Below are 57,671 nucleotides of genomic sequence, written 5' to 3'. Positions count from 1 at the left end.
GGCCCGAAGCCCCGTCACGCAACACATAGGTGTCGTTGACCTTCTCGCACTTGAGCTCGGGCATCTTCACCGCGTCCATCTTCGGCGGCGCCGCCTCGCCGCTCTTGAGCAGCTTGCGGGTGTTCTTGCACTCCGGGTTGGTACAGCCGAAGAACTTGCCGAAACGACCGGTCTTGAGCTGCATCTCGCTGCCGCACTTGTCACACTCAAGGCTCGGGCCCTCGTAGCCCTTGATGCGGTAGCTGCCTTCCTCGATCTCGTAGCCCGTGCAATCGGGGTTGTTGCCGCAGATGTGCAGCTTGTGTTTCTCGTCGAGCAGATAGGCGTCCATCGCCGTGGCGCAGATCGGGCAGCGGTGCTTGCCCAACAGCACGCGCGACTCGGACTCGCCCTCGTCGTCGGCGGCAATCTCGTCACCTGGCACCAGGTTCACGGTGGCCTTGCAACGCTCTTTGGGCGGCAGGCTGTAGCCCGAGCAACCGAGGAACACGCCCGTGGAGGCTGTGCGGATCATCATGTGCCTGCCGCATTCCTTGCAGGCAATGTTGGTCGGGGTCGGCTGGTTGGCACGCATGCCCTTTTCGGCATCTTCAGCCAGTTGCAGCTTCTTGCTGAAGTCGCCGTAGAACTCGTCCAGCACGTTTTTCCAGTCGCGCTCGCCCTGGGCCACATCGTCGAGGTTCTCTTCCATGCCGGCGGTGAAGCCGTAGTCCATCAGGTTGGAAAAGCTCTCGGACAGACGCTCGGTCACGATGTCGCCCATCTTCTCGGAGTAGAAGCGGCGGTTGTGCAGGGTCACATAGCCACGGTCCTGGATGGTGGAGATGATCGCCGCGTAGGTGGATGGGCGACCGATACCGCGTTTTTCCATTTCCTTGACCAGGCTCGCTTCCGAGAAACGTGCCGGCGGCTTGGTGAAGTGCTGGCTCGGGTCGAGCTTGATGAGCTTGAGCACTTCGCCCTGGTTCATTTCCGGCAGTACATCGTCATCGCCCGGCTTGCTCTGCTGCGGCAACACACGGGTGTAACCGTCGAACTTGAGGATACGGCCCTTGGCACGCAACTCGAACTCGCCCGCCGTGACGCTGACGGTGGTCGACAGGTACTGCGCCGGCGGCATCTGGCAGGCCAGGAACTGGCGCCAGATCAGCTCGTACAGGCGCTCGGCATCACGCTCCATGCCGCTGAGCTTGGTCGGGTGCGTGGCCACGTCCGAAGGTCGGATCGCTTCGTGCGCTTCCTGTGCGCCTTCCTTGCTGCCGTAGACGATCGGCGCTTCTGGCAGGTACTTCTTGCCGAACTCGCTTTCGATGTAGCTGCGCGCCATTTCCACCGCATCGACCGACAGGTTGGTCGAGTCGGTACGCATGTAGGTGATGTAGCCGGCTTCGTACAGACGCTGGGCCATCATCATGGTCTTCTTCACGCCGAAGCCGAGGCGATTGCTCGCCGCCTGCTGCAGGGTCGAGGTGATGAACGGCGCCGAGGGCTTGCTGCTGGTCGGGCGGTCTTCACGCTTGGCAATGGTGTAGCTGGAAGCCTTGAGCTTCTCCAGCGCGGCCATGGCCTGGGCTTCGTTGAGCGGCTTGAAGGCCTCGCCGTTCTGGCGAGCCACCTCGAAGCGCACCTTGGCTTCCTTGGCAGTACCCAGGTCGGCGTGCACTTCCCAGTACTCTTCGGGGATGAATGCGCGAATCTCGCGCTCACGCTCCACCACCAGCTTCACGGCCACCGACTGCACCCGGCCGGCCGACAGGCCACGGGCAATCTTCTGCCACAGCAGTGGCGAGACCATGTAGCCCACCACGCGGTCGAGGAAGCGACGCGCCTGCTGTGCATTGACACGGTCGATGTCCAGCTCGCCCGGCTGGGAGAAGGCCTCCTGGATGGCCTTCTTGGTGATTTCGTTGAACACCACGCGCTTGTAGCGGCTGTCATCCCCACCGATGGCTTCGCGCAGGTGCCAGGCAATGGCTTCCCCCTCGCGATCCAAGTCGGTTGCGAGATAGATGGTGTCGGCATCCTTGGCCAGGCGGCGCAACTCCTCGATGACCTTTTCCTTGCCCGGAAGGATCTCGTACTTGGCCTTCCAGCCGTGGTCCGGGTCGACGCCCATGCGCGCCACCAGTTGCTTGCGCGCCTTTTCTTTCGGCGACAGCGCGGGTGCCTCGCCGGCAGCAGCCTTGCCGCGCTTGGCAGCAGGCTCCTTGCTGGCGGAACCGCTGGTGGGCAGGTCTCGGATATGGCCGATACTCGACTTCACCACGTACTGGTTGCCCAGGTACTTGTTGATGGTCTTGGCCTTAGCCGGGGATTCCACAATGACCAGCGATTTGCCCATGGATCGGAAAATTCCTGAATAACGAAAATAAAAACACGGCAGGTACCTGACGTGGCACCGCTATATATAGTGGCAACAGAGTGAGGTCAAGCGCCGAAGGTTAGCCCACTTGCGCATCGGCACGCGAAAACCGCTCGGGTTCGGCCTCGACCAAAGCAAAGCGCGGCACGTGCTCGCCGTCAACCTCGACCGACTCGGTGAACATCGAAAGCGGGCGTACCCACAGGCCGAAATCGCCGTACAGGGCCTGGTAGAACACCACCCACTCCTCGGTCTCGGAATGGCGCGCGGCACCGAATACACGATACTCAGGCCCTTTGTAATGCCGGTATACGCCTGGTTGTATCTGCATGCTGCCAACCCTCTTGAAAAAAAATCTGCAAAAAGCAAAAAACCGGGGCACAAGGCCCCGGCTTCCGACAACGAAACGCTTAGATGCGTTCGAAGACGGTGGTGATCCCCTGACCAAGGCCGACGCACATGGTCGAAACACCCAGGGTACCGCCATTCTGCTTCATGACATTGAGCAGAGTGCCGGAAATCCGCGCACCGGAGCAACCGAAAGGGTGACCCAGGGCGATTGCGCCGCCGTGCAGGTTAACCTTCTCATCCATCTTGTCGAGCACTTTCAGATCCTTGAGCACCGGCAGGGCCTGTGCAGCGAAGGCTTCGTTGAGCTCGAAGAAGTCGATATCGGCAATGCTCAGGCCCGCACGCTTGAGGGCTTTCTGGGTTGCCGGCACCGGGCCGTAGCCCATGATCGCAGGGTCCACGCCGGCCACCGCCATCGAGCGGATCACCGCCAGCGGCTGGATGCCCAGGTCCTGGGCACGCTGGGCCGACATCACGATCATGCACGAGGCGCCGTCGGTGATCTGCGAGGAGGTACCCGCTGTCACGGTGCCGCCCTTGGGGTTGAACGCCGGCTTCAACGCCGCCAGGCTTTCCAGGGTGGTGTCCGGGCGAATGGTTTCGTCGTAGTCGAAGACCTTGAGGAAGCCGTTCTCGTCATAGCCCTGCATCGGGATGATTTCGTCCTTGAACTTGCCTTCGACCGTCGCCTTGTGGGCGAGCTGGTGCGAACGCAGACCGAAGGCGTCCTGCTGCTCACGGCTGATGCCATGCATCTTGCCCAGCATCTCGGCGGTCAGGCCCATCATGCCCGAGGCCTTGGCCGCATACAGCGACATGTGCGGGTTGGGGTCCACGCCGTGCATCATGCTCACGTGGCCCATGTGCTCGACACCGCCGACCACGAATACATCGCCGTTGCCGGTCATGATCGCCTGGGCGGCCGTGTGCAGCGCGCTCATCGACGAACCGCACAGGCGGCTGACAGTCTGGCCGGCCGCAGTGTGCGGGATCTGGGTCATCAGCGAAGCCATGCGCGCGATGTTCCAGCCCTGCTCCAGGGTCTGGTTCACGCAGCCCCAGATCACGTCCTCGACTTCACTCGGGTCGACCTTGACGTTGCGCTCCAGCAGCTTGCTGATCAGGTGCGCCGACATGTCTTCGGCGCGGGTGTTGCGGTGCATGCCGCCCTTGGAGCGGCCCATCGGCGTACGACCGAAGTCGACGATCACGACGTCTCTTGGATTCAAGCTCATACAATATTCTCGCTCTAGTCGTTGGGCGCTTAACCGAAGAAGCTCTGGCCGTTCTTGGCCATCTCGCGCAGCTTCTCGGTGGGGTGGTACAGCGCGCCCAGGTCGGCGTACTGGTCAGCCAGGGCAACGAACGCAGCCACACCGATCGAATCGATGTAGCGCAGTGCACCGCCACGGAACGGAGGGAAACCGATGCCGTAGACCAGGCCCATGTCGGCCTCGGCCGCCGTCTCGACGATGCCGTCTTCCAGGCAGCGCACGGTCTCCAGGCACAGCGGGATCATCATCCAGTTGATGATGTCCTCGTCGCTGACTTCACGCTGCTCGTAGACGATCGGCTTGAGCACTTCGAGCACCGACGGGTCGGCAACCTTCTTCTGCTTGCCGCGCTTGTCGGCCTCGTAGGCATAGAAACCCTTGCCGTTCTTCTGGCCCAGGCGCTTGGCTTCGTAGAGCACGTCGATGGCCGAGCGACGGTCATCCTTCATGCGGTCCGGGAAGCCCTCGGCCATCACGTCGCGGCCGTGGTGGCCGGTGTCGATGCCGACCACGTCCATCAGGTACGCCGGGCCCATCGGCCAGCCGAATTTTTCCATGATCTTGTCGATGCGCACGAAGTCCACACCGGCGCTCACCAGCTTGGCGAAACCGCCGAAGTACGGGAACAGCACGCGGTTGACCAGAAAGCCCGGGCAGTCGTTGACCACGATCGGGTTCTTGCCCATCTTCTTGGCGTAGGCAACGGTAGTGGCCACCGCCAGTTCGCTGGACTTCTCGCCACGGATCACTTCCACCAGCGGCATCATGTGCACCGGGTTGAAGAAGTGCATGCCGACGAAATTTTCCGGACGCTTGAGGGCCTTGGCCAGCAGGCTGATGGAAATGGTCGAGGTGTTGGAAGCCAGGATGGTGTCCGCCTTGACCTGGTCTTCGACCTCGGCCAGCACGGCCTGCTTGACCTTGGGGTTTTCGACCACGGCTTCCACCACCAGGTCCACATGACCGAAGTCGCCGTAGGACAGGGTCGGACGGATGCCGTTGAGCACTTCAGCCATTTTCGCGGCGGTCATGCGGCCCTTGTCGACGCGGCTGACCAGCAGCTTGGCGGCTTCGGCCAGGCCCTGCTCGATACCGTGCTCGTTGATGTCCTTCATCAGGATCGGCGTGCCTTTGGAGGCCGACTGATAGGCGATGCCGCCACCCATGATGCCGGCACCGAGTACGGCGGCCTGCTTCACGTCCTGGGCGATCTCGTCGTAGGCCTTGGCCTTTTTCTTCAGTTCCTGATCGTTCAGGAACAGGCCGATCAGGCTCTGGGCTGCCGAGGTCTTGGCCAGCTTGACGAAGCCGGCGGCTTCGACTTCCAGCGCTTTGTCACGCCCGAAGTTGGCGGCTTTCTGAATGGTCTTGATGGCTTCGACCGGCGCCGGATAGTTCGGGCCTGCCTGACCTGCCACGAAACCCTTGGCGGTCTCGAAGGCCATCATCTGCTCGATGGCGTTGAGCTTGAGCTTTTCCAGCTTCGGCTGGCGCTTGGCCTTGTGGTCGAGCTCGCCGCTGATGGCGCGCTTGATCAGTTCCAGGGCAGCTTCCTGAAGTTTCTCCGGGACCACCACTGCATCGACGGCACCGACTTTCAGTGCGTCTTCAGGGCGGTTCTCCTTGCCGGCGGCAATCCATTCGATGGCATTGTCGGCGCCGATCAGGCGCGGCAGGCGTACGGTACCGCCGAAGCCCGGGTAGATGCCCAGCTTGACTTCAGGCAGGCCGATCTTGGCCTTGGTCGACATGACGCGGAAGTCGGCCGCCAGGCACATTTCCAGGCCGCCACCCAGCGCGATGCCGTTGATGGCGGCAACAGTCGGTACATCGAGATCTTCGAAATCGCTGAAGATTCTGTTGGCTTCGAGGTTGCCTGCAACCAGCTCCGCATCCGGCAGCTTGAAGTTGTCGACGAATTCGGTGATGTCGGCGCCGACAATGAACACGTCCTTGCCGCTGCTGACGATCACACCTTTGATCGACGCATCTGCCTTGATGGTGTCTACGGCCTGACGCAATTCATTCAGGGTAAGACGGTTGAACTTGTTGACGGACTCACCCTTGAGGTCGAACTTCAGTTCGACGATGCCGCTTTCAAGAGCCTTAACCGTGATGGCTTTACCTTCGTAAATCATCAACTGATCTCCACGATATGGAAGCTGAACTGTACACGCCGAACGCTGGCACGAAATTCGGCACCAGGCACACCCGTCAGCGCGATAGTCGGGATTCTGCGAGCGTCATGTGACATACAAACGCTCAATTCATACGCCCGTTTGATTTGGGTACGGACACATTCACCGAAAAGCCTGCCGTTGTCAAATACCCAAAAGCACGAGCAAAACGCGACTTTACGGTCATTTTGAGCGAAGGGGTGCGGGTTCAGCCTGTAGGTGATTGGCCATCATTCATGCAGGTGATCGGCCATGGATACGCACGAGAGAGGCGGCGAAGGGATAAAGCGCAGCTACACTGAGGGCATCGAAGAAGTTTCCGGCCTGCCTGGCCTTTTTTATTCAGTTGCCGGCCCCGCCATGGGGCTGGCCCTGGCGGTCAATCACACGACTCACGGGTCACGCCAGCGCCTTGAGCAACCGGGCAATGTCCTGCAACGCTGCGGCATCCCCCTTCTCTCCCCAGCACAACGCGATCATCTGCGGGTTGGCCTCGACCTTGTAGACACTCGCCGGCAGGCGCGACAGGTGCTCGAGCACGCGCGCATCTTCGCAGGGCTCGCGCCACTGGTTGAGCCACACCCCTGGTGTCACCTGCCAGTAGCTCCAGCTGTCGGCATGCCCGCGACGGCGCGCGCAATGATACTGCGCGCAGGTATGCGGCGGCTCTTCGGGCAGCCAGTGCGGCCAGGTCTGCGGGGTGAGCTGCATGGCCAGCCCCATGCGCCGCGCCTCCAGGCGCAGGGCCATGCGCCCGCTGGTGCGACGCGAGGGCAACAGCCAGACCATGGGGCTGAGCATCAGCGCAAGGATTGACACTACTACCCAGAACGTCATATCTGTTATTCCTATAAAGACTTTGCAAATGAGCTGGTTAGCCGACATCGATGCGATCAGCCTGAAACCGACCATACTTTAACTATCGCGATTGTCAGGAGAGCCCTCATGCCCTACGAACACATTCTGGTCGCCGTCGACCTGACCGAAGAATGCGACCCTGTGATCAAGCGCGCTCGCGAGCTGGCCACGCCCAACGGCACCAAGGTTTCCCTGGTACATATCGTCGAGCCCATGGCCATGGCCTTCGGCGGCGACGTGCCGATGGACCTGTCGCAACTGCAGCAGCAACAGTTCGACCAGGCCAAGGAGCGCATGGACCGCCTGTTCAACAAGTATCCGGAGATCAACCGCGGCGATTCCCACCTGACCTACGGCCAGCCTCGCCAGGAGATTCACCAGTTGGCCAAGGACCAAAAGTGCGACCTGATCGTGGTCGGCAGCCATGGCCGCCACGGCCTGGCGCTGCTGCTGGGCTCCACCGCCAATGACGTGCTGCACGGCGCACCGTGCGATGTGCTGGCGGTACGCCTGCAGAAGAAGGCCGACTGATACCAGAAGGCCCGCTGTTGGACACAGCGGGCCTTCTTCATATCAGCTGTCGAGCTCGGCCCAACGCTCCACCAGTGTGTCCAGCTCGCCCTGCAGCTTCTCGAGGCTGGCCAGCACGGCGGTGGTCTGGTCGATTGGCCGCTGATAGAAGCCTGCATCGGAAATCTCCGCCTGCACCGCAGCCATCTTCTGCTCCAAGGCATCGATCTGCCCCGGCAGCGCCTCCAGCTCGCGCTGCAGCTTGTAGCTGAGCTTCTTCTTGCCTTCATTGACCACCGGCGCTGCCGCAGGCTCGGGTGCAACGGCCTCGACCACCGCACTGTTGAGCTCGGACTTGCCCGACTTGCTTTCGGTCACGCCGAGCAGCTTGGGCGAACCGCCCTGTCGAATCCAATCCTGATAGCCGCCCACGTACTCACGCACCTTGCCCTCGCCTTCGAACACCAGGGTGCTGGTGACCACGTTGTCGAGGAACGCCCGGTCGTGACTGACCATCAGCACGGTGCCCTTGAAACCCGCCAGCACCTCTTCGAGCAGCTCCAGGGTTTCCACGTCCAGGTCGTTGGTCGGCTCGTCGAGCACCAGCAGGTTGGCCGGCTTGCTGAACAGCTTGGCCAGCAGCAGGCGCGCACGCTCGCCACCGGACAACGCCTTGACCGGCGTGCGTGCACGCTGGGGGCTGAACAGGAAGTCGCCCAGGTAGCTCAGTACGTGACGGTTCTGCCCATCGATCTCGATGAAGTCACGGCCTTCGGCCATGTTCTCGATCACGGTCTTTTCCAGGTCAAGCTGATGGCGCAACTGGTCGAAGTAGGCCACTTCGAGACGCGTGCCCGACTCCACCTTGCCCGAGCTTGGCTCCAGGTCGCCCAGCATCAGCTTGAGCAGCGTGGTCTTGCCGGTACCGTTGGCGCCCAGCAGGCCGATACGGTCCTCGCGCTGCAGGACCATCGAGAAATCCTTGACCAGGTAAGGGCCATCGGGGTGTGCGAAGCTGACGTTTTCCAGCACCATCACCTGCTTGCCGGACTTTTCCGCCACGTCGAGCAGGATGTTGGCCTTGCCCTGGCGCTCGCGACGCTCGCTGCGCTCCACACGCAGTGCCTTCAGGGCGCGCACGCGGCCTTCGTTGCGGGTACGCCGGGCCTTGATGCCCTGGCGGATCCACACCTCTTCCTGGGCCAGTTTCTTGTCGAACAGCGCGTTGGCAGTCTCTTCGGCAGCCAGCGCGGCTTCCTTGTGCACCAGGAAGCTGGCGTAGTCGCCGTTCCAGTCGATCAACCCGCCACGGTCCAGTTCAAGGATGCGCGTGGCCAGGTTCTGCAGGAAGGAACGGTCGTGGGTAATGAACAGCACGGCGCCGCCAAAACCGCTCAGGGCATCTTCAAGCCAGGCGATGGCGCCGATGTCCAGGTGGTTGGTCGGTTCGTCGAGCAGCAGCAGGTCGGGCTCGGACACCAGCGCCTGGGCCAGCAGCACACGCCGACGCCAACCACCGGACAACTCGGCCAGGGTCTTGTCGGCCGGCAGCTGCAGGCGGCTCAGGGTGCTGTCGACCAGTTGCTGCAAGCGCCAGCCATCGCGCGCCTCAAGGTCGCTCTGCACGTGCATGAGCTTTTCCAGGTCGGCGTCGGTGTGAATGTTCTGGCTCAGGTGGTGATACTCGGCGAGCAATGCACCGACACCGTCCAGGCCTTCGGCAACCACATCGAACACGGTGCGCCCGTCGGCCACCGGCAGTTCCTGCGGCAGCTCGCCGATCTTCAGGCCCGGGGCACGCCACACATCGCCTTCGTCGGGCTTCTGGTCGCCCTTGACCAGGCGCAGCATGCTCGACTTGCCCGTGCCGTTGCGGCCGATGATGCAGACCCGCTCACCACGGGCGATCTGCCAGGACACCTTGTCCAGCAACGGCATGGCGCCGAACGCAAGGGACACATCGCTTAATTTGAGCAGGGTCATGATCTTCTCCAAAAACCGGGGGCGCATTCTACCTGAGTTGCGCCTGCTTCACATTAAGCGCGACCGGCGTGCCGACCGCAGTCCTGCATTACATGCCGATACAAGCACAATGCTTTCTTCCGCCCCCGGCAAACGGCTAAGCTTAAGCACGTAATCCCACCAGTGCTGGCGCCGCCGACACTCGTTTTGGTCAAACTGTCCGGAAGTATCATGCGCCGCAGCCTGCTCAGCCTCGTATCCTGTCTGCTTTTTTCCGCCACCGCGGCCAGCACCGTCCAGGCCGCCGACCTCACCCAGCAACGCCAGTACTACGATGAAGCCAAGCGTGCCCTGGCCAAGGGCGACAGCGGCCCTTACCGCCGTTACGAACAGGCCCTGCGTGATTATCCGCTGGAGCCCTACCTGGCCTACGACGAACTGACGGCGCGCCTCAAGAGCGCCAGCAACGCCGAGATCGAGAAGTTTCTTGCCGAGCATGGCGACCTGCCCCAGGCCAACTGGATGAAACTGCGCTGGTTGCGCTGGCTGGCAGAGCGCGGCGACTGGCAACCCTTCGTCAAGTACTACGACCCCAAGCTGAACTTCACCGAGCTCGACTGCCTCAACGGCCAGTATCAGCTCAGCCACAACCTGCGCGCCGAGGGCTACGCCACCGCCGACAAGCTGTGGCTGGTGGGCAAGTCGCAGCCGGCGGCCTGTGACGTGCTGTTCGACCGCTGGGCCGCCGAGGGCCAGCTGACCGAACAGAAGCGCTGGGAGCGCATCAAACTCGCGGCCCAGGCGCGCAACTACGCCCTGGCCAACACCCTGATCAAAGGCCTGAACACCCTGGGCCCGCAAGGCCGTCTGCTGGTGGATGTGGCGCAGAAGCCCGAACTGCTCAACAACCCCGGGCGCTTCACCCCGGTCAACGAAGCGATGTCCGACGTGGTCAGCCTGGGCCTGCGCCGCCTGGCGCGCCAGGACCCGGAGCGGGCCATGGCGCTGCTCGACGACTACGCCAATCGCATGCATTTCTCCCGCGACGAGAAGGTGGCGATCGCCCGCGAAATCGGCCTTACCCTGGCACGGCGCTACGACCCCCGCGCCCTGGGCCTGATGACCCAGTACGACCCCGAGCTGCGCGACAACACCGTGACCGAATGGCGCCTGCGCCTGCTGCTGCGCCTGGGCCGCTGGGAAGATGCCTACGAGCTGACCAAACGCCTGCCCCAGGACCTGGCCACCACCAACCGCTGGCGCTACTGGCAGGCGCGCAGCCTGGAGCTGGCGCAGCCGAAGAACCCGCAGATTCCACTGCTGTACAAGACGGTAGCGCGAGAACGCGACTTCTACGGGTTCCTGGCCGCCGATCGTGCACAGACCCCCTACCAGCTCAACAACAAGCCGCTGGTGCTCAGCCAGCAACTGATCAACAAGGTACGCAACACGCCCGGCGTGCGGCGCGCGCTGGAATTCCATGCCCGCGGCCAGATCGTTGACGGGCGCCGCGAGTGGTACCACGTCAGCCGTCATTTCAGCCGCGACGAGATGGTCGCCCAGGCGCGCCTGGCCTATGAAATGCGCTGGTACTTCCCGGCCATCCGCACCATCAGCCAGGCCCAGTACTGGGACGACCTGGATATCCGCTTCCCGATGGCCCACCGCGACACCCTGGTACGCGAAGCCAAGGTACGCGGCCTGCACTCGAGCTGGGTATTCGCGATCACCCGCCAGGAAAGCGCCTTCATGGACGATGCCCGTTCCCACGTGGGTGCCAGCGGCCTGATGCAGCTGATGCCGGCCACCGCCAAGGAGACGGCGCGCAAGTTCAACATCCCGCTGGCTTCGCCGGCGCAGGTACTGAACCCGGACAAGAACATCCAGCTGGGCGCCGCCTACCTGAGCCAGGTGCACGGCCAGTTCAACGGCAACCGGGTGCTGGCCTCGGCCGCCTACAACGCCGGCCCCGGACGCGTGCGCCAGTGGCTGCGCGGCGCCGATCACCTGAGCTTCGACGTATGGGTGGAGTCGATTCCGTTCGACGAGACCCGCCAGTACGTGCAGAACGTGCTGTCGTATTCGGTGATCTACGGGCAGAAACTCAATTCACCGCAGCCACTGGTGGATTGGCACGAGCGGTTTTTCGACGATCAGTAAGCGGTGATCAGCGCTTCGCCGGCAACGTCGAAGCGCAACCTTGTGGAGGCGACGGTGCGTGTGCAGGGGCCAGCCTTGCTGGCGAAGCGGCCCGTCGCTATTCCAGCACCTCGACCGCCATGCCCACCTCCAGCATGCCCTCGCCGTCGGCCACCAGGTTCTGGCCGAACAGCACATCCCCCTCCTTCTGCCGATAGGTCTTGAGCGTGGTCAAGGGTTCGCGATCGGGGCTGCGCTCGCCGGTCTGCGGGTCGAGGGTGGTGAGGATGCAGCGCGTGCACGGGGAAAGCACCCGAAAGGTCTGCTGGCCAATGCGAATGCGCTTCCAGCCATCCTCGGCATATGCCGCACTGCCCTCGACCACCAGATTGGGCCGAAAGCGCAGCATCTCCAAGGGGCGCCCAACCCGCTGTACCAGGTCGTCGAGCGACGCCTGGCCGATCAGCAGCAAGGGGAAACCATCGGCGAAGGCCACACGGTCACTGTTCTCACCGTAGCCGGCCGGCAGATAGCGGGTACGCGGCTCGGGCACATGCACCAGGCGCACCGGCTTGCCGATGAAGCGACTCAACCAGTCGGCCGCCGCATCGCCTGCATCCGGTACGCGCAGGGTGTCGCGCCAGATGGTCGCCCCACGCAGATTGGCGTCCGCTTGCGGCACCGCCACCTGCAAGGGGTCAAAACCCGGGGCACTGAGCACCAGACCGCCGTCGGCGTCGTACAGCGCCGATAACTGGCTCATCTGCGGGTAGGCGCGCTGGGTCAGGAAACGTCCGTTGTCCTGCTCCACCAGCATCCAGCGCCGGTCACCCAGCAAGCCCAGCAGGCCGCACGGCGACTGGCCCATGGCTTGCGCCTGGGCCGACTTGAGTGGGTAACGATACAACGCGCTCAGACGCATGGGCCGGCTCCGGATGATAAAGGCGCAAGCTTACACCGAAGGCCGGGCAACCGCTGCCCGGCCCTTGGTGCCGGCTCAGACGGTCGCTTCGTCCAGCATCAGGCGCTGGCGCACCACATCCACCAGCTTGTCGGGCTGGAACTTGGACAAAAAGTTGTCACAACCGACCTTCTTCACCATCGACTCGTTGAAGCTGCCCGACAAGGACGTGTGCAGTACCACGTACAGGCTGCGCAGGCGCGGGTCGTTGCGGATCTCGGTGGTCAGGCGGTAGCCGTCCATTTCCGGCATTTCGGCATCGGTGAAGACCATCAGCAACTTCGAGCACACGTCCTCACCGGCATCCGCCCAGCCTTTGAGCAGGTTGAGTGCCTTGAGGCCATCGCTGGCCACATGCATCTTCACCCCCAGCTGGCTCAGGGTTTCACGCAACTGCGCCAGGGCCACGGTGGAGTCGTCCACCAGCAGCACCTCCCGCCCTCGCGCCTGCGCCAGTACCGGGTCTTCCAGCTTGTCGCGGGACACCTTGGCGTTGTACGGCACGATTTCGGCCAGTACTTTCTCCACGTCGATGATTTCTACCAGTTGCTCGTCGACCTTACTGATGGCCGTCAGGTAATGCTGACGCCCGGCACTGGTGGGCGGCGGCATGATCGCCTCCCAGTTCATGTTGACGATACGGTCCACGCCTCCCACCAGGAACGCCTGCACCGAACGGTTGTACTCGGTGACGATGATGGTGCTGTTGGGCCCCGGCTCCAGTGGGCGCATGCCGATGGCCTGGGACAGGTCGATCACCGGCAGGGTCTGCCCACGCAGGTTGACCACGCCGCACACATACGCATGGCGTTGCGGCATCAGGGTCAACTTGGGCATCTGCAGCACTTCCTGCACCTTGAACACGTTGATCGCGAACAGTTGGCGCCCGGCCAGGCGAAACATGAGGATTTCCAGACGGTTCTCGCCTACCAGCTGCGTCCTTTGGTCTACCGTGTCGAGAATGCCAGCCATTAAACAACCCCCAGGCGTGTCGCAAAAATTGAATTATCAACCGTGTATCGGCCGCGTTCGTCTTGGCTTGACCCCCCAAAATAAAATGCTGCGGGGGGCATTGATGTCACTTTAGCATCATGGTTTACTGCGCTGACAGTTTTGCAGTCGCGGCAGGTCATCAGCGATCACACCAAGCCAATGCCATCAGGGAAACCCCTAGCCACAATCGGGCGAGACCTGATGTTCGCAATATCCTTTAGCCATTAATGTGACGCCATTCTCATTGCATGAATGGAGTCAGGCTTTTGCTCGCTACTGCCTTGTTGTCCACAACCAATGCTAGCGTCTTGCCAAAACACCGGCTCCAGGGCGTTTCAGCCCCCATCCGCAGTCTGCGCCTGGCAGGAAACGACTGATGTCCGACACCACTGCGGACATCAGCGCCCTACACGACTTTCAGGTCGATGCCCACGTACTGCTGACCCGCGCTCAGGAGTGCCTGTCGCACCTTGACCTGATCGGCCACGATACCGACGCGTGCGACTGCCTGCTGAACACCCTCGGCACACTGGCCGAGCGTGCCCACCTGCAGGCCCAGACGCAGATCGCCGACTTCTGTCGCCAACTCTGTCATGTGCTCGAACCGCAGCAATGCCGCGCGCGCCTTCACGCTGCACTGCCCAAGCTGAAAGCCTGCCTGAGCCTGCTGGCCTGGCAGCTTGAACTGATCGACCCGCACACCGGCCAATTGAACCTGGACCCCCAGGAGCAACTGGCCTTGCTGGAGGAACTGGAACAGACCTTCCGCCAGTTGCACGCAGAACCGGCCAAGGCGACCGCCACACCCGCCGCCCCTGCACCCGCCCTGGGCGCATGAAGTTGCACAACTAACCGGCGTGGGAAATTTCCCCGCCGCACATCATTTCAAAGCACTTTCCCACAACACTAAGCATTAACTTACGCGTGGGCGGCGAGTTTCTGTCAGCTGTATACAAAAACAATATCAGCGCATATAGGACAAGTTGTGTATCGCCACCAGTGATAGCAAAGTGCTAGACTTTGCGCCATCCGGAACGACCGTACCAGCCCGTAAAACTGACAGTTCGGACATCTTTCACGCCCCGCGACCATTTCCAAGCGAAGTGATACTATGCCCGACGCAAATTGCACACCGACAATGCACGGTGCTGAAGTTTGGCGTTTTCAGCACACTTGAAATCGTCTGATTCCAGTGTTGGCAAAACTGCACAAAGTTAAATCCAGGCGTTGCCCCAAACGCCTGTTGGGCGATATTCGACCGGCTTTCAACAGCGATACTTCAGTGGCTTCATTCCCTATGCTCTCAAGCCTCAAGACACTCAAGCGCGGCCCTCCGGGCGCTTCTCTGCTGCATTGGCTGAGCGCCCTGCTGTGCCTGGTGTCGGCGGCGGCCAACCTGTACCTGTACCTGCGTGCGGCACCGATGCCCGGCAGCCTGCTGGCACTGCAGCTGGCCGCCCTGCTCGGAATTGGCTGGCAATTGCGCCAGGCCGCGCGCTCGATCGCCATGCGCCCCCAGGAGCTGGCCCACCGCCTGCTCGAGGTACAGGAGAGCGAACGCCAGCGTCTGAGCCGCGAACTGCATGACGATATCGGCCAACTGCTGACAGCCGCCAAGCTGCAGGCAGACTGGCTGCAACGGCGCATGCCGGCCGACCTGCAGGAACACTGCGCCACATTGCGCAGCACCCTGGACGACACCCTGGCCAACGTGCGTGATGTGTCGGCGATCCTCAACCCACGCCAACTGGCCAGCCTGGGGCTTGAAGCGAGCCTGCGCGCGCACCTGCTGCGCACCCTGGAAAACACCGACGTGCACTGGAGCCTGGAGTGCAGGCAGCGCCTGGGTGGCATTCCGGAAGACATGGCCATCGCTGCCTTTCGCATTACCCAGGAAGCCGTCACCAACATTCTGCGACACGCCCGGGCGCGCAACCTGAGCGTGCGCATCGAGCGCACCCCCGAAGGCCTGGCACTATCGATCAGCGACGATGGCCAGGGCTTCACGCCTGCTGCCGCCCCCGGCGAGGAGGGCCAGCGCGGCATGGCCGGCATGAGCGAACGGGTCAACCTGCTCAATGGCCGGCTGAGCGTGAACAGCCAACCCGGCCAGGGCACCCACATCGACGTACTGTTCCCCTGGCCACCGCGTGCCCGTGAACGCGCCAATACAAGTAAACCCCATGATCTGTAATCTGTTGCTGGTGGATGACCACTCCCTGATTCGCGCCGGCGTACGCGCCCTGGTCGCCGACATACCCGGCTACGCCGTGGTCGGCGAGGCCAACGACGGTAGCCAGCTGCTCGAACTGGTGCAGCGCCTGGACCCGGATATCGTGCTGCTGGACATCTCGATGCGCTCGACCGGGGGCCTGGAGGCCCTGGGCCGCCTGAAGGCTGCTGGCTGTCGCAGCAAGGTGCTGATCCTGTCGATGCACACCGACCCCGAGCTGATCATGCGCGCACTGGAAATCGGCGCCCATGGCTACCTGCTCAAGGACACCACCGCCACCGAACTGGAGCAGGCACTGGCCGCGCTGCGCAGCGACGAGCGCTACCTGAGCCCGGCCATCGCGCATACCGTGATCAACCAGGCGTTACTGCGCGCCCAGAGCAGCAAGCCCGAGGCCGTCGAGAACCACAACCTCACGGCGCGCCAGCTGGAAATCCTGCGCCTGATCGTGCGCGGCAAATCCACCCGTGAAATCGCCAACGGCCTGGGCCTGAGCATCAAGACCGTCGAGACCCACCGCTCGCAGATCATGAAACGCCTGCAGATCTACGACGTGGCGGGCCTGGTGCTGTTCGCCGTGCGCGAACAGATCATCAGCCTGGACGACTGAGCAGCGGCGACTCGGCGGGCAGGTGCACGCGCAGCGCCCCCGGCAGCGCACTGAAGCGCCAGCTGTCGCCTTGCAGCGGCTCGCCATCGAGGTTGATGTCCAGGCCTTCGGCGCTCTTGATCTCGACCCACGGCAGGCGCGCGCGAACAAACAGATTGTCCAGCCCCAGGCCCTCGCTCAGCAGGTCACGCAAAGTGCCGACCACCTCCTGCGGCGCCGGCAGGATGCTGATATCGAGCAGCCCGTCGTCCACCTGCGCCTGCGGGCACAGCACATGCCCGCCGCCGGCCTGGCGGCCGTTGCCGATTCCCAGGGCCAGCAACTGACCTTGCCAGTGAAAATCCGGACCTTGCAGCTCCACCGAGGCCGCACGCAGCTCGCTGAAACGCGACAGCCCGGTGAACAGATAGGCCGCGGCACCGATCACCTTCTTCAGGTCCTCGGAAGTGCTGGCCGTGACCTGGCTGCCGAAACCGCCGGTGGCCATGTTGAGGAACACCTGCCCGCCCACCTCGCCCAGGTCGATCGCCCGCGCCGGCAACTCCAGCAGGTTCAGAGCCTGGTCCGGCTCCAGCGGCACACCGGCAGCCCGTGCGAAATCGTTGGCGGTACCCAGCGGCAATAGCGCCAGGCTGGCATCACCCCGGGCCTGGGCCAGCGCCTCTGCCACATCGCGCAGGGTACCGTCGCCACCACCGGCCACCAGATGCGGGTACCCCGCCGCCAGCGCCTCGTGCACCAGGCGCTGGGCATCGCCCCCCTCCCAGGTGAGTCGAACATCGAGCTGCCAGCCGCGCTCGCGCAAGCCCATTACCGCCGCGCGCACCTCGTCGTTCATGGCCTGCTTGCCATGCAGAATCAACAATGCCCTGCGCTCACCCATAACTGCTCCCCCGCATTGATCACCGCCGACGGCGGTGCCGCGTCAGATGACGCCCGTGTATATCGACCGATTACAACACGGTTCCGTTGCATGCGGACCACGTCAAAAACAGCGCTTTCACACAATTGCCATTGAAAGATTCTCAATCGATGTGCATCATTCGACAAATATTTGGCCTTCACGGACGATGCCAGTGATAAAAGTCACTTTTTTGACTCATTGAGCAAAGCGCCTGCCAGGTTCACCTTTTCCCTGTTATCACACCGCCTAGCGGTGCCCAGAACACGAGGCTGAGTGAAATGAGCACACTGATCCCTTGCATCATTGCCGGTGGAGCCGGCACCCGATTGTGGCCGGTTTCACGCGAGGCCATGCCCAAGCCCTTCATGCGCATGCCCGATGGCCAGAGCCTGCTGCAGAAAACCTTCCTGCGTGCCTGCGCACTCAAGGATGTGGCCCGCGTACTCACCGTCACCAATCGCGAAGTGTTCTTCCGCACCCAGGATGAATACCGCCAGCTCAAACAGCCCGGCATCGCGCTGGACTTCATTCTCGAGCCCTGCGGGCGCAACACGGCCCCGGCGATTGCCGCCGCCGCCCTGCACTGTGCCCGTGAATACGGCGAAGACGCCCACCTGCTGGTGCTGCCCGCCGACCACCTGATCACCGACCAGGCAGCCTTCGAAGAGGCCGTGGAACGCGCCCGCGCCCTGGCCGAGCAAGGCTGGCTGACCACCTTCGGCCTGGTGCCCACCCAACCGGAAACCGGCTTCGGCTACATCGAGAAGGGCCAGGCCCTGGATGCCCATGGCTATCGCGTGGAGCGCTTCGTCGAAAAGCCGAACGCAGAGATCGCCCAGCGCTATGTCGAGGGCGGCCAGCACCTGTGGAACGCCGGCATGTTCTGCATGCGTGCAGATGCCATCCTGCGCGAGCTGCAGCAGCACGCACCGCAGGTTCTGGATGCGGTCGGCGAATGCCTGGGGCTGAGCCAGAGCAAACAGGGCAACAACAGCCTGCAACTGGAACTGGATGCCACCAGCTTCGCGCAGGTTGCCGACATCTCCATCGACTACGCCGTGATGGAGCGTTCCACCCAGGTGGCAGTGCTGCCCAGCCAGTTGGGCTGGAGTGACATCGGCTGCTGGCGGGCGGTGCGCAGCCTGGCCCAGGGCGATGCCCAGGGCAACCAGTGCAACGGCGAGACCGTGCTGCACGACGTGAGCAACTGCTACATCGATTCGCCTCGCCGCCTGGTGGGCGCCATCGGCCTGGACAACCTGATCATCATCGACACCCCCGACGCCCTGCTGATCGCCGACGCGAGCCGCAGCCAGGAGGTCAAGCTGATTGCCCAGCAGCTCAAGCGCCAGGACCACGACGCCTATCGCCTGCACCGCACCGTGACGCGCCCCTGGGGCACCTACACCGTGCTCGAGGAAGGCCCGCGCTTCAAGATCAAGCGCATCATGGTACGCCCGCAGGCCTGCCTGTCCCTGCAGATGCACCATCACCGCAGCGAACACTGGATCGTGGTCAGCGGCATGGCCTGCGTGACCAACGGCGAAGAGGAATTTCTGCTCGACACCAACGAGTCGACCTTCATCAAGCCGGGGCGCGAGCATCGCCTGAGCAACCCCGGGGTGATCGATCTGGTAATGATCGAGGTGCAAAGCGGCGAATACCTGGGCGAGGACGACATCGTGCGCTTTACTGATATCTATGGACGCGCCCCGGCAGCAGCGATCGGCTGAGGCCCGCCAGGCGCGTTTTCGCATTCAGCCTGTCGACGCCCCTGCGGCAAGAGAGGAAGTGGGTCATGCGCGTACTCTGGACACTGCCTTACCTGCCCTGGCCCACCACCAGCGGCAGCAAGGCCCGGCAATACCACCTGTTGCGTGGCCTGGCTGAACGCGGGCACAGGATCACGCTGCTGGTGCACTCGAAAGTTCCGCTTGGCGAGGCAGCCCGACAGGCACTGGAGCCACTGCTCGAGCGCCTGATCGTGTTGCCGCGAAGGCCTTTGCGCAGCCCGCTCAACCTGCTGGCGGCGCTGTACGTCGGCTACCCGATGCGGGCCAGCACCAACGGCCTGGCGCCCCACCTGCGCCACTGCTTCGAAACGTTGCTGCGCGAGCAGTGGGATGTGATCCAGATCGAGCACAGCTACAGTTTCCAACCCTTCGAAAAGGCCCTGCAAGCCAGCGGCCTGCCTTTCATGGTCAGCGAGCATCATGTGGAGTCGGACACCGGCGCGGTGTGCCAGGACCGCCTGCCCCTGTGGCTGCGCCCGTTCAACAGCTTCGACCGCTGGCGCTACCGGCGCTGGGAGTCGCGGGTGCTGCGCCAGGCCAGCGAAGTGGTGGCCGTCAACCCGCGCGATGCCGAACAGATCCGCCAGTTCACCGGCCGCCCTGCCGAGGTGGTGATCAACGGCGTGGACTACGAGTACTACCAGCACATCAGCGCCTGCCCGCACAGCCAGCGCCTGCTGCTGGTGGGCAACTTCGAATACGGCGCCAACCTGGAGGCGCTGGAGTGGGCGCTGGAGGAGATCCTGCCGCAGGTATGGCTGAGCAACCCGGCCGTGCGCCTGGCGGTGGTCGGACATGCCCTGCCCACCCAGTGGAAGCTGCGCTGGAACGACCCGCGCATCGAATGGATCGGCTACCTGCCCGACCTGCGTGAGCTGCAACGCCACTCGGCGCTGTTCTTTGCCCCGCTGCGCCATGCCGGCGGGTGCAAGATCAAGTTGCTCGAGGCCATGGCCGCAGGCCTGCCGGTGGTCACCACCACCCAAGGCGCAGCGGGGTTGGCAGTGCGCAACGGCGAGCATTACCTGGGTGGGGACGACACCGACACGCTGGCACTGATCATCACCCGCCTGCTGAGCCACCCGACGCGCATGCAGCAGTTGTCCGATGCCGCGCGCCAGTTCGTGCGCGAGCAGCATGACTGGAGCAGGGCCGCCGCGCAGCTGGAGAGCGTGTATGCGCGCCTCGCCGCACAGGCCCCACTGGGCAACGACCGGGTTGCCCGGGGCCTACTGCCGTCAGCCGAGTAGCTCGCTGAGGGGGATGAACTGCACGCTGTCGCCCTTGCCGGGCGCAGTGCCCTCGCGCACCTCCACCAGGCCCTCGGCCCACGCGGCGCTGCGCAGCACACCCGAGCTCTGGTTCTTGTAGATCAGCGCCTGGCCCTGCTCCATGCGCGCGCGCAGGTATTCGCGGCGATTGCCTGGCTTGGGCCAGTCGAAACCGGCAGGCACGCTGAACTGCAGCGGCGTCACGTCCTGCACACCCTGGCGGCGCAACAGGTACGGCCGGGTGAGCAGGCCGAAGGTGACCAGGGTCGACGCCGGGTTGCCTGGCAGGCCGATCACCGGCACCCCGCGAAAATGCCCGAATGTCAGCGGCTTGCCGGGCTTGATCGCAAGCTTCCACAGCGACAGCTCACCTTCTTCGCGCAGGGCGATACCCAGGTAATCGGCCTCGCCCACCGATACACCACCGGTGGACAGAATCAGGTCGACGTCCTTGAGCTGGCCCAGGCGCTCACGGGTCAACGCCAGATCATCGGGCAGGATGCCGGCGTCCTTCACCTCGCAGCCCAGGCGCTGCAGCCAGCTGACCAGCAGGCGCCGGTTGCTGTTGTAGATCTGCCCGGGGCCCAGGGGCAGCCCCGGCTCGACCAGTTCGTCGCCGGTGGAAAGCACCGCCACCCGCACCTTGCGCACTACCGACAGCGCCGCGCAGCCGAGCGAGGCAGCCAGGCCCAGCTCGACCGGCCCGAGGCGGGTCCCGGCGTCCAGCACGGTTTCACCTGCCCGGGTTTCCTGGCCCTGCGGGCGCACGTTGAGCCCGGCACTGAGTGGCTCGGTGAAACACACGCATTGATCGGGCTGAACGTCGGCGTTCTCCTGCATCTCGACGCAGTCGGCCCCTGCCGGCAGCGGCGCACCGGTAAAGATGCGCGCACAGGTACCCGGCTCCAGAGGCGCAGGCGCCTGCCCGGCCTGAATGCGCTGGCTCACCACCAGCGGCGTGCCCTGCCAGTCGGCGTGGTGCAGTGCGTAGCCGTCCATGGCGCTGTTGGGCCAGGGCGGCAGATCAAGGCCGGCGACCAGCGCCGTGGCCAGCACACGGCCCTCGGCAGCAGCCAGTGGCACCTCTTCGCAGTCTTCGATGCGCGCCGCTTCGGCCAGCGCCAGCAAGCGCTCCAGTGCCTGCTCCACGGGCAGCAGCGGCTTTGCCGCAACAGGCTCAGCCACGGCTTTCACACGGCGCCGCCTGCTTGAGGTGCGCGACGAAATTGCACGGGCGATGGCGTACATCCAGTTGCTCGGCAAGAATCCCGTCCCAGCCGGTGCGTACCGCGTTGGTCGAGCCGGGCAGGCAGCACACCAGCGTACCGTTGGCCAGCCCGGCCAGGGCGCGGGACTGCACGGTGGAGGTGCCGATATCGGCCAGGGAGATATGCCGGAACAGTTCACCGAAGCCGTCGACCTGCTTGTCGAGCAGGCAACCGACCGCCTCGGGGGTGCTGTCGCGGCCGGTGAAGCCGGTGCCGCCCGTGATCAGTACCACCTGCACCTGCTCGTCGGCGATCCAGGTGGCGACCTGCGCGCGAATCTTGTAGAGGTCGTCCTTGAGCAGTACACGGGCGGCCAGCGCGTGGCCGGCAGCAGTCAGGCGGTCGACGAACACCTGGCCGGAGGTATCGGTTTCCAGGGTGCGGGTATCGCTGACGGTCAGCACGGCAATGTTCAGCGGCACGAACGGTACATCAGCCTTGGCTTTCATGAGGAGGGTGAATCCATGACAGGGAAAGAATGCCGCCAGTTATATCACAGCCCTCCCCGCGCCCGCCCGCCAGCGGCCGATTGCATTGTTCCCGATCAATGACGCGGTTCAGCCGCTATGCTCAAGTTGCGAGGAACTTGCTGGGACGCGATGCGTCTCAATGACATGACCCGCAACTTCCCCCTCAATGGAGAAAGAATATGATTCAACGGACCCTCCCCGCTTTCCTGCTCGCCCTGGGCCTGGGCACCCTCGCCGGGTGTGCTTCGCCTACCGTGATCACGCTGAATGACGGACGTGAGATCCAGGCGGTCGACACCCCCAAGTACGATGAAGATTCGGGCTTCTATGAAATCGAACAGCTCGACGGCAAGAGCACCCGGATCAACAAGGACCAGGTCCGCACCGTGAAAGAGCTGTAAAAGGCAGTACAGACGGCAAGCTTCAGGCCCCTCGCCGGGGCTTGCCGGTCGCGTTTTTTTTTGAGTAGAATTTTGTCATCGGAGTGTAGCGCAGCCAGGTAGCGCGTCTCGTTCGGGACGAGAAGGCCGCAGGTTCGAATCCTGTCTCTCCGACCAGATCGGCAAAAACCACAAAGCCCGCTTTTGCGGGCTTTGTGGTTTCTGGCTGTACTGCATCCGCTGTGGCTCAAACCCGCCCCCACAAGGATGTCAATCATCCGGTGGGGGCGGGCTCGATCCGCGAAGCGTCAACCCGACGTTACTGCGCGGCCACCGCCGTCTCGTCCGGCAGCACCGGCACGAACAGCAGGTTCAGGCGCGAGCTGCTCCACTCACGGGTCTTGTTGGTCAGCTCGAGGTTGTTGTTGAGCTTCTGACCATAGGTCGGCACGATCTGCTTCAGCTTGGCCTGCCATTCAGGGGTCTTGATACGGTCCTTGAAGGTCTTTTCCAGCACGGTCAGCATGATCGGTGCGGCGGTGGAGGCACCTGGCGAGGCGCCCAGCAGCGCAGCGATGGTACCGTCCTGCGAAGCCACCACCTCGGTACCGAACTGCAGGATGCCACCGTGCTCGGGATCCTTCTTGATCACCTGGACGCGCTGGCCGGCCTGCAGCAGTTTCCAGTCTTCGTTCCTGGCGTTGGGGAAGTACTCGCGCAGGGCATGCATGCGGTCTTCGAAGCTCAGCATCAACTGGCCCATCAGGTAGGTGCTCAGGTCGATGTTGTCGATACCGGCATGGGTCATCGGCATGATGTTGTGGGTGGTCAGTGCCGAGAACATGTCCAGCAGCGAACCGTTTTTCAGGAACTTGGTGGAGAAGGTCGCGAACGGGCCGAACAGCAGCACTTCCTTACCGTCGATGACACGGGTGTCCAGGTGCGGTACAGACATCGGCGGCGCACCGACCGAGGCCTTGCCGTACAGCTTGGCCTTGTGGCGTTTGACGATGTCCTGGTTGTCGGTCATCAGGAACTGGCCGCCCACCGGGAAGCCGGCATAGCCGTCAGCTTCCGGGATGCCGGACTTCTGCAACAGCTTGAGCGCGCCACCACCGGCACCGATGAACACGAACTTGGCCTTGACGCTGGTTTCGACGCCCTTGTTGGCGAGGTCGGCGACCACCACGGTCCAGGTGTTGTCGGCGTTGCGCACGATGTCGCGCACTTCGTGCGAGGTGTGCAGCTTGACGTTGTCATGCTGGGTCAGCGAAGCGAACAGCTGGCGGGTGATCTCGCCGAAGTTCACGTCGGTACCGATCGGCATGCGCGTTGCGGCAATCTTCTGGTCGGCGGCACGGCCTTCCATCACGATCGGCACCCACTTCTGGATCTGCGCATGGTCTTCGGAGTACTCCATGCCACGGAACAGCGAACTGTGCTGCAGGGCCGCATGACGTTTCTTGAGGAACTCGACGTTCTTGTCGCCCCACACAAAGCTCATGTGCGGCACGTTGTTGATGAACGAGGTCGGGTTGTTCAGCACCTTCTGCTCGACCTGGTAGGCCCAGAACTGCTTGGAGATCTCGAACTGCTCGTTGACGCCCACCGCCTTGCTGATGTCCATCGAACCGTCAGCCGCTTCGCTGGTGTAGTTCAGCTCGCAGAACGCAGAGTGGCCGGTACCGGCGTTGTTCCAGGCGTTGGAGCTTTCCTCGGCCACCTTGTCCATGCGCTCGTACACGTCGATGGACCAATCCGGCTCCAACTCGTTGAGGTAGGTCCCCAGGCTTGCACTCATGATGCCGCCGCCGATCAGCAGCACGTCGACGGTCTTTTCCGGTTCACTGGGCTTGGAGCAACCCATGACGCTCAGGCACAGGAGCGTCAGCAGGATTTTTTTCATAGTTCAATCCAATTGAAGTGAAGTGATTGGCAATGACCATCACGCCCGCAGTGCACGCCCGTCTCTTGTGGTTCTGCGCGCGCAGGCCATGGCTCAAGGCATGGCGTCCAGGCCTTCGAGGCTGGCTGGCGGCTGGGGTATCGAGGGTGCGGGGAACGGTCTGACGCCATGGCTGCCGTAGCAGCCCTGAATGTTTCGCAAGGCTTAAGCCTGGGTCGCCTTAAGCAGAAAGCGGGCCAACTTGCACAAGACCAACGGCTAATAGCTAGGACCTGTGGTCGCACCCCATCGTTGATGGTTTTGCTGGCGACAATCCGCCACATTGCCCGACATAAAGGCCGGCAGGTGGCGGATTTCCCCCGGTCAGGCCCGCAGGCGCGCCGTCACCTCGCCCAACCGACCCGACAGGTCGTGCAAGTGCTGCCCGGCCTGCTCGGTCCGCTGCACGGCGCCCTGATTGGCGGTGGCGATGCGGGTGATCTCCACCAGGTTGCAGGACATGTCTTCGGCCACGCTGGTCTGTTCCTCGGCGGCGGTGGCGATCTGGCGGTTCATGTCGCGGATGGCCTCCACCGCCTGGGTGATGCGCTGCAACATGGCACCGGCACGCTGTACCTGTTCGGCCCCCTCCTCGCTGCGGGCCTGGCCGTTCTCGATGGCCTTGACCGCCTCCAGCGCGCCCGACTGCACGGCGCTGATGATCTGGTTGATCTCAGCGGTGGACGCCGCCGTGCGCTGGGCCAGGTTGCGCACCTCGTCGGCCACCACCGCGAACCCGCGCCCGGCCTGGCCGGCACGGGCCGCCTCGATGGCAGCATTGAGCGCCAGCAGGTTGGTCTGCTCGGCGATAGCGCGGATCACCTCCAGCACCTTGCCGATACGGGCGCTGTCCTGTTCCAGATGGCGAATCACCGCCGCCGTGCCGGCGATGTCCCGGTTGACCGCGTCGATGGTGGCAATGGTCGACTGCATCACCTGCTCGCCGGACTGGGCACTGTGGTCGGCATCATCCGCGGCGCGCGCCGCGTCCGCTGCATGGCGGGCCACCTCCTGGGCAGTGGCGGACATTTCCTGCATGGCCGTGGCCACCTGGTCGGTCCGCTGGAACTGGTCTTCGGTGCCCCGCGCCATGCCGCCGGCCAGGCTGCGCAGCTCGCCGCTGGCGGACTCCAGCTCCCGGGCGTTATCCTGCAGGCGCCCTACCGTGTCGGCCAGAAAATCGCGCAGGGTATTGGCAGCCACCGCCAGGCGCCCCAGCTCGTCATGGCGCCCGCAGGCCACGCGGGCATCGAAGCGGCCCTGGCTCAGGTGTGCCACGTATTCGATCAGGCGTCGAATCGGCTCGATCAGGCTGCGATCAACCAGCCACAGGCTCAGCAGCGCAATCAGCAGCGCCGAGCCGAGCATCACCAGCAGCCCCAGCCACACCGTACGCTGCGCGCGGGCATCGATGGCCGCCGCCTGCACCTGGGCATCGGCACGCAACTGGCTTACCAGTTCGCTCATCTGTTCGCTGGCCGCGCGGTCCACGCCCTTCACTGCCTGGTCCCCGACAGCGGGGTCGGCCCCTGCCGCGATGAACGCATCGCGACCGCGGGCATAGGCAGCACCCAGTTGCGCGTGGCTGTCCTTGAGCGCCTGCAGGCGCGTTCTGAGCCCCGCATCGTCGGCGTTGGCCCGCACCAGCTGGGCCAGCAGCGCCTGCACCTGCTGTTCACGCGCCGAAAACTGCTGCCAGTACTTGTCCCGCTCGACCGGCTGCTTGCCGCGCAGCAATACGTTCTTCCATTCCTGCACCTGCACCTTGAACTGCAGGTTGGCTTCGTCGATCAGTTGCGAAGCCAGTATCGGCCCCTCCACCAGCTGGCCGTAGCCACGCACGCTGGCCGACAGGAACTGAAAGCACACCAGGGCGATCAGCAACATCGCCAGCAGGCTGCCAGCCAGCAGGGCGAGAATTTGCAGCCGCAGGGATTTACGCACGAACATCGCAAGGGTCTCGGAACAAGAGGATAGGAAAGCTGGCGCGCCACCTGCCGCACCAGTCAAAGACGTCCTTGTCCTCGTTCACCGGGCAAAAAAAAGCTGCCATCGAGCGATGGCAGCAAACTGCATTGAGCATTACGCAACAGCTGATCCGATACTCTCAGGGGATTGCTACAGAAATGTTACAGACGTACAAAATCTGTAACATTTCCTTCATGCGCTGTTGAACTGCAAGGCGGCAAGCCGCGCATACAGCGGGTTCTCGGCAATCAGCTGGCGATGGGTGCCCACCGCGACCAGCCGGCCCTGGTCGATCACGGCGATACGGTCGGCGTGCTGCACCGTGGCCAGGCGATGGGCGATGACCAGCGTGGTGCGCCCGGCCATGAGGGCTGGCAAGGCCTGCTGGATCAGGTGCTCGCTTTGTGCGTCGAGGGCACTGGTGGCCTCGTCCAGCAGCAGGATCGGCGCGTCCACCAGCAGCGCCCGGGCAATGGCCAGGCGCTGGCGCTGACCACCGGAAAGCCCAAGCCCGGCATCGCCCAGGTGCGTCTGGTAGCCCTGCGGCAACTGCAGGATGAATTCATGGGCATGCGCGCTGCGCGCCGCTGCCTCGACCTCGGCACTGGTAGCCTCGGCACGCCCGTAGCGGATGTTGTCTTCGACCGTGCCGAAGAACAGCGCCGGGTTCTGCGCAACCAGTGCGAAATGCCGACGCAGGTCCTGCGGGTCGAGCCGGGTCAGTGGCTGGCCGTCGAGCAGTATCTGCCCCTGCTGCGGGTCGTAGAAGCGCAGCAGCAGGTCGAACAGCGTCGACTTGCCCGCCCCCGAAGGCCCGACCAGGGCCAGGGTCTCGCCAGGCACCACCGTCAGGCTCAGGCCGTCGATAGCCGCTGGGGTGGGCCGCGAGGGGTAGGCAAAATGCACCTCCTGCAGTTCGAGGCGGCCACTGACCCTGGGAGGCAGGCGCTCCAGCCCTTCGTCGGGGGCGTGGATCTCGCTGCGTGCCGCCAGCAGCTCGGCGATCCGCTCGGCTGCGCCCGCGGCCCGTTGCAGCTCGCCGATCACTTCGCTGAGGGTGCCGAAGGCGCTGCCGACGATCAGGCTGTAGAACACGAACGCCGCCAGCTCGCCGCCGGAAATACGCCCGGCGATCACGTCCATGCCACCGACCCACAGCATCACACCGACCGCCCCGAGCACCAGCACGATCACCAGGGTGATCAGCCAGGCGCGCTGCACGATTCGCTGGCGAGCGGTGGTAAAGGCAGCCTCCACGGTCAGGCCGAAACGCTGCTGGTCACGGGCCTGGTGGTTGTAGGCCTGCACGGTCTTGATCTGGCCGAGGGTTTCGGCCACGTAGCTGCCCACGTCGGCGATGCGATCCTGACTCTGGCGCGACAGGCCGCGCACCCGCCGGCCGAAGATCAGGATCGGCGCCAGCACCAGCGGCAAGGCCAGCACCACGATACTGGTGAGCTTGGGGTTGGTGACAAACAGCAGCACGATGCCGCCCAGCACCATCAGGGCATTGCGCAGGAACAGCGAGAGCGACGAGCCGATCACCGATTGCAGCAGCGTGGTGTCGGTGGTCAGGCGCGACTGGATCTCCGAACTGCGGTTGCTTTCGAAAAAGCCCGGGTGCAGATAAACCAGGTGGTCGAACACCTGCTGGCGTATATCCGCCACGCACCGCTCGCCGATCCACGACACCAGGTAGAAACGACTGAAGGTACCCACCGCCAGTGCCAGCACCAGCAACATGAACAGGCCAATGGACTGGTTGAGCAGGTGTGGCGACTGGGTCATGAAACCCTGGTCCACCAGCAGGCGAATGCCCTGGCCCATGGACAGCGTGATACCCGCAGTGACCACCAGCGCCAGCAGTGCGGCCATGGCCTGTTTGCGGTAAGGGCGAATGAAACGCCAGGCCAGGCGCAGGGCCTGGCGCTGGCGAGCAGAAAGAAGGCTGGGCATGAAGGTCTTCGTTTATCCGGAGTATGCAGGTCAGCCTACACCCGACCACCGGTCAGGCGCCAAGGAACTCTGCAGCGCGTGGGGCATCACTGACAAGACCAGGCAACAAGTTCACTAGAGCGTTTCGTTCTAAAGTGCCGCTGGAGATTTGTCTGACTTTCTGTTGGACTGGAGGTGTGACAGGGCTGTCATGGTGCGGTCATGTCGCGGATCTAGTCTGAGCTTGCAACCTGATGAGGAGACAGGAAATGAGCTTGCAAAACAGCAATACCCAAGCGCAACGCCCAAGCCATCCGAACCCGGCGTGCGGGTCGATCATCGATGCCCAGGGTCGGGAAATCGAGATCACCGAAGACATGATCAGAAAAGCCTGCGAGGACCTGGAGAAAAGCCGGGTAGAGCTCGCCAAGAAAGCCTGACCCCTATTCAAATCAACCCGGCCCTGGTGCCGGGTTTTTTATGCCTGGTGTAAAGCCCGCTTCGCCGGCAAGGCCGGCGCCTGCAGGGAGACCCGTTGCCGGCCGGCGAAAGCAGTACCTCACACCAACAGGCCACCCAACGCCTTGACCATCTGCTGCAACTGCGGCGCATCACCCTCGATGCGCACCATCAGCCCCTCGATCTCGCGCCGCGGCGGGTACTGTTTGCGCAACACATCGAAGGCCGCGCGCTGGGCCTGCGGATCACGGTCAAGGCTGCGACGAAAATCCGCATCGTCGCGGCGCGGGTCGTACACCGCACGGCACAGTGTGGCCAGAGCCCAGGCCGGATCGGTTTCGGCCTGCAGGCTGAGCTGCGCCAGCCATGGGCGCGGCAGCAGGTCGGCCAGGCGCACCGTTTCGGCCTCGCCCCGCCAGGCGCAGAACGCCTGGTAGATCTGCGCCGTGCCGCGCTGCTTGCCATCCAGGCTGTAGCCGGCGATATGCGGGGTGGCAATCACGCACAGGTCGGCCAGCGCCTGATCGACCTGCGGCTCGCCCTCCCACACATCCAGCACCGCCTGCACATCGTCACGCGCCTGCAGCAGGCTGCGCAATGCCGCATTGTCGACCACCGGGCCGCGGCTGGCGTTGATAAGCCAGGCGCCGGGGCGCAGTTGCGCCAAGCGCTCGGCGTCCAGCAGGTGCCAGGTCGAATGCTCGCCGCCCTTGGTCAAGGGCGTGTGCAGGCTGATCACATCGCACTCGGCCAGCACCTGCTCCAGGTTCACGTAGTCCCCCCCCTCCTGCGCCTGGCGCAGCGGATCGCATACCCGCACCGTCCAGCCCAGCCCGCGCAGCACCTCCACCAGGCGCCCGCCGACTTCACCGGCGCCAACCACCCCGTAGGTGCGCCGCGCCAGGTCTGCGCCATCCAGCTCGGCCAGGGTCAGCAGGCTGCCCAGCACATAATCCACCACGCCCCGCGCATTGCAGCCCGGCGCGCTGGACCACTGGATACCGGCCTGGGCAAAGTAGTCCAGGGCCAGGTGATCGGTGCCGATGGTGCAGGTGCCGACGAAGCGCACCTTGCTGCCTTCGAGCAGGGCCTGGTCGACGTTTGTCACCGAGCGCACCAGCAATACATCGGCGTCCTGCACGCAGGCGCGGTCGATGCTGCGGCCCGGGTAACGGCGGATCTCGCCGAAGCCTGCGAAGAAGGCATCGAGCAGCGGTATATTCTCGTCGGCAACAATCAGCATGGCGCTCTCCTGTAAGGGAGCGCAGTGTAGGCCCATACACCCGGCTCGATCCAGCCGAGATAAAGCCCGCCGGTGTATTTCCTGACCCATGCGTCAAGGCGTAGACTAGGCGGTTTTCCGCGCCTTTATTGTGGACATCCGCCCCGTGACACAGTCGAACACCGCTACCACCCGCCTCTCCCGCCCAGCCAGGGTCGGCACTGAAGTACGCAGCCTGCTGCAGTTGGCCACGCCGATCATCATCGCCCAGCTGGCCACCACCGCCATGGGCTTCGTGGATGCCGTGATGGCTGGCCGGGTCGGCCCGCGCGACCTGGCAGCGGTTGCCCTGGGCAACTCGATCTGGGTACCGGTGTTTTTGCTGATGACCGGCATCCTGCTGGCCACCACGCCCAAGGTGGCGCAGCGCTTCGGTGCCGGTCAGCATGCCGAGATCGGCCCGCTGGTGCGCCAGGCCCTGTGGCTGGCCGGCGTGGTCGGCCTGGGCGGTTGCGGCCTGCTGCTCAGCGCCGAGCCGGTACTGCACCTGATGAAGGTCGACCCGGAACTGATCGCACCGTGCATGGGCTACCTGCAAGGCATCGCCTTCGGCCTGCCGGCGGTGGCGCTGTACTACGTGCTGCGCTGCAGCAGCGACGGCCTGGGCCGCACCCGGCCGAGCATGGTGATCGGGCTGAGCGGGCTGATGCTGAACATCCCGCTGAACTACGTGTTCATCTACGGCCACCTGGGCGTGCCAGCCATGGGCGGCGTGGGCTGCGGCTGGGCCAGCGGCATCGTGATGTGGTTCATGGCCCTGGCCATGGCGCTGTGGGTCGGCCGTGCAGCGGCCTATCGCCAGGCCCAGGTGTTCGCCCGTTTCGACTGGCCGCAATGGTCGGTGATCAAGCGCCTGCTCACGGTCGGCCTGCCGATCGGCATCGCGGTGTTCGCCGAATCGAGCATCTTCGGCGTGATCGCCCTGTTGATCGGCAGCCTGGGCTCCACCGTGGTGGCCGGGCACCAGATCGCCCTGAACGTGAGTTCGCTGGTGTTCATGATCCCGTACTCGCTGGGCATGGCGGTAACCGTGCGGGTCGGCCAGGCCATCGGTGCCGGCGACCCGCGCCAGGCGCGCTTTGCCGCCGGGGTGGGCATGGGTACGGCGCTGGCCTACGCCTGCTTTTCGGCCAGCCTGATGCTGTTGCTGCGCGAGCCTATCGCCAGCATCTACACCACGGACCTGGCGGTGATCCAGATCGCCTCGATGCTGATCGTGTATTCGGCGCTGTTCCAGTTCTCGGACGCGATCCAGGTGACTGCGGCCGGCGCCTTGCGCGGCTATCAGGACACCCGCGTGACCATGATCCTGACCCTGTTCGCCTATTGGGGCATCGGCCTGCCGGTGGGCTACCTGCTGGGGCTTACCGACCACTTCGGGCCGGCCAGCGGCCCCAGCGGGCTATGGGAAGGCCTTATCGTGGGGCTGACCTGTGCGGCGCTGATGCTGTCGGTGCGCCTGGCGCGCAGCGCACGCAAGCGCATCCGCCAGCAGCGCCGGGGTTAGGCGAGTTTCTTGCGGATCCAGTACAGGTAGGTGCCGGCATCTTCCTGCTGCTGCACCAGTTCATGGTCCAGAAACACACAGAACTTGGGGATGTCGCGGCGGGTCGAGGGGTCGGTGGCAATCACCTTGAGCAGGCCGCCGGGCGCCAGGTCGCGGATGTGCTGGTGCAGCATCATGACCGGCTCGGGGCAGTTGAGGCCGGTGGCATCCAGGGTGGCGTCGGGGGTGAGGTCGGTCATCAGGTACTCCGGGGTCAGCGGTTGTTCGGTGTTGATTGAAGGCCTTGCCGGCGAGGGTCTCAACGCGGTTTCAGATCCAGACGACGCAGGTGACACGTCACCTCTTCACGGTCGTGATACAGCTGCTTGCAGCCGATCGACACCTTGACCTTGCGCGCCTTGAATCCGTCCTCGATACGCTCGAGCAGCCGCCGCACCTCGGCATAGCGCTGCTTCATCGGCAGCTTGAGGTTGACCACCGCCTCGCGGCACAGCCCTTCCCCCAGCCAGGTTTCCAGCAGCGCCGCGCTGCGCGCCGGCTTCTCGACAATGTCGCACACCATCCAGTCCACGGTCTGCCTGGGCTTGTAGGTAAACCCGTCGGCCATCAGGTGCTGCACCAGCCCGGTATCCATCAGGCTCTCGGCCATCGGCCCGTTGTCGATCGCGGTCACCAGCATGCCGCGCTTGACCAGCTGGTAGGTCCAGCCACCCGGTGCGGCGCCCAGGTCGACCCCGGTCATGTCGCCCGACAGGCGCTGCTCCCACTGCTCACGCGGGATGAAGTGGTGCCAGGCCTCCTCGAGCTTGAGGGTCGAACGGCTCGGCGCCTCGCGCGGAAACTTCAGGCGCGGGATGCCCATCGGCCACATCGCCGAGTTGTCCGCTGCGGCCAGCCCCACGAACACCCGCCGGCCGCTGACGAAGGTCAGCAGCAGACGCGGCCTGGCCGGGTCGTCAACCAGCCGGCCAGCCTTGCTCAAGGCCTTGCACAACGGCGCCTCGAACTTGCGGCAGAAGGTAGACAGCTCTTTGCCGTCATTGGTGTCCATCACCTCCAGCCACACGCTGCCACACACCGGGTAGGCGGCCAGGTGCTCGAGCAGCACGCTGATACGGTCGGTTTCGGGCAACTCGACGAAGCTGCCGCGGGCCCACTGGCGCGGGAAGATCAGCTGCTTGAAACGCAGCTCGCGCATCAGGCGCTCGGCGCCCTCGGCGTCGTTGCACACGAACTCGGCACAGGCGCTCTGCGGCTTGCCCTTGGCATAACCGGCAACCCCCAGGCGTGCGGCATGCTCGGCGATCTCGGCGCACACTTCACCCTCGAAACCGGGCCGGCAATGCATAAACAGGGTATTCATCAACTACTCCAGAACGGCTGGCCTGCACGCCAACCCTGACCGGGCGCAACACCTGCACACGGCAAATCGGCGAATGATAAAGCAGTTTAGGAACTGGCGACACGCCCCGCCGGTCCAGTACATGGTCAGGTCCGCCAAACAGGGCTAACCTGACCGCTTAGCCAGGTCCGTGCCGTGCGGACCGTCACAGAGGCGGTGAACTGGCGACTGCAAGGATGATTGCCAGGCACCGACGCAGAAGGAGTTGGCAGATGCCCTCGCTCGACAGCCTGAAAACCCTCAAGACCCTGACGGTGGAGAACCGTGAATACCATTACTACAGCCTGACCGAGGCCGCCCGCAGCCTCGGCGACCTGCAGCGCCTGCCGATGTCGCTCAAGGTGCTGCTGGAAAACCTGCTGCGCTGGGAAGACGGCAAGACCGTCACCGGCCAGGACCTGCACGCCCTGGCCGAGTGGCTGCAGCAGCGCCGCTCGGACCGCGAGATCCAGTACCGCCCGGCACGGGTGCTGATGCAAGACTTCACCGGCGTGCCCGCCGTGGTCGACCTGGCCGCCATGCGCGCCGCCATGGCCAAGGCCGGCGGCGATCCGCAGCGCATCAACCCGCTTTCCCCGGTCGACCTGGTGATCGACCACTCGGTGATGGTCGATCGCTACGCCACCGCGCAGGCCTTCGGCGAGAACGTCGACATCGAGATGCAGCGCAACGGCGAACGCTATGCGTTCCTGCGCTGGGGCCAGAACGCCTTCGACAACTTCAGCGTAGTGCCGCCGGGCACTGGCATCTGTCACCAGGTCAACCTGGAGTACCTGGGCCGCACCGTGTGGACCCGCGAGGAAGACGGACGCACCTATGCCTTCCCCGACACCCTGGTCGGCACCGACTCGCACACCACCATGATCAACGGCCTGGGCGTGCTGGGCTGGGGCGTGGGCGGCATCGAGGCAGAGGCGGCCATGCTCGGCCAGCCGGTGTCGATGCTGATCCCCGAGGTGATCGGGTTCAAGCTGACCGGCAAGCTGCGCGAAGGCATCACCGCCACCGACCTGGTGCTGACCGTGACGCAGATGCTGCGCAAGAAGGGCGTGGTGGGCAAGTTCGTCGAGTTCTACGGCGACGGCCTGGCCCAGTTGCCCCTGGCCGACCGCGCGACCATTGCCAACATGGCGCCGGAGTACGGCGCCACGTGCGGTTTCTTCCCGGTGGACGACGTGACCCTGGATTACCTGCGCCTGTCCGGTCGCCCCGCCGCCACCGTGCAACTGGTGGAGGCCTACTGCAAGGCCCAGGGTCTGTGGCGCGAGGCGGGCCAGGAGCCGGTGTTCACCGACACCCTGGCACTGGACATGGACGAAGTCGAAGCCAGCCTGGCCGGGCCCAAGCGCCCGCAGGACCGTGTGGCGCTGTCCCAGGTGGCCCAGGCATTCAACAACTTCATCGGCTTGCAACTGAAGGTGTCGACCAAGGAGGTTGGGCGCCTGGAAAGTGAAGGGGGCGGCGGCGTCGCGGTGGGCAATGCCGACCAGGCCGGCGAAATCGAATACGAGCACGAGGGCGCCAATCACCTGCTCAAGGACGGTGCCGTGGTGATCGCCGCGATCACCTCCTGCACCAACACCTCCAACCCCAGCGTGATGATGGCTGCCGGGCTGGTGGCCAAGAAGGCCGTGGAAAAGGGCCTGCAGCGCAAGCCCTGGGTCAAGACCTCACTGGCCCCCGGCTCCAAGGTGGTGACCGACTACTACAAGGCGGCCGGGCTGACCCCTTATCTGGATGCCCTGGGCTTCGACCTGGTCGGCTACGGCTGCACCACCTGCATCGGCAACTCCGGCCCGCTGGCCGAGCCGATCGAAAAGGCCATCACCCAGGCCGACCTTACCGTCGCCTCGGTACTGTCGGGCAACCGCAACTTCGAAGGCCGGGTACACCCGCTGGTCAAGACCAACTGGCTGGCGTCGCCGCCGCTGGTGGTGGCCTACGCCCTGGCCGGCAGCGTGCGCGTCGACCTGTCCAGCGAGGCCCTGGGCCTGGGCAAGGACGGCAAGCCGGTGTACCTGCGCGATATCTGGCCCAGCCAGCAGGAAATCGCCGAAGCCGTGGCCAAGGTCGATACCGCGATGTTCCACAAGGAGTATGCCGAGGTATTTGCCGGCGACGCACAGTGGCAGGCCATCGAGGTGCCGCAGGCAGCGACCTATGTGTGGCAGGAGGACTCCACCTACATCCAGCATCCGCCCTTCTTCGACGACATCACCGGCCCGCTGCCGGTCATCGAAGACATCCACGGCGCCCGGATACTCGCGCTGCTGGGCGATTCGGTGACCACCGACCACATCTCGCCCGCCGGCAACATCAAGGCCGACAGCCCGGCCGGACGCTACCTGCGCGACAAGGGCGTGGAGCCGCGGGACTTCAACTCCTACGGCTCGCGTCGCGGCAACCATGAGGTCATGATGCGCGGCACCTTCGCCAACATCCGCATCCGCAACGAGATGCTCGGTGGCGAGGAAGGCGGCAACACGGTGCATGTGCCCAGCGCCGAGAAGCTGGCGATCTATGACGCGGCCATGCGCTACAAGGCCGAAGGTACACCACTGGTGGTGATCGCCGGGCAGGAATACGGCACCGGTTCCAGCCGCGACTGGGCCGCCAAGGGCACCAACCTGCTGGGGGTCAAGGCGGTACTGGCCGAAAGCTTCGAGCGTATCCACCGCTCCAACCTGGTGGGCATGGGCGTGCTGCCCCTGCAGTTCGCCGAGGGCCAGACGCGCAAGACCCTGGGGCTGACCGGCCATGAGCGCATCGACATTCTCGGCCTCAGCCAGACCCAGGTGCAGCCACGCATGACGCTGACCCTGCGCATCACCCGCGAAGACGCATCGACGCAGCAGATCCAGGTACTGTGCCGCATCGATACGCTCAACGAAGTGGAGTACTTCAAGGCTGGCGGCATTCTGCACTACGTGCTGCGCCAGTTGATCGCGAGCTAGCCTGAAGCAGGCCCGGCGCCGTTGCGCCGGGCCTGCATTGGCCCGCCGTGTGGCCACTGAGTTCGACCTGAACCAGAGGCACTGTGCGGCGTTGCCCGCCTGCTACCTGCCCCCGCGTGAACACCAGGTCACTAGCTGACTAACATGACAAATATATGAAAGAATGCAAACAAGTTGCTTGACTTTGCAGCCTTTCAACTACAACACGAACAGCTAAGGCACCTTGAGCCGGATCAATATTCTTTAAATATCCATTCAATAAAAACGCCTGTCTGCCGATACACCACGAAAGCCTTCCGGATAGAACAGCTTATGCGTAACAATCAGCCGATTACCCAGCGCGAACGGACTTTCCCTGCCCAACAACGTCTGATATCGACCACCGATGCCAAGGGTGTGATCACCTACTGCAACGATGCCTTCGTCGAGATCAGCGGCTTTTCGCGGGAGGAGCTCATTCGTGCGCCACACAACCTGGTCCGGCACCCGGATGTGCCGCCGGCTGTGTTTGCGCATATGTGGAGTACGCTCAAGCAGGGCCTGCCGTGGATGGGCATCGTCAAGAACCGATGCAAGTCGGGTGATCATTACTGGGTCAACGCCTATGTCACCCCCATCTTCGAGAACAACCAGGTAGTCGGCTACAAGTCGGTGCGGGTCAAGCCCAGCGCCGAACAGATCCGTCGCGCCGAGGCGCTGTATCACCGCATCAATCAGGGCAAGCCACCCATTCCGCGTCGCGACCGCTGGCTGCCGGTACTGCAGGACTGGCTGCCGTTCATCCTGGTCAGCCAGGTCGGCTTCCTGATCGGCAGCTGGCTGGGCCACTCCTGGGGCTTCGCCGTGGCGGCCGCCCTGTCGGTACCGCTGGGGCTGCTGGGCCTGAGCTGGCAGCAGCGTGGCCTCAAGCGCCTGCTGCGCCTGGCCGAACAGACCACCTCCGACCCGCTGATCGCGCAGATGTACACCGACAGCCGCGGCGTGCAGGCTCGCCTGGAAATGGCCATGCTCAGCCAGGACGCGCGCCTCAAGACCTGCCTGACCCGCCTGCAGGACACCGCCGAGCACCTCAACGAGCAGGCGCGCCAGTCCGACACCCTGGCCCACAACAGCTCCTCGGGCCTGGAGCGCCAGCGCGTGGAGACCGAGCAGGTGGCCGCTGCCGTCAACCAGATGGCCGCCACCACCCAGGAAGTGGCCAACCACGTGCAGCGCACCGCCGATGCCACCCAGGAAGCCAACCGCCTGACCGGGCGCGGCCGCGACATCGCCGGCGAAACCCGCGATGCGATCCAGCGTCTGTCGGCTGCCGTGGGCGAAACCGGCCTGACCGTGACCCAGCTGGCCCGCGACAGCGACGAGATTGGTGGCGTGGTCGATGTGATCAAGGGCATTGCCGACCAGACCAACCTGCTGGCGCTCAACGCCGCCATCGAAGCGGCACGCGCCGGTGAAATGGGCCGCGGCTTCGCCGTGGTGGCCGACGAAGTGCGTCAGCTGGCGCAGCGCACCAGTGAATCGACCGGGCAGATCCACGGCCTGATCGCCAAGCTCCAGCAAACCGCCAGCAATGCCGTACAGACCATGGAAACCGGCCATCGCCAGGCCGAGGAAGGTGTGGCACGGGTGATGGAAGCCGACCAGGCGCTGGTGGGCATCAGCGAGGCGGTGGCCAACATCACCGACATGACCACGCAGATTGCCGCCGCTACCGAAGAGCAGACCGCAGTGGCCGATGAAATCAGCCGCAACATCAGCACCATCGCCCAGCTTGCCGACCAGACCTCCGAGCAGGCCCAGCATTCGGCGCTGCTCAGCGAGGAACTGACCCTCACCGCCACCACCCAGTATTCCCTGGTGGAGCGCTTCAACCGTTGACCCGGTGGCGCACAACCTCTGGTTGTGCGCCCACAGCGGTCTACCAGTCCAGTGTCAGCCGGCTTTCGAAATAGCGCTCCTGCCCATCGAGCGGGTCGTTGAAGCGCAGGTTGTGGGCCAGCAGCTTGAGTGGCCTTGCGTAGTCATCGGGGCCCTGCACGATCTGCGGGTAGAACGGATCATTGCAGATACTCGCCCCCAGCGCCGTCATGTGCACCCGCAACTGGTGGGTCTTGCCAGTGACCGGTGACAGGCCGTAGCGCCACCACTCGCCGTTTTTTTCCAGAACCCGGGCAATGGTTTCGCTGTTGCTGACGCCGGGCACCTCCTGCATGCGAAAGAACGGCTCGCCATTGACCAGCCGGCTCTTGTGCACCCGCGGGAACTCCAGCTGCGGCAAGGCGCGGGCAATGGCCTGGTAGTGCTTGTCGATCTGTCGGGTGGGAAACAGCTGCTGATAGGCCGAACGGCTTTGCGGGTTGGCCGAGAACAGCACCAGGCCCGCCGTGTGCCGGTCGATGCGGTGCAATGGCACCAGGTGCGGGTTGTCGAGCCGGCGAATCAAACGGCGCAGCAACGTGTGTTCGACATATTCGCCAGTGGGCGTCACCGGCAGAAAGTGCGGTTTGTCGGCCACCACCAGGTGCTCGTCGACGTGCAGGATATGCTCCTGCACCGGGATCGGCTTTTCGTTGGGTACTTCGCGAAAATAGTGGATACGCAGGCCTGGCTTGTAGGCAAGGCCCACGTCAATCGGCGCGCCCTGGGCATCCAGCACCCGCCCACGGGCGATGCGATCGAGCCATTGTTCACGGCTGATCGCCTTGAAGTGGTCGCACAGGCAGTCGAGCACGGTGGCCCAACTGCCCGGTGGCAGGCAGACGGTGCTGGCCTGGTGCTGGGCCGGATCGAAAGGGACACTCATGGACATGCTCGCCAGTTGGGGGCCGTCCATTATCCGGCATGCCTGCCGGCTCAGCCAGCCCGGGTTGCCGCAGCCTCGGTAAACTCCTTGAGCCAGCGCAGCACATCCACCGCCTCCCAGCGGCCCGGATCGTACAACGCATACATCAGGCCCTGGTAACCGACCACATCCAGCGCCCGGTGGTAACCGGCGCGCTGGAACAATGCCTCGATCTCAGCAAAGCAGGTGTTGAAGTGGATCTTGCTGAAAGGGGTCTTGCCCTCGGTGACCAGGCCATCGAGGCGCAATTCGAGCACGGCCTCGCGCACCTGTTCGACAGCCATGCGGTTGACGCTGTATTTCAATTGTTCGACGTTGACCATCGTCCGGCCCCTCTGGCGCAAGCGCTCACCCGATTACTGTATTTGCATACAGTGTATGAATGAACAGTACTCACTGCAACCCCGGCAGGTAGCCGGTACCCTCGCGCACCGTCAGCACCTGCTTGCGCCCTGCCCCTTCGGCGATGGCCAGGTGAACCCAGCGGTCGAACTCCAGAATGAGCTGGTCGAACGCCAGACCGCTGTCCAGGATACGTTGCGCCACCACCAGGGGTGAAAGCGCCGCCACGCTGATATCGGCTGCCAGCCCGAGGGTATGCGCACTGCCGCTCACCCCGCCGACACGACGGTTGAGCTCGTTGCTGCGGTAGGCACTGTTGACGCGGATGGGATGCCCGAGCAGGCTGCGTACCTGCTCCAGGGTCTGGCTCAGACGGCGCAGGTTGGCCAGGGCATCGGGGCCGGGCTGGTTGGTCAGGCCTTCACGCCGGGCAGTTTCGGAAGCAGTCAGTTCTTCCAGTGTGAAATGCGGACTCAGGTGCATGGTTCGCCACTCCTTGGCGGATGAGACTTCGTCACGGGTGTATGCTGCGCTGGCGATTCTCCAACAGCACCTGCGCCGTTGCATCACAGATTGTGCATCGGCATGTGAACACCCCGCTGGCGACGCTCAGCTCAGAAACGCGACCACCTGCTCGGTATCGAACGGCCAGAGCAGCTCGGCACCGGAGTCACAGCGACGCAGCACCGGAATCAGCAGGCCGTAGCGCTCGACATCGGCCGGATCATCGGCAATATCGACCAGCTCGACCAGCAGCCCGTGCTCGACAAGCGGCATCAGAATGGCCTCGGCCACCTCGCACAGGTGACAGCCCAGGGTGCCGAGCAGTTGAGTTTCAGGAAGCATGGGAAGTACCGTGAAACGTGAAAAGCGGACCCGTATTCTAGGCCCGTACACCTGGCGGGTCGAGACACCAACGACTGACCTGGGTCAGCCTGCGTGGCCTCGAGCGCTGTAAACTGACAAATTTTTTCGCGCCCGTCGGCATTGCAATGGAGTGTATTGAGTGTTTGCCAACCTGCTGATCATCCTGGCCTCGTCACTGGTGGTCATCGCCATTTTCCGGCGCCTGCAATTGCCCCCCGTGCTGGGCTACCTGTGCGTCGGCCTGTTCGTCGGCCCCACCGCCCTGGACTGGGTCAATGAAAGCGAAGAACTGCCCGACCTCGCCGAAATGGGCGTGGTGTTCCTGCTGTTTTCCCTGGGCCTTGAATTCTCTCTGAGCAAGATGCTCGCCCTGCGCCGCGTGGTCTTCGGCCTGGGCAGCCTGCAGGTGATCTGCTCGGCGCTGCTGCTGGCCGGCCTGCTGGGGCTGCTTGGCATGCCGGCCGGGGCCGCCCTGCTGCTGGGTGGCGGCCTGGCGCTGTCGTCCACCGCCATCGTCAGCAAGGAACTCACCAGCCTCGGCGAAATCTTCAGCAGCCACGGCCAGAACGCCATTGGCGTGCTGCTGTTCCAGGACGTGATTGCGGTACTGCTGCTGACCCTGGTGCCGGTGTTCGCCGGCCAGGGCGGCCAGGCCTGGTACTGGGCACTGCCGCTGACCCTGGGCAAGACCGTGATCCTGTTCATCGGCCTGCTGCTGGCCAACCGCTGGCTGCTGCCGCGCCTGTTCCACGAGGTGGCCCGCTCGCACTCGGCCGAGCTGTTCGTGCTGCTGGCACTGGTGATCGTGCTGCTGACCGCCTGGCTTACCCACCTGCTGGGCCTGTCTCCGGCACTGGGGGCGTTCCTCGCCGGGATGCTGCTGGGCGAAAGCAACTATCGCCACCAGATCGAAGCCGATATCCGCCCCTTCCGCGACATCCTGCTGGGGCTGTTCTTTGTCAGTATCGGCATGCTCATCGACCTGCAACTGTTTGCCAGCCACGGCCTGGAAATCCTCGGCCTGACCCTGGCCCTGCTGGCCATCAAGGGCGTGGTGGTGGCGGTGCTGGTCAAGCTGCGCGGCAGCGACAGCGAAACCGCCTGGCGCAGTGGCGTGGCCCTGGCCCAGGGCGGCGAGTTCTGCTTCGCACTGATGGCGCAGATGCAACAGACCCGCCTGCTGCCCGAAGACCTCGGGCACCTGCTGCTGGCCGCCACCTTCTGTTCGATGCTGGTCACCCCGCTGATGCTGCGCGGCGCTCCGGCGCTGGCCGCCCGCCTGCATCGCAAACCCAACCAGGAGGTGCAGCTCGAAGAGATCCAGGCACAAAGCGCCTCGCTCAGCGGGCACGTGCTGATCTGTGGTTATGGCCGGGTAGGCCAGTCCATCGGGCGCTTCCTGCGGCGCGAACAGCTGGCCTTCATTGCCCTGGACGACGACCCGGTCAGGGTGCAGGAGGCCGCCGCCGGCGAGCAGCGCGTGCACTACGGCGACTCGCGGCGCGGTGAACTGCTGGCGGCCATCGGCCTGGAGCGTGCCCGGCTGCTGGTGATCGCGGTAGACAAGACCGATGTCGCCATGAGCGTGCTCAAGGCCGCCCGTCACTTCAACACCCAGGTGCCGATCCTGGTGCGCACCCGCGACGACAGCCTGCGCGACGAACTGCGCGCCGCAGGTGCCACGGCGGTGGTACCGGAGTTGCTGGAGTCCAGCCTGATGCTCGCCTCCCATGCCCTGGTGATGCTCGGCGTACCCCAGGAGCGTGTACAGCAGCGTATCGACGAGGTGCGCCAGAGCCGCTATCGCCTGCTGCACGGGTTCTACCAAGGGGCGCAGACCAGCCCGGTCGACAGCGAAGGCCTGCCCAAGGTCATGCTGCATGCGGTCAACCTGGGCGATGCCTATGCCTGCGGACGCCCGCTGACCGAGCTGGGCCTGGACCTGCTCGGGGTGGAAGTACAGGCCGTGCAGCGCGATGGCGAGGAAGTGGCCCTGGCCACCGATACCTGCCTGCATGCCGGTGACGCGGTGCTGCTGAGCGGCCCCTCCAACGCCATCGATGCCTGCCAGGCCCGCCTGCTGACCGGGCGCTAGCGGCTGCCGTGCGCACTACCCTGGCCCGCGATGTGGGGGCCGGGGGCGCGAATGCAGCGCTGACGTGGAGTTTTTTCCGGGGTTTGTCGTGGATTGGGTTATGGTTTATCGACCGGCCGTCGTTTCGCGCCCTGATCTGGCGCGGCCGCCCGGCCTGCTGCACCAAGGCAAGGCAAATGCTGTACCACTGCCGATTGCACTGAACCTTACGCAGCGCTCGGCACTCGAAATGCCAGACGCCCACTTGACACGGAGAGACCCATGGCCCGCAAAACTGCAAAAGACATCCTTCAGGCAGACTTCGAAATCCTGGTACAGGATGCCGAAAAACTGCTGGAGCACTCCGCGACCCTGGCCGGCGATCAGGCCGACGAGTTGCGCAGGCAGATCGAGGAAAGCGTGTCGCGTGCCCGCGAGACCCTCAAGCAGACCCAGGACTCGGTACGTGAACGCAGCCAGGCTGCACTCAGCGCCACCGAGGACTACGTGCAGTCCAACCCCTGGCAATCCGTCGGCATTGCCGCTGGCGTGGGCTTTCTGATCGGCCTGCTGGCCAGTCGTCGCTGAGGTACGGGGTATGGAAACCGAAACCACCGGCTCGTCTTCACGGCGCCTTGGCGCCGCCATCCTTGGTCTGCTGCACGGCCACGTCGAACTGTTCGGCATCGAACTGCAGGAACAGAAGGCGCGCACCCTGAGCCTGCTGCTGTTCGCCGGGCTGGCCCTGGTGTTCGCCCTGCTGTTGCTGACGGCCTTGTCGGCGCTGCTGCTGATTCTGCTGTGGGACAGTTATCGCCTGGCCGGCATCATCGGCCTGTGCGTGTTCTACAGCCTGGCGGCGGTATTCTGCGGGCTGCGCCTCAAGGCAGCGGTGTTCGACGAGTCCTCGCCGTTCCATGCCACCCTCGAAGAACTTGCCAAGGACCGGGAGCGCCTGTTGCCATGAGCCTGCCTGAATTGCCGCAAACCACCGACCGCCGCGAACTGCGCAAGGCCCTGGTACGCCTGCGCCTGGAAATGCGTCGCCAGGAAATCCGCCACGAATCCGGGCAACTGCTCAAGCCGCTGACACGCCTGCGCGGGGTGGGCGACTCCCTGCAAGGCGGGCTGCAGGGCGGCCTGGGCATCAAGCACGCACCCCTCTGGGGTATCGGCGCCGTGGTGCTGCTGGGCTTTCTGACCGGCAAGGGCGCACGCAACGGCAGCCTGACACGGCTGGCCGGCGTGGGCAGCAGCCTGACGCCGCTGATACGCCTGTTCATGCAGTCAAGGCGCTGAACGCAAACTGGCTGCATTCTTGCAATACGAGGCGGCGGGCCGCAGGCTTGCCGTGCTGAGCATCCGGCCAGCCGTCTCGTAAAAACAAGGAGCCGCCGTGTACGACGGGCACCCGCTCGCCTGCTATCAACCCTTCATCGATACGGCCACTGGCCGCATCGCCGGTATCGAAGCCCTTGGCCGACTGGTTCAGGCCGACGGCCAGCTGCGCTCGGTCGGCCCGCTGTTCATTGACCCGCAAATGCCCACCGCAGCCCTGCGCACCCTCGATCGCACGCTGCGTGGCCAGGCCCTGGCAACCTTCAGCCAGGCACCGGGCGACTGGTTTCTGAGCCTGAACATCTCGCCCCGCTGGATCAGCGAGTTGGCTGCCGACGAGCCCTTGCCCAGCCTGATGCAGGTACGACAGCACGGCATCGATGCACGCCGGGTGGTCTTCGAGATCACCGAACAGGGCGGCGACCTGCAGCGCCTGGCCGATGTGGTCACGCGCTATCGCCAGGCCGGCGCGCGCATCGCAATCGATGATTTCGGCGCCGGCTACTCGCAGCTGGACCGGGTGCTGGCGCTGCAGCCAGACATTCTCAAGCTCGACATGCGCCTGTTCCAGGCCGCCGCCCGCGGCGGGCCCAGCAGCGAAGTGGTCAAGGCCCTGGCCCAGATGGCCGAGAAGACCGGGTGCTGGATCATTGCCGAAGGCGTCGAGAACGAGGCCGAGCTTGACTTCGCCCTGGAATGTGGCGCGCGTTATCTGCAGGGCCACCTGTTCGCCCAGGCCCAGGCCGGTTTTTTCGCCAGCGATGCATTCGTCACCCGCTTCGGCCACCTGCGCGAGCGCTACGTGCAGGGCAAGCTGGACGAGCGCGCACGGCTGATGCAACGCCGCCAGCAACTGGCCGAACTGATGCCACGGCTGCAGGCCTGGGCGCAGGCCCAGGCCTCGGTCGAACAGTTGCCGAACCTGCACGCCTACCCTTGGGTGCTGCGGTTTTTTCTGTGTGACCGGCACGGCACCCAGCTCACCCCCAATCTGGAATGGCACGGCCAGCACTGGCACGTGAACAACGGCTACCAGGGCCACAACTGGTCATGGCGGCCCTACTTTTATCACCTGCTGGCCGAGGGCTGGGATGAGCGCCGGTTGATTCTGTCCAGCACCTACCGCGACGCCACCACCAACCAGTACTGCATGACCGCCGGCCAGTTCTTCGACGACGGGCGCCGCCTGCTGCTGATCGACCTGGATGCCGATGGCCTCTGAGGGTTGCGGCCACGTCCGGGACACGGGAAGCTAGGGGCCTGCCCCGCACTGGAGAACCGGCCTTGGACTGGCACACACTGCTTACCCGCGAACGCCTCGGCAAAACCCTGCACAGCCCCGAAGAACTCGGGCGCAGCCCCTTCCACAAGGACCACGACCGGATCATCTTCTCGGGTGCCTTTCGCCGCCTGGGGCGCAAGACCCAGGTACACCCGGTCACCAGCAACGATCACATCCACACGCGCCTGACCCACTCGCTGGAGGTCAGTTGCGTGGGCCGCTCGCTGGGCATGCGGGTGGGCGAGACACTGCGCGACAGCCTGCCGGACTGGTGCGCGCCCAGCGACCTGGGCATGGTGGTGCAGTCTGCCTGCCTGGCCCACGATATCGGCAACCCGCCGTTCGGCCACTCCGGCGAGGACGCAATCCGGCACTGGTTCCAGCAGGCCGCCGGACGCGGCTGGCTGGATGCGATGAGCGATGCCGAACGGGGCGACTTCCTCAATTTCGAAGGCAATGCCCAGGGCTTTCGCGTGTTGACCCAACTGGAGTATCACCAGTTCGATGGCGGCACGCGCCTCACCTACGCCACCCTGGGCACCTACCTCAAGTACCCCTGGAGCGCCCGCCACGCCGATGCCCTGGGCTACAAGAAGCACAAGTTCGGCTGCTACCAGAGCGAGTTGCCGCTGCTGGAGCAGATCGCACGCAAGCTGGGCATGCCGCAACTCGAGCCGCAACGCTGGGCCCGGCACCCGCTTGTGTACCTGATGGAGGCCGCCGACGATATCTGCTATGCGCTGATCGACCTGGAAGACGGCCTGGAAATGGAGCTGCTCGACTACGCCGAGGTAGAAGCGCTGCTGCTGGGGCTGGTGGGTGACGACCTGCCGCAAACCTACCGCCAGCTGGGCCCCGGGGATTCGCGCCGGCGCAAGCTGGCGATCCTGCGCGGCAAGGCGATCGAGCACCTGACCAACGCCGCCGCACGGGCATTCGTCGAGCAGCAGCAAGCCTTGCTGGCCGGCACCCTGCACGGCGACCTGGTCGAGCACATGCACGGCCCGGCCAAGCGCTGTGTGCTGCAGGCCAAGGACATGGCGCGCAAGAAGATCTTCCAGGACAAGCGCAAGACACTGCATGAAATCGGTGCCTACACCACGCTGGAGATTCTGCTCAATGCATTTTGCGGCGCAGCGCTGGAACAGCACGGCGGACGCACGCCCTCGTTCAAGCACCGGCGCATCCTTGACCTGCTGGGCAACAATGCACCCGACCCCAACAGCACATTGCACAGCGCCTTCCTGCGCATGATCGACTTCATTGCCGGCATGACCGACAGCTATGCCAGCGAAATGGCCCGCGAAATGACCGGGCGTTCAAGCCCGGTCTGATGCAGTTGACCCGATCAATACGCTGCAACTTCCACGTATGTAACGTAGGCGATTGCAGCCGTATTGATTAGTGCGCAAAACGATATGGCGCGCTTGAAAATCAACTATTTGTAGCCTTGCGCCCAACTTATTGTAGGAATTTTCCCATATTAAGTTTGAGCGCAACTCTATTTACGTGCACGCCTTCCAACTGGGCTATGGTGCGGCTTCTTTATGGCCCCTACCTGGAAGGTGATTATGCACTCCGTATTTATTGTCGACGATCATCCCGTCATTCGCCTGGCTGTACGCATGTTGCTGGAGAACGAGGGTTATCGGGTCACCGGCGAATCCGACAATGGCGTGGACGCCATGCAGATGACCCGCGAAACCGTGCCCGACCTGATCATCCTCGACATCGGCATCCCCAAGCTGGATGGCCTGGAAGTGCTGTCACGCTTCAACAGCATGGCCGTGCCGATGAAGGTTCTGGTGCTGACTGCGCAATCACCCGTACTGTTTGCAACACGCTGCATGTTGTCGGGGGCCTGCGGTTATGTATGCAAGCAGGAGGACCTCAGCGAGTTGCTCAGTGCCATCAAGGCGGTACTTTCCGGTTACAACTATTTCCCCAGCCAGGCAATAAACCCACTTCGCCATCAGGACAGCGGCGACAGCGAGATGGAACTGTTCAAGACCGTCAATGATCGCGAACTGATGGTTCTGCAACTGTTTGCCCAGGGCAAGAGCAACAAGGAAATTGCGTCCGGCATGTTTCTCAGCAATAAAACCGTGAGCACCTATAAAAAACGCCTGATGCAGAAACTCAAGGCCAACTCGCTGGTGGAACTGATCGAGATGGCCAAACGCAACGCGCTGGTATGAGTGCGAGCATGGCCAAACGTCTTCTGTTGTTCTGCCTGCTGTTCGCCGGGGCCTGTCTCGCCCCTTCGCTCTGCGCCAACGAACCCGGCGAGCGCAGCTACGAGCTGCTCAGCCGCAGCGGCCTGGCGGCCATGGCTGTAACCCCCACACCGGCCCAGGCCGACTGGCTCGACAAGCATGACGTGCTGGTACTGGGCACTTCGGCACCGGACTACGCGCCGTTCGACATCACCGCCAGTGGCCGCGATTACGAGGGCCTGACCGCCGACTACGCCGGCCTGATCGGCAATACCTTGAACCGGCCCATTCGGGTCAAGCGCTTCGCCAACCGCGACAAGGCCCTGCAAGCCCTGATAGACGGGCACATCGACCTGCTGGGAAGTGCCAATGGCTACGATGCCGCCCTCCCCGAGGTGGCCCTGTCGCGCCCCTATGCCGAAGACCTGCCGGTGCTGGTCACCCGCGAAAATGAAACCCGGGCACTGGACAACGGCCTCAAGGGGCTGCGCCTGAGCGTGGTTGCCCATTACCTGCCATTGAGCGAGGTTCGCGCCACCTACCCCAACGCCACGGTGCAGACCTACAGCTCCTACCACAATGCCCTCAACGCGGTGGCCTTCGAACAGGCCGACGTGTTCCTGGGGGACGCCTTGTCGACCTATTACCAGATCAACCAGGGCTACCTGAAAAACCTCAAGATGGTGAACTTCGGCAAACACGAGCCTGTGGGCTTCAGCTTCGCCCTGCGCGCCGACAACCCGCTGCTGCTCGAGCTGGTCAATACCACCCTGGACGCGGTCACCAGCGCCATGCGCACCAGTATCTTCCAGCGCTGGAGCATCGGCGACGGCATGCTGCTGACTGATCGCAAGCTGCAACTTTCCCCACGCGAACAACGCTGGCTGGCGGCACACCCGGTGGTGCGCGTGGTGGTGGACGAAAACGCCGCGCCGCTGTCGTTCTACGACAGTGCCAACAACCTGCGAGGTATCGTTGCCGACCTGCTCGAGCTGATCCGTCTGCGCACCGGCCTGCGCTTCGAGATCCATCGCAGCGCCGGCATCAGCGACATGATCGACCAGTTGCACCAGGGTCGCGCCGACGTCATCGCCACCATCACCCCCAGCACACAGCGCGAAGCCACCCTGAACATCAGCCGGCCCTACCTGGAGAACGCCTACGTGCTGGTCACGCGCAAGGGCGAGGACGAACCTGCCTCGCTGCGCCAGCTGTATGGCAAGCGCCTGGCCGTGACCCGCGGCAGTACGCTCAACGACGGGCTGCGCATTCGCCATGGCGGCATCGAGCTGGTTGAAACGGAAAGCCCCGCAGCCTCCGCCGAACTGCTGTCGCGTCACCAGGTCGACGGCATGGTCACCGCGCTGATCAATGCCAATTTCAGGCTCACCACCCAAAAGCAGCTGATCATCCGCGCCAACATCGGCGACGAGCCGGCGACCTACTCCATGGCCACCGCCCAGGGCGCCGACGAACTGACCTCCATCCTCGACAAGGCCCTGCTTAGCATCCCGCCCCAGGAGCTGGGCGCAATCAATGGCCGCTGGCGCGATTTCAGCGGCGAACCCAGCTCCTACTGGCAAAGCCACCAGCGCTTCATCATTCAACTGGTGCTGGGCACTGGCCTGCTGCTGATCCTGTCGCTGGCCTGGAACGGCTGGATGCGTCGCCAGATCAAGAAGCGCGAGCAGATCGAGCGCGCCCTGGGCGACCAGCTCGAGTTCATGCGGGCGCTGGTCAACGGCACGCCGCACCCGATCTACGTGCGTGACCGCCAAGGCCTGCTCAAGAGCTGCAACGACAGCTACCTGCAGGCCGTTGAGGCGCGCGCCGAAGAGGTACTGGGCAAGTCCATCCACGATGCGCCGCTCACCGATGCCGACAATGCCAGTCAGTTTCAGGCGGACTACCAGCAGGTGATGAACGAAGGCCTGCCATTGATCGTCGACCGCCCCATGATGCTGAAGAACCGCGAGCTGACCATCTACCACTGGGTACTGCCGTACCGCGACTCGCTGGGCGAGGTACAGGGCATCATCGGCGGCTGGCTGGACATCAGCGACCGCCGCCAGCTGATCCAGGAACTGCGCCAGGCCAAGGAGCAGGCCGACAATGCCAACCGTGCAAAAAGCAAGTTCCTGGCCACCATGAGCCACGAGATCCGTACCCCCATGAGCGCGGTGATCGGCATGCTCGAGCTGGCACTCAAGCGCGCCGATGCCGGGCACCTCGACCGTCCCGCCATCGAGGTGGCCTACAGCTCGGCCAGGGACCTGCTGTCGCTGATCGGCGATATCCTCGACATCGCGCGTATCGAGTCCGGCCACATGAGCCTGAGCCCCCAGCGCGTCAACCTGGGTGAGCTGGTGGAGTCGGTGGGTCGGGTGTTCGAGGCCCTGGCCCGGCAGAAGGACCTCAGCCTGAGCCTGGTCATCGACGAGAGCGCCTGCCGCGACGTGCTGCTCGACCCGCTGCGCTTCAAGCAGATCCTCTCGAACCTGGTCAGCAACGCGATCAAGTTCACCGACCAGGGCCAGGTACGCGTGGACCTGGCCCTGCAACCGGGGGCCGGGCCCGATACCCTGCAACTGCTGCTCTCGGTCAGCGACAGCGGTATCGGCATCAGCGCGACCGACCAGCAGTACCTGTTCCAGCCCTTCGCCCAGGTCGCCCCCGACAGCCCGCTGGCACGCAGCGGCACCGGCCTGGGCCTGGTCATCAGCCGCAGCCTGTGCGCCATGATGGGCGGCCAGCTGACGCTGCACAGCGAACCGGGCACCGGGACCGAGGTGAAGATCAGCATGCCGCTGACGGGGCTGGCAGCCTGCGAGAAGCTCGCCGACCCCGTGCCCCAGCCGACCTTGCCGGCGCCGGCGGTGAAGGTGCTGGTGGTCGACGACCACCCGGCCAACCTGCTGCTGATGGGCCAGCAGCTGGACTTTCTCGGCGTGCAGCACACCAATGCCGACAGCGGCCTGAGTGCGCTGCAGGCATGGCGCCTGGAGCCTTTCGACGTGTTGATCGTGGACTGCAACATGCCGCAGATGGACGGCTACCAGTTGGCCCAGGCCGTACGCGAGGAAGAGCGCATACTCGGGCGCGCGCCCTGCACCATCCTGGCCTACACCGCCAACACCCAACCTGAAGTGCGTGATCGCTGCCACGCCGCTGGCATGAACGACTGTCTGCTCAAACCCATCACCCTGCATGAACTCAGCCAGCGCCTGAACGACGCTCCCCTGTCGGCAGGCCGCGCCCGTGGTGACATGCCCCTGATCGACCTGATGGGGCTGGGGCCGATCATCGGCAACGACCCAGGCGAACTGCGCCGCCTGCTCGAACAGTTGCTCAGTTGCGCCCCGATCGACCGTCAGCAGCTGCTCGACGCCGATACTCGCGGCTCGCCGGCAATACTCAGGGACGCTGCACACAAGGTGCTGGGGGTGGCGCGCATGGTGCAGTCCGAGGCGCTGATGCTGGCCTGCGAACGGCTGGAAGCGGCGTGCGAGGACGCTGCGCCAGAACCTGTGCTCAGGCGACGCAAACGGCAGGTGCTAAGGGCAATGAACGAGGTGGATCAGGCGTTGCGCGATACGCTGGAGGCGCTGTCGCAGCCCACGGGAGCGGGGCCGATGCAGGGGTAGAACGCAAGCGGCAGCCACCAGGGCTGCCGCTTTGACGAGGTATCAGCTAGCCGGGTTGACCGGCTTTTCCGGATACCAGGCATCCAGCAACGGGCTGACTTCGATCTTGGTCAGCTCGCTGCGGCCTTTGAGCCATGCCTGCACTGCAGCACGCTGCTCTTCGGTGACCGAGCCACGATCTGCCTTGCAGACCAGACCGAAGTCGTCGCCGCCGACGTAGTCCAGGCCGTTGGCATCCATGGCTTCATCCAGGAAGGCGTCGAGGAAAGCGTCAATGGCTTCGTCGGACAGGTCTTCCTTGAACTCCAGGTTCAGTTCGAAACCCAGCTCCTGGAACTCGTCTACACACAGTTTTTTACGCAGACGGCGGGAACGGTTGGTCGCCATGAAACAATCCTCTTAAGTAATAACGCGCGGCACTTTACCAGTTCCACCGCGAAACTGCCTGAATAAAACCCGAAAAATCGCCGCACTGACAGGCATTGTTAGGCACATGGGCAGCATGCGTGGTGCATAATGCGCGCTATATTTTTCCATACCGGGGCCGTCACCCTATTGCGCTCTGGTTTTTTTCACCCCTCGCCTGCAGGGTTTCAGTGCAAATGACCACATCTCTACGTTCACTGCTGTTCGCCGGCCTGCTGCTGCCACTGGCCATGCCGGCCCACGCCGCCCCCGTCAACACCACCCTTTCGCCCAAGGTGCAACAGGCCCTCAAGACCAACAAGCTCGACGGCTCCGCGCTGTCGCTGGTGATGCTGCCGCTCAATGGCCCGGGCACACCCACGGTGTTCAACGCCGATGTGTCGGTCAACCCGGCCTCGACCATGAAACTGGTCACCACTTATGCCGCGCTGGAAATGCTCGGTCCGACCCACCAGTGGAAAACCGAGTTCTACACCGACGGCACCCTGAGCAACGGCACCCTCAACGGCAACCTGTACCTCAAGGGCGGCGGCGACCCCAAGCTGAACATGGAAAAACTCTGGTTGCTGATGCGCGACCTGCGCGCCAACGGCGTACAGACCATCAATGGCGACCTGGTGCTGGACCGCAGCCACTTCGTGCAGCCCCAGCTTCCCCAGTTCAACGACGACGGCGGCGATGAAAACAAGCCGTTCCTGGTCAAGCCCGACTCCCTGCTGGTCAACCTCAAGGCCTTGCGCTTCGTGGCACGCAACGATGGCGGCAAGGTCCTGGTATCGGTAGAGCCGCCCATCGCCAGCATCCGCATCGACAACCAGGTCAAGGCGGTACCGGGCAACCAGTGCAAGGGCGAAGTGCGCTACAACCCGGTGACCCAGGCCGACGGCGTCAGCGTGGTGGTCAGCGGCCAGTTGGCTGACGGTTGCAACTCCCAGACCTACCTGGCACTGCTCGACCACCAGACCTACGCCGCCGGCGCGGTACGTGCCATCTGGAACGAACTGGGCGGGCGCATCATGGGGGCTGACCGGGTTGCCGAAGTTCCCAAGAGTGCACGCCTGCTGGCCCGCGCGTTCTCCCCGGACCTGGTGGAGGTGATCCGCGACATCAACAAATACAGCAACAACACCATGGCCCAGCAACTGTTCCTGAGCCTGGGCGCGCAGTACCGCACCGATGCCGACGGCGACGATGCCCGTGCCGCACAGCGCGTGGTGCGCCAGTGGCTGGCGAAGAAAGGCATCACCGCGCCGCATCTGGTCATGGAGAACGGTTCAGGGCTGTCGCGTGCCGAGCGTGTCAGCGCCAGGGAAATGGCCACCCTGCTGCAGGCAGCCTGGAAGAGCCCCTACGCTGCCGAATTCATCAGTTCGATGCCGCTGACCGGCATGGACGGCACCATGCGCAAGCGCCTCAAGCGCACCGCCATGACCGGTGAAGCACACATCAAGACCGGCACCCTGAATACGGTGCGTGCCATCGCCGGCTTCAGCCGCGACAGCAACGGCAACACCTGGGCGGTGGTGGCAATTCTCAACGACCCCAAACCCTGGGGCGCCTCGGCAGTGCTCGACCAGGTGCTGCTGGACCTGTACCGCCAGCCAAAGCTCAACAGCAGTACCGCAGCGCTGCAACCCTGAGCCGGGCTCAGGGCTCCACCCGGGCATGTAGGCGGTGGCTGCAAGGTAGCCACCCCCCACACGCCTGATCACATCCTGCGCGCCATCAGCGCGCCTGGATGCGCCATGCGCGGTGGATCTTGCTGTTGCGCGCGAAGTCCGGGTCCAGGGTCTGGGCGGTGATCTCCTCGACCGCGTAACGCTCCTGCAGGTGTTCGTCGAGCTGGAACTTGCGGAAGTTGTTGGAGAAATACAGCACGCCACCCGGTGCCAGGCGCGCAACGGCCAGGTCAAGTAGCTCCACATGGTCACGCTGCACGTCGAACACCCCTTCCATGCGCTTGGAGTTGGAGAAGGTCGGCGGGTCGATGAAGATCAGCTCGTACTCCTCGCGGCAGGCCTGCAGCCACGCCATCACGTCGCCCTGCTCCAGGCGGTTCTTGTCCGAGAAGCCGTTGAGCGAGAAGTTGCGCCGCGCCCAATCCAGGTAGGTTTTCGACAGGTCGACACTGGTGGTGCTGCGTGCGCCACCCTTGGCCGCATGCACGCTGGCCGTGGCGGTATAGCAGAACAGGTTGAGGAAGCGTTTGCCGGCCGCCTCGCGCTGGATGCGCATGCGCATCGGGCGATGGTCGAGGAACAGCCCGGTATCGAGGTAGTCGGTCAGGTTGACCAGCAGCTTGACGCCGCCTTCGCTCACCTCGGTGAACTGACCCTGGCTGCTCTGGCGCTCGTACTGCTTGGTGCCGGATTGCCGCTCGCGCCGCTTGATCACCACGCGGCTCTGGTCGATGTTCAGCGCCTGGGGGATCGCCGCCAGGGCATCGAACAGGCGCGCCTGGGCTTTTTCCGGGTCGATCGAGCGCGGCGCGGCGTACTCCTGAACATGCACCCAGTCATGGTAGAGGTCGATGGCCAGCGCGTATTCCGGCATGTCGGCATCGTAGACGCGATAGCAGGTGATGCTCTCGCGCTTGGCCCACTTGCCCAGCTGCTTGAGGTTCTTCTGCAGGCGGTTGGCGAACATCTGCCCGCCTTCGCTCAGACGCGCCGGCTCGCTGGCGACTGAAACCACGGGCTCGCTCGGCTCGCTGCCCCGCTCGCGCTCTGGCTGACGACGCTCGCCAGTGACGAACTGATCGGGCTGCACCCTGATCAGCAGCAGCTTGCACGGCAGCGCGCCGTTCCAGAAGGCGTACTGCTTGTGGCTGCGAATACCCATGCGCTTGCCCAGATCGGGCGCGCCGGTGAATACCGCCGCCTCCCAGTTCAGGCAGGCCTGGCGCAGGCGTTCACCCAGGTTCTGGTAGAGATACAGCAGGCTGGCTTCATCACCCAGACGCTCACCGTAGGGCGGGTTGCAGATTACCAGGCCCTTCTGGTTCTGGTCGGGACGCGGCTCGAAGCTGCCCACTTCGCCCTGGTAGATCTTGATCCAGTCGCTCAGGCCCGCACGCTCGACGTTGTTGCGCCCTGGCTGGATCAGCCGCGGATCGGCCTCGTAGCCGCGGATCCACAGCGGCGGACGTGCCAGCCCGGCTTCGGCGCGCGCCTTGGCCTCGTCGTGCAGCTTGCGCCACAGCGCCGGCACGTGACCCAGCCAGGCGCTGAAGCCCCAGCGCTCGCGGCGCAGGTTCGGCGCGATATCGGCGGCAATCATCGCCGCCTCCACCAGGAAGGTACCCACACCGCACATCGGGTCGGCCAGCGCGCCGCCCTGGGCGGCAATACGCGGCCAGCCAGCACGGATCAGCACGGCAGCGGCAAGGTTTTCCTTCAGTGGCGCAGCCCCCTGCTGCAGACGGTAGCCTCGCTGGTGCAGGCTGTGGCCGGACAGGTCCAGGGACAGAATCGCCTCGCCGCGTTCCAGGCGCAGGTGCACACGCAGATCGGGGTTGAGCTTGTCTACCGAAGGCCGCTCGCCCGCCGCATTGCGCAGCTTGTCGACGATGGCATCCTTGACCTTGAGCGCGCCGAAGTGGGTGTTGTCGATGCCCGAGCCGTGTCCGCTGAACTCCACGGCCAGGCTGCCGGTGGCTTCCAGGTGATCCTGCCAGTCGACGGCGTTGACCCCGTCATACAGGTCATCGGCGTTCTTCATGTTGAAGCGCTTGAGCACCAGCAGTACGCGGTTGCCCAGACGCGACCAGAGGCACAGGCGATAGGCGGTTTCCATGTCGGCTTCGCCGCGAATGGCCGAGGTGTGCTCTCGCACATCCTCCAGGCCCAGCCCACGGGCTTCTTCGGCAAGCAGGCCTTCCAGGCCCTTGGGGCAGGTGAGATAGAGTTCGAAACGGTCCGACATGAGTAATCCAAGCCTTGAGCAATAGGTGAAAAGGCAAGCGCATCGCCCCTTCGCTGTTTGATCGAACGCCTTCCAGCAGGCGTTCGAATGGCGCTGACATGGCGCCGGGCCGCCGGACAACGGCCATTTACCCCAGGGTAAAAAGGCTTTGATCGTCCGGCAGAATGAAAAATTCTAGTAAAACTGCGACTTTTTATGACCCTTCGTCGTTTTGAGCCCCTGCGTTGGAAGTGATTCTCAACGATGGCGTTCTGACCTGAGCCATGAGCAAAGCCTGATCATAGCTGGCTTTGCCTTCATTTCGCCGCTGAAGCAATTTTTTACTTATCCCCTGACCCTTGGAAAGGTTACGTCCTTATGACAAAACGATCATTCACACTGTGACCTGCATTGGTTAGAACTCGTATCAGGTTGTCCTGCAACGGGGCAACACTTCCAGCTCGCCACGCCGGCAGCGAGCGCATAACCGGCAGAACGATTCTGCCCGGCCTCAGCCGAGGCCGACGGGACATTACAGTCAACAAGTGAGGGCAACACCCTATGAGAAGACTTAAGCGTGATCCGTTGGAAAGAGCATTTTTACGTGGCTACCAATATGGGGTCACCGGCAAATCCCGCGAGCTTTGCCCTTTTACTCTACCGTCAGTACGCCAAGCCTGGGTCAACGGCTGGCGCGAGGGACGTGGCGACAACTGGGACGGTATGACCGGCACTGCGGGTATCCATAGACTCAACGAACTTCACGCCGTTGGCTGAACGAGGATCTGAATTCTAGTCACCATGCACGCTCTATCCGAGCGGCGGGCTGCGGCCCAGGGGCCCCTTTTGAGGGGCCCTTTTTTATGCCCGCTCAGCGTGGCCCCATGGCGGCGATGGCGTCCACCGACTCGCGAATCAGCGCAGGCCCCTTGTAGATGAACCCGGAGTAGATCTGCACTAGGCTTGCGCCGGCCGCGATCTTCTCGGCAGCGTGCTTGCCTTCGGTGATACCGCCTGCTGCGATAATCGGCAGCTTGCCACCCAGTTCGGCGGCCAGCATGCGCACCGTGTGTGTACTCTTGTCGCGTACCGGGGCGCCCGACAGCCCACCGGCCTCGTCAGCATGCGCCAGGCCTTCCACGCCTTCGCGGCTGAGGGTGGTGTTGGTCGCGATCACTGCGTCCATGCCAGTGGCCAGCAAAGCCGACGCCACCTGTGCGGTTTCCTCATCGCTCATGTCCGGGGCAATCTTGATGGCCAGTGGTACGCGCTTGGCATGGGTCAGGGCCAACGCCTCACGGCGCTCGGCCAGGGCCTGGAGCAGTTGCTTGAGCGAATCGCCAAACTGCAGGCTGCGCAGGCCCGGGGTGTTGGGCGAACTGACGTTGACGGTGACGTAGCTGGCGTGACCGTAGACCTTCTCCAGGCAGATCAGGTAATCGTCCACTGCCCGCTCCACCGGGGTATCGAAGTTCTTGCCGATATTGATGCCCAGCACGCCATGGTAATTGGCCGCACGCACACGCTCGAGCAGATGGTCGACGCCCAGGTTGTTGAAGCCCATGCGGTTGATGATCGCCTCGGCTTCAGGCAGGCGGAACAGCCGCGGCTTGGGATTGCCTGGCTGCGGGCGCGGGGTCACGGTGCCGATCTCGACGAAACCGAAGCCCAGTTGAGCAAAGCCGTCGATTGCGGCACCGTTCTTGTCCAGCCCCGCTGCCAGCCCGACCGGGTTGGCGAACTGCAAGCCCATGACGGTTACCGGCAACTGCGCCGGCGCCTTGGTCAACAGCCCGTTGAGGCCCAGGCGCCCACCTGCACCGATCAGGTCCAGCGACAGGTCGTGGGAGGTTTCCGGGGACAGTTTGAACAGCAGCTGGCGGGCCAGGGTATACATGGGCAGGCTTAGCTCGAGGTGTGGGAAGGCAGCGATTATAGCGGTGCAGCCGCCACGAAGACAGGCCCGCGTACGCCTTGCACCCACCGCCCGATCAAATCGCAGGCAAAGAAAAGCCCGGCCGGAGCCGGGCTTTTCTCAAGCGTCAGACCAATTACTTGGCTTGGGCTTCTACTTGAGCTTCAACGCGACGGTTGACAGCGCGACCAGCTTCGGTGGCGTTGTCAGCTACCGGACGGGTCTCACCGTAGCCAACCGATTCAACGCGGTTCGACTCAACACCGTACTGGTTGGTCAGAACCTGCTTCACGGCGTTTGCACGACGCTCGGACAGCTTCTGGTTGTAAGCGTCAGGACCGACGGAGTCAGTGTGACCTTCAACAGTGGTGGTGGTGGATGGGTACTGCTTCATGAAGTCAGCCAGGTTCTTGATGTCGCCGTAGCTGTTTGGCTTGACGACCGACTTGTCGAAGTCGAACTTGACGTCCAGCTCTACACGAACGACTTCAGCAACAGCCGGGCAGCCATCAGCGTCAACGGTGACGTTGGCTGGGGTGTCAGGGCACTTGTCGACGTTGTCGCACACGCCATCGTTGTCGCTGTCGGAGCAGACTTCAGCTACTGGAGCTGGCGCAGGAGTCGGTGCAACCTTGCCACCGCTACCACCGAAGTTCAGACCCAGACCCAGGGATGGGCCCCACTCGGTGTTGCCGTTGTCGATGTTGTACATCGCTTCAACGCCAGCACGGGCGAACAGGTTGTCGGTGATGTACCACTTGGCGCCAGCGCCCAGGTTGGCGAAGGTGGAGTGATCGCGACCGTTACGGGTAGCTTGGCCCAGGCTCTCGTGAGCGAAACCAGCCGATACGTAA

47 protein-coding genes and 1 tRNA gene (2 of these 48 cut by a window edge) are annotated in these 57,671 nt (G+C 64.0%); 23 read left to right on the top strand and 25 right to left on the bottom strand.

Annotated features, from left to right (window positions below; translation table 11 throughout):
• From topA to NP552_RS09685, 5 genes are all read right to left on the bottom strand, one after another.
• Positions 1-2,341, bottom strand: the 5' portion of a protein-coding gene (topA, locus tag NP552_RS09705; protein ID WP_274096679.1) for a type I DNA topoisomerase. The gene continues 266 nt to the left of window position 1, outside the view; the window shows 2,341 of its 2,607 coding nt (coding positions 1-2,341); the start codon lies at positions 2,339-2,341; its stop codon lies beyond the left edge, outside the window.
• 100 nt (positions 2,342-2,441) lie between these two features.
• Positions 2,442-2,693, bottom strand: coding sequence for a DUF1653 domain-containing protein (locus NP552_RS09700; protein ID WP_043864568.1), 252 nt, complete (start codon positions 2,691-2,693; stop codon positions 2,442-2,444).
• Positions 2,694-2,772: 79 nt separating this feature from the next.
• Positions 2,773-3,948, bottom strand: coding sequence for an acetyl-CoA C-acyltransferase FadA (fadA, locus tag NP552_RS09695; protein ID WP_043864569.1), 1,176 nt, complete (start codon positions 3,946-3,948; stop codon positions 2,773-2,775).
• Positions 3,949-3,977: 29 nt separating this feature from the next.
• Positions 3,978-6,125, bottom strand: a complete 2,148-nt coding sequence (gene fadB, locus NP552_RS09690; protein WP_043864570.1) for a fatty acid oxidation complex subunit alpha FadB — start codon at positions 6,123-6,125, stop codon at positions 3,978-3,980.
• 438 nt (positions 6,126-6,563) lie between these two features.
• Positions 6,564-7,001, bottom strand: coding sequence for a hypothetical protein (locus tag NP552_RS09685; RefSeq protein WP_043864571.1), 438 nt, complete (start codon positions 6,999-7,001; stop codon positions 6,564-6,566).
• Between the two features lie 108 nt (positions 7,002-7,109).
• Here NP552_RS09685 and NP552_RS09680 point away from each other — a divergent pair, with 108 nt between their 5' ends.
• Positions 7,110-7,553, top strand: a complete 444-nt coding sequence (locus NP552_RS09680) for a universal stress protein (protein WP_043864572.1) — start codon at positions 7,110-7,112, stop codon at positions 7,551-7,553.
• A gap of 42 nt (positions 7,554-7,595) precedes the next feature.
• On the opposite strand, the gene NP552_RS09675 is transcribed toward NP552_RS09680, so the two are convergent.
• Positions 7,596-9,515: an ATP-binding cassette domain-containing protein gene (locus NP552_RS09675; RefSeq protein WP_043864573.1), complete on the bottom strand. Its 1,920-nt coding sequence runs from the start codon at positions 9,513-9,515 to the stop codon at positions 7,596-7,598.
• A gap of 210 nt (positions 9,516-9,725) precedes the next feature.
• On the opposite strand from NP552_RS09675, the gene NP552_RS09670 reads away from it, so the two are divergent.
• The gene (locus NP552_RS09670; protein WP_043864574.1) at positions 9,726-11,654 is read left to right on the top strand and encodes a transglycosylase SLT domain-containing protein; all 1,929 of its coding nucleotides are present in this window, start codon (positions 9,726-9,728) and stop codon (positions 11,652-11,654) included.
• Positions 11,655-11,751: 97 nt separating this feature from the next.
• On the opposite strand, the gene NP552_RS09665 is transcribed toward NP552_RS09670, so the two are convergent.
• Both NP552_RS09665 and NP552_RS09660 read right to left on the bottom strand, forming a co-directional pair.
• Positions 11,752-12,555, bottom strand: a complete 804-nt coding sequence (locus tag NP552_RS09665) for an MOSC domain-containing protein (RefSeq protein WP_078479600.1) — start codon at positions 12,553-12,555, stop codon at positions 11,752-11,754.
• Positions 12,556-12,630: 75 nt separating this feature from the next.
• A complete protein-coding gene (locus tag NP552_RS09660) occupies positions 12,631-13,566 on the bottom strand; it encodes a chemotaxis protein CheV (RefSeq protein ID WP_043864576.1) in 936 nt (311 codons plus the stop codon).
• 397 nt (positions 13,567-13,963) lie between these two features.
• Here NP552_RS09660 and NP552_RS09655 point away from each other — a divergent pair, with 397 nt between their 5' ends.
• The 3 genes from NP552_RS09655 to NP552_RS09645 all read left to right on the top strand — a co-directional run bounded on the left by NP552_RS09655 (position 13,964) and on the right by NP552_RS09645 (position 16,430).
• Entirely contained in the window at positions 13,964-14,425 is a 462-nt protein-coding gene (locus NP552_RS09655) for a hypothetical protein (protein ID WP_043864577.1), read from the top strand.
• 459 nt (positions 14,426-14,884) lie between these two features.
• Complete coding sequence (locus NP552_RS09650; protein WP_043864578.1) at positions 14,885-15,781, top strand: sensor histidine kinase; 897 nt, start codon at positions 14,885-14,887, stop codon at positions 15,779-15,781.
• On the top strand, positions 15,771-16,430 hold the full coding sequence (locus tag NP552_RS09645; protein WP_043864579.1) for a response regulator: 660 nt from the start codon (positions 15,771-15,773) through the stop codon (positions 16,428-16,430). The genes NP552_RS09650 and NP552_RS09645 overlap by 11 nt, the downstream gene beginning before the upstream one ends.
• Here the strand turns inward: NP552_RS09645 and yegS are convergent.
• Complete coding sequence (yegS, locus tag NP552_RS09640; protein WP_043864580.1) at positions 16,414-17,313, bottom strand: lipid kinase YegS; 900 nt, start codon at positions 17,311-17,313, stop codon at positions 16,414-16,416. The genes NP552_RS09645 and yegS overlap by 17 nt on opposite strands.
• Before the next feature lie 299 nt (positions 17,314-17,612).
• Between yegS and NP552_RS09635 the strand changes: the two genes are divergently transcribed.
• Positions 17,613-19,067 (top strand): mannose-1-phosphate guanylyltransferase/mannose-6-phosphate isomerase, encoded by a 1,455-nt coding sequence (locus tag NP552_RS09635; protein WP_088514233.1) that lies wholly within the window; start codon positions 17,613-17,615, stop codon positions 19,065-19,067.
• Between the two features lie 65 nt (positions 19,068-19,132).
• On the top strand, positions 19,133-20,377 hold the full coding sequence (locus NP552_RS09630) for a glycosyltransferase family 4 protein (protein ID WP_043864582.1): 1,245 nt from the start codon (positions 19,133-19,135) through the stop codon (positions 20,375-20,377).
• On the opposite strand, the gene NP552_RS09625 is transcribed toward NP552_RS09630, so the two are convergent.
• Together NP552_RS09625 and moaB are read right to left on the bottom strand one after the other, a co-directional pair.
• Complete coding sequence (locus tag NP552_RS09625; RefSeq protein ID WP_274096678.1) at positions 20,366-21,592, bottom strand: molybdopterin molybdotransferase MoeA; 1,227 nt, start codon at positions 21,590-21,592, stop codon at positions 20,366-20,368. The genes NP552_RS09630 and NP552_RS09625 overlap by 12 nt on opposite strands.
• The gene (gene moaB / locus NP552_RS09620; RefSeq protein ID WP_043864584.1) at positions 21,576-22,115 is read right to left on the bottom strand and encodes a molybdenum cofactor biosynthesis protein B; all 540 of its coding nucleotides are present in this window, start codon (positions 22,113-22,115) and stop codon (positions 21,576-21,578) included. The genes NP552_RS09625 and moaB overlap by 17 nt, the downstream gene beginning before the upstream one ends.
• A 200-nt stretch (positions 22,116-22,315) precedes the next feature.
• Between moaB and NP552_RS09615 the strand changes: the two genes are divergently transcribed.
• Together NP552_RS09615 and NP552_RS09610 are read left to right on the top strand one after the other, a co-directional pair.
• Positions 22,316-22,537: a YgdI/YgdR family lipoprotein gene (locus tag NP552_RS09615; protein WP_043864585.1), complete on the top strand. Its 222-nt coding sequence runs from the start codon at positions 22,316-22,318 to the stop codon at positions 22,535-22,537.
• Between the two features lie 79 nt (positions 22,538-22,616).
• Positions 22,617-22,693, top strand: a tRNA-Pro gene (locus tag NP552_RS09610).
• 142 nt (positions 22,694-22,835) lie between these two features.
• On the opposite strand, the gene mqo is transcribed toward NP552_RS09610, so the two are convergent.
• The 3 genes from mqo to NP552_RS09595 all read right to left on the bottom strand — a co-directional run bounded on the left by mqo (position 22,836) and on the right by NP552_RS09595 (position 28,385).
• The gene (mqo, locus tag NP552_RS09605; protein ID WP_054916197.1) at positions 22,836-24,422 is read right to left on the bottom strand and encodes a malate dehydrogenase (quinone); all 1,587 of its coding nucleotides are present in this window, start codon (positions 24,420-24,422) and stop codon (positions 22,836-22,838) included.
• A 363-nt stretch (positions 24,423-24,785) separates the two neighbouring features.
• Positions 24,786-26,411 carry a methyl-accepting chemotaxis protein gene (locus tag NP552_RS09600; RefSeq protein ID WP_274096677.1) on the bottom strand — a complete coding sequence of 542 codons (1,626 nt, stop codon included), beginning with the start codon at positions 26,409-26,411 and terminating at the stop codon, positions 24,786-24,788.
• A gap of 210 nt (positions 26,412-26,621) precedes the next feature.
• Positions 26,622-28,385, bottom strand: a complete 1,764-nt coding sequence (locus NP552_RS09595) for an ABC transporter transmembrane domain-containing protein (protein ID WP_043864588.1) — start codon at positions 28,383-28,385, stop codon at positions 26,622-26,624.
• Between the two features lie 248 nt (positions 28,386-28,633).
• On the opposite strand from NP552_RS09595, the gene NP552_RS09590 reads away from it, so the two are divergent.
• Positions 28,634-28,804, top strand: a complete 171-nt coding sequence (locus NP552_RS09590) for a PA1571 family protein (protein ID WP_167400204.1) — start codon at positions 28,634-28,636, stop codon at positions 28,802-28,804.
• Positions 28,805-28,923: 119 nt separating this feature from the next.
• Here NP552_RS09590 and pdxB read toward each other — a convergent pair whose 3' ends face one another.
• Complete coding sequence (gene pdxB / locus NP552_RS09585) at positions 28,924-30,066, bottom strand: 4-phosphoerythronate dehydrogenase PdxB (RefSeq protein WP_088514236.1); 1,143 nt, start codon at positions 30,064-30,066, stop codon at positions 28,924-28,926.
• Between the two features lie 145 nt (positions 30,067-30,211).
• Here pdxB and NP552_RS09580 point away from each other — a divergent pair, with 145 nt between their 5' ends.
• The gene (locus NP552_RS09580) at positions 30,212-31,612 is read left to right on the top strand and encodes an MATE family efflux transporter (protein WP_373874872.1); all 1,401 of its coding nucleotides are present in this window, start codon (positions 30,212-30,214) and stop codon (positions 31,610-31,612) included.
• Here the strand turns inward: NP552_RS09580 and tusA are convergent.
• Positions 31,609-31,851 (bottom strand): sulfurtransferase TusA, encoded by a 243-nt coding sequence (gene tusA / locus NP552_RS09575; RefSeq protein ID WP_043864590.1) that lies wholly within the window; start codon positions 31,849-31,851, stop codon positions 31,609-31,611. The two genes, NP552_RS09580 and tusA, sit on opposite strands and share 4 nt — an antisense overlap.
• Before the next feature lie 59 nt (positions 31,852-31,910).
• Complete coding sequence (gene rlmM, locus NP552_RS09570) at positions 31,911-32,975, bottom strand: 23S rRNA (cytidine(2498)-2'-O)-methyltransferase RlmM (RefSeq protein WP_043864591.1); 1,065 nt, start codon at positions 32,973-32,975, stop codon at positions 31,911-31,913.
• A gap of 251 nt (positions 32,976-33,226) precedes the next feature.
• Here rlmM and acnA point away from each other — a divergent pair, with 251 nt between their 5' ends.
• Together acnA and NP552_RS09560 are read left to right on the top strand one after the other, a co-directional pair.
• Entirely contained in the window at positions 33,227-35,968 is a 2,742-nt protein-coding gene (acnA, locus tag NP552_RS09565; protein ID WP_088514238.1) for an aconitate hydratase AcnA, read from the top strand.
• A gap of 312 nt (positions 35,969-36,280) precedes the next feature.
• Positions 36,281-37,846 carry a methyl-accepting chemotaxis protein gene (locus NP552_RS09560; protein WP_274096676.1) on the top strand — a complete coding sequence of 522 codons (1,566 nt, stop codon included), beginning with the start codon at positions 36,281-36,283 and terminating at the stop codon, positions 37,844-37,846.
• Between the two features lie 40 nt (positions 37,847-37,886).
• Here the strand turns inward: NP552_RS09560 and NP552_RS09555 are convergent, their stop codons facing one another.
• The 4 genes from NP552_RS09555 to NP552_RS09540 all read right to left on the bottom strand — a co-directional run bounded on the left by NP552_RS09555 (position 37,887) and on the right by NP552_RS09540 (position 39,998).
• Entirely contained in the window at positions 37,887-38,771 is an 885-nt protein-coding gene (locus NP552_RS09555; RefSeq protein ID WP_043864664.1) for a pseudouridine synthase, read from the bottom strand.
• A 50-nt stretch (positions 38,772-38,821) separates the two neighbouring features.
• Positions 38,822-39,133, bottom strand: a complete 312-nt coding sequence (locus NP552_RS09550; RefSeq protein WP_043864594.1) for a hypothetical protein — start codon at positions 39,131-39,133, stop codon at positions 38,822-38,824.
• A gap of 70 nt (positions 39,134-39,203) precedes the next feature.
• Entirely contained in the window at positions 39,204-39,635 is a 432-nt protein-coding gene (locus NP552_RS09545; protein WP_058541337.1) for a D-Ala-D-Ala carboxypeptidase family metallohydrolase, read from the bottom strand.
• Between the two features lie 126 nt (positions 39,636-39,761).
• Complete coding sequence (locus NP552_RS09540) at positions 39,762-39,998, bottom strand: glutaredoxin family protein (protein ID WP_043864595.1); 237 nt, start codon at positions 39,996-39,998, stop codon at positions 39,762-39,764.
• A 160-nt stretch (positions 39,999-40,158) separates the two neighbouring features.
• On the opposite strand from NP552_RS09540, the gene NP552_RS09535 reads away from it, so the two are divergent.
• The 8 genes from NP552_RS09535 to NP552_RS09500 all read left to right on the top strand — a co-directional run bounded on the left by NP552_RS09535 (position 40,159) and on the right by NP552_RS09500 (position 50,573).
• The gene (locus NP552_RS09535; RefSeq protein WP_274096675.1) at positions 40,159-42,114 is read left to right on the top strand and encodes a monovalent cation:proton antiporter family protein; all 1,956 of its coding nucleotides are present in this window, start codon (positions 40,159-40,161) and stop codon (positions 42,112-42,114) included.
• A 261-nt stretch (positions 42,115-42,375) separates the two neighbouring features.
• Positions 42,376-42,681 (top strand): DUF883 family protein, encoded by a 306-nt coding sequence (locus NP552_RS09530; protein ID WP_043864597.1) that lies wholly within the window; start codon positions 42,376-42,378, stop codon positions 42,679-42,681.
• A gap of 10 nt (positions 42,682-42,691) precedes the next feature.
• Entirely contained in the window at positions 42,692-43,060 is a 369-nt protein-coding gene (locus NP552_RS09525) for a phage holin family protein (protein ID WP_043864598.1), read from the top strand.
• Positions 43,057-43,392, top strand: coding sequence for a hypothetical protein (locus tag NP552_RS09520; RefSeq protein WP_043864599.1), 336 nt, complete (start codon positions 43,057-43,059; stop codon positions 43,390-43,392). The genes NP552_RS09525 and NP552_RS09520 overlap by 4 nt, the downstream gene beginning before the upstream one ends.
• A gap of 97 nt (positions 43,393-43,489) precedes the next feature.
• The gene (locus NP552_RS09515; protein WP_274096674.1) at positions 43,490-44,653 is read left to right on the top strand and encodes an EAL domain-containing protein; all 1,164 of its coding nucleotides are present in this window, start codon (positions 43,490-43,492) and stop codon (positions 44,651-44,653) included.
• Positions 44,654-44,715: 62 nt separating this feature from the next.
• A complete protein-coding gene (locus NP552_RS09510; protein ID WP_088514240.1) occupies positions 44,716-46,047 on the top strand; it encodes a deoxyguanosinetriphosphate triphosphohydrolase in 1,332 nt (443 codons plus the stop codon).
• 237 nt (positions 46,048-46,284) lie between these two features.
• Positions 46,285-46,911 (top strand): response regulator transcription factor, encoded by a 627-nt coding sequence (locus tag NP552_RS09505; protein ID WP_043864602.1) that lies wholly within the window; start codon positions 46,285-46,287, stop codon positions 46,909-46,911.
• An 8-nt stretch (positions 46,912-46,919) separates the two neighbouring features.
• Complete coding sequence (locus NP552_RS09500; protein WP_274096673.1) at positions 46,920-50,573, top strand: transporter substrate-binding domain-containing protein; 3,654 nt, start codon at positions 46,920-46,922, stop codon at positions 50,571-50,573.
• 42 nt (positions 50,574-50,615) lie between these two features.
• Here the strand turns inward: NP552_RS09500 and NP552_RS09495 are convergent, their stop codons facing one another.
• A complete protein-coding gene (locus NP552_RS09495; protein WP_043864604.1) occupies positions 50,616-50,960 on the bottom strand; it encodes a YggL family protein in 345 nt (114 codons plus the stop codon).
• Positions 50,961-51,175: 215 nt separating this feature from the next.
• Here NP552_RS09495 and dacB point away from each other — a divergent pair, with 215 nt between their 5' ends.
• Positions 51,176-52,639 (top strand): D-alanyl-D-alanine carboxypeptidase/D-alanyl-D-alanine endopeptidase, encoded by a 1,464-nt coding sequence (dacB, locus tag NP552_RS09490; protein WP_043864605.1) that lies wholly within the window; start codon positions 51,176-51,178, stop codon positions 52,637-52,639.
• Between the two features lie 85 nt (positions 52,640-52,724).
• Here dacB and rlmKL read toward each other — a convergent pair whose 3' ends face one another.
• Positions 52,725-54,923, bottom strand: a complete 2,199-nt coding sequence (gene rlmKL / locus NP552_RS09485) for a bifunctional 23S rRNA (guanine(2069)-N(7))-methyltransferase RlmK/23S rRNA (guanine(2445)-N(2))-methyltransferase RlmL (RefSeq protein WP_054916208.1) — start codon at positions 54,921-54,923, stop codon at positions 52,725-52,727.
• A gap of 540 nt (positions 54,924-55,463) precedes the next feature.
• Here rlmKL and rmf point away from each other — a divergent pair.
• The gene (gene rmf, locus NP552_RS09480) at positions 55,464-55,679 is read left to right on the top strand and encodes a ribosome modulation factor (protein WP_078479587.1); all 216 of its coding nucleotides are present in this window, start codon (positions 55,464-55,466) and stop codon (positions 55,677-55,679) included.
• Positions 55,680-55,773: 94 nt separating this feature from the next.
• On the opposite strand, the gene NP552_RS09475 is transcribed toward rmf, so the two are convergent.
• Positions 55,774-56,799 carry a quinone-dependent dihydroorotate dehydrogenase gene (locus NP552_RS09475; protein ID WP_043864607.1) on the bottom strand — a complete coding sequence of 342 codons (1,026 nt, stop codon included), beginning with the start codon at positions 56,797-56,799 and terminating at the stop codon, positions 55,774-55,776.
• A gap of 154 nt (positions 56,800-56,953) precedes the next feature.
• Positions 56,954-57,671, bottom strand: partial view of an OmpA family protein gene (locus NP552_RS09470; protein ID WP_043864608.1) — the 3' portion only. Its footprint extends 326 nt past the window's final position; only the last 718 of its 1,044 coding nucleotides appear in the window; the start codon falls outside the window, past its right edge; the stop codon is at positions 56,954-56,956.

Source organism: Pseudomonas sp. 8209 (genome assembly GCF_028682105.1).
GTDB classification, from domain to species: Bacteria; Pseudomonadota; Gammaproteobacteria; order Pseudomonadales; family Pseudomonadaceae; genus Aquipseudomonas; species Aquipseudomonas palmensis.
This window is presented reverse-complemented; position numbering and strand designations above follow the sequence as displayed.

Excerpts from the sequence above, each read along its gene's own strand:
- NP552_RS09700 (WP_043864568.1), bottom strand. The coding sequence starts at position 2,693 with ATGCAGATACAACCAGGCGTATACCGGCATTACAAAGGGCCTGAGTAT.
- fadA (WP_043864569.1), bottom strand. The coding sequence starts at position 3,948 with ATGAGCTTGAATCCAAGAGACGTCGTGATCGTCGACTTCGGTCGTACG.
- fadB (WP_043864570.1), bottom strand. The coding sequence starts at position 6,125 with ATGATTTACGAAGGTAAAGCCATCACGGTTAAGGCTCTTGAAAGCGGC.
- NP552_RS09685 (WP_043864571.1), bottom strand. The coding sequence starts at position 7,001 with ATGACGTTCTGGGTAGTAGTGTCAATCCTTGCGCTGATGCTCAGCCCC.
- NP552_RS09680 (WP_043864572.1), top strand. The coding sequence starts at position 7,110 with ATGCCCTACGAACACATTCTGGTCGCCGTCGACCTGACCGAAGAATGC.
- NP552_RS09675 (WP_043864573.1), bottom strand. The coding sequence starts at position 9,515 with ATGACCCTGCTCAAATTAAGCGATGTGTCCCTTGCGTTCGGCGCCATG.
- NP552_RS09670 (WP_043864574.1), top strand. The coding sequence starts at position 9,726 with ATGCGCCGCAGCCTGCTCAGCCTCGTATCCTGTCTGCTTTTTTCCGCC.
- NP552_RS09665 (WP_078479600.1), bottom strand. The coding sequence starts at position 12,555 with ATGCGTCTGAGCGCGTTGTATCGTTACCCACTCAAGTCGGCCCAGGCG.
- NP552_RS09660 (WP_043864576.1), bottom strand. The coding sequence starts at position 13,566 with ATGGCTGGCATTCTCGACACGGTAGACCAAAGGACGCAGCTGGTAGGC.
- NP552_RS09655 (WP_043864577.1), top strand. The coding sequence starts at position 13,964 with ATGTCCGACACCACTGCGGACATCAGCGCCCTACACGACTTTCAGGTC.
- NP552_RS09650 (WP_043864578.1), top strand. The coding sequence starts at position 14,885 with ATGCTCTCAAGCCTCAAGACACTCAAGCGCGGCCCTCCGGGCGCTTCT.
- NP552_RS09645 (WP_043864579.1), top strand. The coding sequence starts at position 15,771 with ATGATCTGTAATCTGTTGCTGGTGGATGACCACTCCCTGATTCGCGCC.
- yegS (WP_043864580.1), bottom strand. The coding sequence starts at position 17,313 with ATGGGTGAGCGCAGGGCATTGTTGATTCTGCATGGCAAGCAGGCCATG.
- NP552_RS09635 (WP_088514233.1), top strand. The coding sequence starts at position 17,613 with ATGAGCACACTGATCCCTTGCATCATTGCCGGTGGAGCCGGCACCCGA.
- NP552_RS09630 (WP_043864582.1), top strand. The coding sequence starts at position 19,133 with ATGCGCGTACTCTGGACACTGCCTTACCTGCCCTGGCCCACCACCAGC.
- moaB (WP_043864584.1), bottom strand. The coding sequence starts at position 22,115 with ATGAAAGCCAAGGCTGATGTACCGTTCGTGCCGCTGAACATTGCCGTG.
- NP552_RS09615 (WP_043864585.1), top strand. The coding sequence starts at position 22,316 with ATGATTCAACGGACCCTCCCCGCTTTCCTGCTCGCCCTGGGCCTGGGC.
- mqo (WP_054916197.1), bottom strand. The coding sequence starts at position 24,422 with ATGAAAAAAATCCTGCTGACGCTCCTGTGCCTGAGCGTCATGGGTTGC.
- NP552_RS09600 (WP_274096677.1), bottom strand. The coding sequence starts at position 26,411 with ATGTTCGTGCGTAAATCCCTGCGGCTGCAAATTCTCGCCCTGCTGGCT.
- NP552_RS09595 (WP_043864588.1), bottom strand. The coding sequence starts at position 28,385 with ATGCCCAGCCTTCTTTCTGCTCGCCAGCGCCAGGCCCTGCGCCTGGCC.
- NP552_RS09590 (WP_167400204.1), top strand. The coding sequence starts at position 28,634 with ATGAGCTTGCAAAACAGCAATACCCAAGCGCAACGCCCAAGCCATCCG.
- pdxB (WP_088514236.1), bottom strand. The coding sequence starts at position 30,066 with ATGCTGATTGTTGCCGACGAGAATATACCGCTGCTCGATGCCTTCTTC.
- tusA (WP_043864590.1), bottom strand. The coding sequence starts at position 31,851 with ATGACCGACCTCACCCCCGACGCCACCCTGGATGCCACCGGCCTCAAC.
- rlmM (WP_043864591.1), bottom strand. The coding sequence starts at position 32,975 with ATGAATACCCTGTTTATGCATTGCCGGCCCGGTTTCGAGGGTGAAGTG.
- acnA (WP_088514238.1), top strand. The coding sequence starts at position 33,227 with ATGCCCTCGCTCGACAGCCTGAAAACCCTCAAGACCCTGACGGTGGAG.
- NP552_RS09560 (WP_274096676.1), top strand. The coding sequence starts at position 36,281 with ATGCGTAACAATCAGCCGATTACCCAGCGCGAACGGACTTTCCCTGCC.
- NP552_RS09555 (WP_043864664.1), bottom strand. The coding sequence starts at position 38,771 with ATGAGTGTCCCTTTCGATCCGGCCCAGCACCAGGCCAGCACCGTCTGC.
- NP552_RS09550 (WP_043864594.1), bottom strand. The coding sequence starts at position 39,133 with ATGGTCAACGTCGAACAATTGAAATACAGCGTCAACCGCATGGCTGTC.
- NP552_RS09545 (WP_058541337.1), bottom strand. The coding sequence starts at position 39,635 with ATGCACCTGAGTCCGCATTTCACACTGGAAGAACTGACTGCTTCCGAA.
- NP552_RS09540 (WP_043864595.1), bottom strand. The coding sequence starts at position 39,998 with ATGCTTCCTGAAACTCAACTGCTCGGCACCCTGGGCTGTCACCTGTGC.
- NP552_RS09530 (WP_043864597.1), top strand. The coding sequence starts at position 42,376 with ATGGCCCGCAAAACTGCAAAAGACATCCTTCAGGCAGACTTCGAAATC.
- NP552_RS09525 (WP_043864598.1), top strand. The coding sequence starts at position 42,692 with ATGGAAACCGAAACCACCGGCTCGTCTTCACGGCGCCTTGGCGCCGCC.
- NP552_RS09520 (WP_043864599.1), top strand. The coding sequence starts at position 43,057 with ATGAGCCTGCCTGAATTGCCGCAAACCACCGACCGCCGCGAACTGCGC.
- NP552_RS09505 (WP_043864602.1), top strand. The coding sequence starts at position 46,285 with ATGCACTCCGTATTTATTGTCGACGATCATCCCGTCATTCGCCTGGCT.
- NP552_RS09500 (WP_274096673.1), top strand. The coding sequence starts at position 46,920 with ATGGCCAAACGTCTTCTGTTGTTCTGCCTGCTGTTCGCCGGGGCCTGT.
- NP552_RS09495 (WP_043864604.1), bottom strand. The coding sequence starts at position 50,960 with ATGGCGACCAACCGTTCCCGCCGTCTGCGTAAAAAACTGTGTGTAGAC.
- dacB (WP_043864605.1), top strand. The coding sequence starts at position 51,176 with ATGACCACATCTCTACGTTCACTGCTGTTCGCCGGCCTGCTGCTGCCA.
- rlmKL (WP_054916208.1), bottom strand. The coding sequence starts at position 54,923 with ATGTCGGACCGTTTCGAACTCTATCTCACCTGCCCCAAGGGCCTGGAA.
- rmf (WP_078479587.1), top strand. The coding sequence starts at position 55,464 with ATGAGAAGACTTAAGCGTGATCCGTTGGAAAGAGCATTTTTACGTGGC.
- NP552_RS09475 (WP_043864607.1), bottom strand. The coding sequence starts at position 56,799 with ATGTATACCCTGGCCCGCCAGCTGCTGTTCAAACTGTCCCCGGAAACC.